This is a genomic window from Ruegeria sp. CF1 (assembly GCF_056537445.1).
This window is the reverse complement of sequence record NZ_JBQFRN010000007.1, coordinates 1-56,155: the sequence shown is the minus strand read 5'-3', so window position 1 is coordinate 56,155 and position 56,155 is coordinate 1. Positions and strand designations below refer to the sequence as shown.

General features: G+C 53.7%; 60 protein-coding genes (1 of these 60 cut by a window edge). 35 read left to right on the top strand and 25 right to left on the bottom strand.

Annotation, left to right across the window (positions count from 1 at the left end; genetic code table 11):
* The 5 genes in view from ACRZ96_RS13450 to ACRZ96_RS13430 are tightly spaced (each overlapping or abutting the next) and all read left to right on the top strand, a layout consistent with a single transcriptional unit that may run on beyond the window.
* Positions 1-1,571, top strand: partial view of a PEP/pyruvate-binding domain-containing protein gene (locus ACRZ96_RS13450; RefSeq protein ID WP_480814732.1) — the 3' portion only. The gene continues 886 nt to the left of window position 1, outside the view; 1,571 of the gene's 2,457 nt are visible here — the last part of the coding sequence; the start codon falls outside the window, past its left edge; it ends in the stop codon at positions 1,569-1,571.
* The gene (locus ACRZ96_RS13445) at positions 1,564-2,664 is read left to right on the top strand and encodes a DUF3419 family protein (protein ID WP_170802190.1); all 1,101 of its coding nucleotides are present in this window, start codon (positions 1,564-1,566) and stop codon (positions 2,662-2,664) included. The genes ACRZ96_RS13450 and ACRZ96_RS13445 overlap by 8 nt, the downstream gene beginning before the upstream one ends.
* The gene (locus ACRZ96_RS13440) at positions 2,661-3,992 is read left to right on the top strand and encodes a hypothetical protein (protein ID WP_480707334.1); all 1,332 of its coding nucleotides are present in this window, start codon (positions 2,661-2,663) and stop codon (positions 3,990-3,992) included. Before ACRZ96_RS13445 ends, ACRZ96_RS13440 begins: the two co-directional genes overlap by 4 nt.
* Positions 3,989-4,834 (top strand): hypothetical protein, encoded by an 846-nt coding sequence (locus ACRZ96_RS13435; protein ID WP_480707332.1) that lies wholly within the window; start codon positions 3,989-3,991, stop codon positions 4,832-4,834. Before ACRZ96_RS13440 ends, ACRZ96_RS13435 begins: the two co-directional genes overlap by 4 nt.
* Positions 4,827-6,248: an AMP-binding protein gene (locus ACRZ96_RS13430; RefSeq protein ID WP_480814731.1), complete on the top strand. Its 1,422-nt coding sequence runs from the start codon at positions 4,827-4,829 to the stop codon at positions 6,246-6,248. The genes ACRZ96_RS13435 and ACRZ96_RS13430 overlap by 8 nt, the downstream gene beginning before the upstream one ends.
* 265 nt (positions 6,249-6,513) lie before the next feature.
* Here ACRZ96_RS13430 and urtE read toward each other — a convergent pair whose 3' ends face one another.
* From urtE to urtA, 5 genes are all read right to left on the bottom strand, one after another.
* Complete coding sequence (gene urtE, locus ACRZ96_RS13425; protein ID WP_480707328.1) at positions 6,514-7,209, bottom strand: urea ABC transporter ATP-binding subunit UrtE; 696 nt, start codon at positions 7,207-7,209, stop codon at positions 6,514-6,516.
* A 3-nt stretch (positions 7,210-7,212) separates the two neighbouring features.
* Positions 7,213-7,953, bottom strand: coding sequence for an urea ABC transporter ATP-binding protein UrtD (gene urtD / locus ACRZ96_RS13420; RefSeq protein ID WP_170424910.1), 741 nt, complete (start codon positions 7,951-7,953; stop codon positions 7,213-7,215).
* Positions 7,950-9,179 (bottom strand): urea ABC transporter permease subunit UrtC, encoded by a 1,230-nt coding sequence (gene urtC, locus ACRZ96_RS13415; RefSeq protein ID WP_480814730.1) that lies wholly within the window; start codon positions 9,177-9,179, stop codon positions 7,950-7,952. Before urtC ends, urtD begins: the two co-directional genes overlap by 4 nt.
* A gap of 3 nt (positions 9,180-9,182) precedes the next feature.
* Entirely contained in the window at positions 9,183-11,135 is a 1,953-nt protein-coding gene (gene urtB / locus ACRZ96_RS13410) for an urea ABC transporter permease subunit UrtB (protein WP_480707326.1), read from the bottom strand.
* Positions 11,136-11,197: 62 nt separating this feature from the next.
* Positions 11,198-12,478: an urea ABC transporter substrate-binding protein gene (gene urtA / locus ACRZ96_RS13405; protein WP_170663014.1), complete on the bottom strand. Its 1,281-nt coding sequence runs from the start codon at positions 12,476-12,478 to the stop codon at positions 11,198-11,200.
* Between the two features lie 443 nt (positions 12,479-12,921).
* On the opposite strand from urtA, the gene ACRZ96_RS13400 reads away from it, so the two are divergent.
* From ACRZ96_RS13400 to ureG, 9 genes are all read left to right on the top strand, one after another.
* The gene (locus tag ACRZ96_RS13400; protein WP_480814729.1) at positions 12,922-13,689 is read left to right on the top strand and encodes an urease accessory protein UreD; all 768 of its coding nucleotides are present in this window, start codon (positions 12,922-12,924) and stop codon (positions 13,687-13,689) included.
* A 1-nt stretch (position 13,690) separates the two neighbouring features.
* Positions 13,691-13,993 carry an urease subunit gamma gene (locus ACRZ96_RS13395; protein ID WP_223117016.1) on the top strand — a complete coding sequence of 101 codons (303 nt, stop codon included), beginning with the start codon at positions 13,691-13,693 and terminating at the stop codon, positions 13,991-13,993.
* A 13-nt stretch (positions 13,994-14,006) separates the two neighbouring features.
* On the top strand, positions 14,007-14,168 hold the full coding sequence (locus tag ACRZ96_RS13390) for a peptidase M23 (protein ID WP_170392785.1): 162 nt from the start codon (positions 14,007-14,009) through the stop codon (positions 14,166-14,168).
* Positions 14,165-14,470: an urease subunit beta gene (locus ACRZ96_RS13385; RefSeq protein ID WP_170402578.1), complete on the top strand. Its 306-nt coding sequence runs from the start codon at positions 14,165-14,167 to the stop codon at positions 14,468-14,470. Before ACRZ96_RS13390 ends, ACRZ96_RS13385 begins: the two co-directional genes overlap by 4 nt.
* The gene (gene ureC, locus ACRZ96_RS13380) at positions 14,470-16,179 is read left to right on the top strand and encodes an urease subunit alpha (RefSeq protein ID WP_480814728.1); all 1,710 of its coding nucleotides are present in this window, start codon (positions 14,470-14,472) and stop codon (positions 16,177-16,179) included. The genes ACRZ96_RS13385 and ureC overlap by 1 nt, the downstream gene beginning before the upstream one ends.
* 121 nt (positions 16,180-16,300) lie before the next feature.
* Positions 16,301-16,525, top strand: coding sequence for a DUF1127 domain-containing protein (locus ACRZ96_RS13375; RefSeq protein WP_170392788.1), 225 nt, complete (start codon positions 16,301-16,303; stop codon positions 16,523-16,525).
* A 28-nt stretch (positions 16,526-16,553) separates the two neighbouring features.
* Complete coding sequence (locus ACRZ96_RS13370) at positions 16,554-17,006, top strand: urease accessory protein UreE (protein ID WP_170392789.1); 453 nt, start codon at positions 16,554-16,556, stop codon at positions 17,004-17,006.
* Entirely contained in the window at positions 16,990-17,643 is a 654-nt protein-coding gene (locus ACRZ96_RS13365; protein ID WP_480772086.1) for an urease accessory protein UreF, read from the top strand. The genes ACRZ96_RS13370 and ACRZ96_RS13365 overlap by 17 nt, the downstream gene beginning before the upstream one ends.
* On the top strand, positions 17,640-18,269 hold the full coding sequence (ureG, locus tag ACRZ96_RS13360; protein ID WP_170636300.1) for an urease accessory protein UreG: 630 nt from the start codon (positions 17,640-17,642) through the stop codon (positions 18,267-18,269). The genes ACRZ96_RS13365 and ureG overlap by 4 nt, the downstream gene beginning before the upstream one ends.
* A gap of 70 nt (positions 18,270-18,339) precedes the next feature.
* Here ureG and ACRZ96_RS13355 read toward each other — a convergent pair whose 3' ends face one another.
* From ACRZ96_RS13355 to ACRZ96_RS13310, 10 genes are all read right to left on the bottom strand, one after another.
* Positions 18,340-19,464 (bottom strand): cytochrome-c peroxidase, encoded by a 1,125-nt coding sequence (locus tag ACRZ96_RS13355; RefSeq protein WP_480814727.1) that lies wholly within the window; start codon positions 19,462-19,464, stop codon positions 18,340-18,342.
* Entirely contained in the window at positions 19,461-19,766 is a 306-nt protein-coding gene (locus ACRZ96_RS13350; RefSeq protein WP_170392793.1) for a hypothetical protein, read from the bottom strand. The genes ACRZ96_RS13355 and ACRZ96_RS13350 overlap by 4 nt, the downstream gene beginning before the upstream one ends.
* 68 nt (positions 19,767-19,834) lie before the next feature.
* Positions 19,835-20,641, bottom strand: a complete 807-nt coding sequence (locus ACRZ96_RS13345; RefSeq protein ID WP_170636303.1) for an amidohydrolase — start codon at positions 20,639-20,641, stop codon at positions 19,835-19,837.
* Between the two features lie 21 nt (positions 20,642-20,662).
* The gene (locus tag ACRZ96_RS13340) at positions 20,663-21,529 is read right to left on the bottom strand and encodes a dioxygenase family protein (protein WP_170597623.1); all 867 of its coding nucleotides are present in this window, start codon (positions 21,527-21,529) and stop codon (positions 20,663-20,665) included.
* Positions 21,530-21,539: 10 nt separating this feature from the next.
* Entirely contained in the window at positions 21,540-22,844 is a 1,305-nt protein-coding gene (locus ACRZ96_RS13335; RefSeq protein WP_480814726.1) for a TRAP transporter large permease, read from the bottom strand.
* Positions 22,841-23,392 (bottom strand): TRAP transporter small permease subunit, encoded by a 552-nt coding sequence (locus ACRZ96_RS13330; protein WP_170392797.1) that lies wholly within the window; start codon positions 23,390-23,392, stop codon positions 22,841-22,843. The genes ACRZ96_RS13335 and ACRZ96_RS13330 overlap by 4 nt, the downstream gene beginning before the upstream one ends.
* A gap of 30 nt (positions 23,393-23,422) precedes the next feature.
* Entirely contained in the window at positions 23,423-24,496 is a 1,074-nt protein-coding gene (locus tag ACRZ96_RS13325) for a C4-dicarboxylate TRAP transporter substrate-binding protein (protein WP_480772082.1), read from the bottom strand.
* Between the two features lie 35 nt (positions 24,497-24,531).
* A complete protein-coding gene (locus ACRZ96_RS13320) occupies positions 24,532-24,987 on the bottom strand; it encodes an OsmC family protein (RefSeq protein ID WP_480772081.1) in 456 nt (151 codons plus the stop codon).
* A gap of 18 nt (positions 24,988-25,005) precedes the next feature.
* Positions 25,006-25,671: a malonic semialdehyde reductase gene (locus ACRZ96_RS13315; protein WP_480772080.1), complete on the bottom strand. Its 666-nt coding sequence runs from the start codon at positions 25,669-25,671 to the stop codon at positions 25,006-25,008.
* Positions 25,668-26,552 (bottom strand): fumarylacetoacetate hydrolase family protein, encoded by an 885-nt coding sequence (locus tag ACRZ96_RS13310; RefSeq protein ID WP_480772079.1) that lies wholly within the window; start codon positions 26,550-26,552, stop codon positions 25,668-25,670. Before ACRZ96_RS13310 ends, ACRZ96_RS13315 begins: the two co-directional genes overlap by 4 nt.
* Positions 26,553-26,636: 84 nt before the next feature.
* Here ACRZ96_RS13310 and ACRZ96_RS13305 point away from each other — a divergent pair, with 84 nt between their 5' ends.
* From ACRZ96_RS13305 to ACRZ96_RS13290, 4 genes are all read left to right on the top strand, one after another.
* Positions 26,637-27,023, top strand: coding sequence for a YciI family protein (locus tag ACRZ96_RS13305; protein WP_480615703.1), 387 nt, complete (start codon positions 26,637-26,639; stop codon positions 27,021-27,023).
* A 51-nt stretch (positions 27,024-27,074) separates the two neighbouring features.
* On the top strand, positions 27,075-27,731 hold the full coding sequence (locus ACRZ96_RS13300) for a GntR family transcriptional regulator (protein WP_480814725.1): 657 nt from the start codon (positions 27,075-27,077) through the stop codon (positions 27,729-27,731).
* A gap of 335 nt (positions 27,732-28,066) precedes the next feature.
* Positions 28,067-28,234: a malonyl-CoA decarboxylase N-terminal domain-containing protein gene (locus tag ACRZ96_RS13295; RefSeq protein WP_480707310.1), complete on the top strand. Its 168-nt coding sequence runs from the start codon at positions 28,067-28,069 to the stop codon at positions 28,232-28,234.
* A gap of 54 nt (positions 28,235-28,288) precedes the next feature.
* The gene (locus ACRZ96_RS13290; protein ID WP_480707308.1) at positions 28,289-28,468 is read left to right on the top strand and encodes a malonyl-CoA decarboxylase domain-containing protein; all 180 of its coding nucleotides are present in this window, start codon (positions 28,289-28,291) and stop codon (positions 28,466-28,468) included.
* A 123-nt stretch (positions 28,469-28,591) separates the two neighbouring features.
* On the opposite strand, the gene ACRZ96_RS13285 is transcribed toward ACRZ96_RS13290, so the two are convergent.
* Complete coding sequence (locus ACRZ96_RS13285; RefSeq protein ID WP_480707306.1) at positions 28,592-28,978, bottom strand: ectoine synthase; 387 nt, start codon at positions 28,976-28,978, stop codon at positions 28,592-28,594.
* Positions 28,979-28,989: 11 nt separating this feature from the next.
* Complete coding sequence (locus tag ACRZ96_RS13280; protein ID WP_480814769.1) at positions 28,990-29,715, bottom strand: SDR family oxidoreductase; 726 nt, start codon at positions 29,713-29,715, stop codon at positions 28,990-28,992.
* Between the two features lie 136 nt (positions 29,716-29,851).
* Here ACRZ96_RS13280 and ACRZ96_RS13275 point away from each other — a divergent pair, with 136 nt between their 5' ends.
* Positions 29,852-30,730 carry a LysR substrate-binding domain-containing protein gene (locus ACRZ96_RS13275; protein ID WP_480814724.1) on the top strand — a complete coding sequence of 293 codons (879 nt, stop codon included), beginning with the start codon at positions 29,852-29,854 and terminating at the stop codon, positions 30,728-30,730.
* A gap of 332 nt (positions 30,731-31,062) precedes the next feature.
* Here the strand turns inward: ACRZ96_RS13275 and ACRZ96_RS13270 are convergent, their stop codons facing one another.
* Positions 31,063-31,449, bottom strand: coding sequence for an excinuclease ABC subunit A (locus tag ACRZ96_RS13270; protein ID WP_480814723.1), 387 nt, complete (start codon positions 31,447-31,449; stop codon positions 31,063-31,065).
* A gap of 329 nt (positions 31,450-31,778) precedes the next feature.
* Here ACRZ96_RS13270 and ACRZ96_RS13265 point away from each other — a divergent pair, with 329 nt between their 5' ends.
* Positions 31,779-31,967, top strand: coding sequence for a hypothetical protein (locus ACRZ96_RS13265; protein WP_170424798.1), 189 nt, complete (start codon positions 31,779-31,781; stop codon positions 31,965-31,967).
* Between the two features lie 253 nt (positions 31,968-32,220).
* On the opposite strand, the gene ACRZ96_RS13260 is transcribed toward ACRZ96_RS13265, so the two are convergent.
* Positions 32,221-32,784, bottom strand: coding sequence for a coiled-coil domain-containing protein (locus tag ACRZ96_RS13260; RefSeq protein ID WP_170395994.1), 564 nt, complete (start codon positions 32,782-32,784; stop codon positions 32,221-32,223).
* A gap of 31 nt (positions 32,785-32,815) precedes the next feature.
* Between ACRZ96_RS13260 and ACRZ96_RS13255 the strand changes: the two genes are divergently transcribed.
* The 4 genes from ACRZ96_RS13255 (at position 32,816) to ACRZ96_RS13240 (ending at position 36,178) form a co-directional block, all read left to right on the top strand.
* Positions 32,816-33,391 (top strand): hypothetical protein, encoded by a 576-nt coding sequence (locus ACRZ96_RS13255; protein ID WP_170609900.1) that lies wholly within the window; start codon positions 32,816-32,818, stop codon positions 33,389-33,391.
* 134 nt (positions 33,392-33,525) lie between these two features.
* Entirely contained in the window at positions 33,526-34,152 is a 627-nt protein-coding gene (locus ACRZ96_RS13250) for a PepSY domain-containing protein (protein ID WP_480814722.1), read from the top strand.
* Between the two features lie 38 nt (positions 34,153-34,190).
* Positions 34,191-34,850 carry a response regulator transcription factor gene (locus ACRZ96_RS13245; protein WP_170395997.1) on the top strand — a complete coding sequence of 220 codons (660 nt, stop codon included), beginning with the start codon at positions 34,191-34,193 and terminating at the stop codon, positions 34,848-34,850.
* Positions 34,850-36,178: a sensor histidine kinase gene (locus tag ACRZ96_RS13240; RefSeq protein ID WP_480814721.1), complete on the top strand. Its 1,329-nt coding sequence runs from the start codon at positions 34,850-34,852 to the stop codon at positions 36,176-36,178. Before ACRZ96_RS13245 ends, ACRZ96_RS13240 begins: the two co-directional genes overlap by 1 nt.
* Positions 36,179-37,599: 1,421 nt before the next feature.
* Here the strand turns inward: ACRZ96_RS13240 and ACRZ96_RS13235 are convergent.
* Genes ACRZ96_RS13235 through ACRZ96_RS13225 form a run of 3 tightly spaced genes read right to left on the bottom strand, consistent with a single transcriptional unit; the run spans position 37,600 to position 39,454 of the window.
* A complete protein-coding gene (locus ACRZ96_RS13235; protein WP_170636310.1) occupies positions 37,600-37,920 on the bottom strand; it encodes an ATP-binding protein in 321 nt (106 codons plus the stop codon).
* Positions 37,921-37,937: 17 nt separating this feature from the next.
* Positions 37,938-38,207, bottom strand: coding sequence for an HlyU family transcriptional regulator (locus ACRZ96_RS13230; protein WP_480772069.1), 270 nt, complete (start codon positions 38,205-38,207; stop codon positions 37,938-37,940).
* A 47-nt stretch (positions 38,208-38,254) separates the two neighbouring features.
* Complete coding sequence (locus ACRZ96_RS13225) at positions 38,255-39,454, bottom strand: ROK family transcriptional regulator (protein WP_170393677.1); 1,200 nt, start codon at positions 39,452-39,454, stop codon at positions 38,255-38,257.
* Between the two features lie 186 nt (positions 39,455-39,640).
* Between ACRZ96_RS13225 and ACRZ96_RS13220 the strand changes: the two genes are divergently transcribed.
* From ACRZ96_RS13220 to ACRZ96_RS13200, 5 genes are all read left to right on the top strand, one after another.
* Entirely contained in the window at positions 39,641-40,660 is a 1,020-nt protein-coding gene (locus ACRZ96_RS13220; protein ID WP_170392952.1) for a sugar ABC transporter substrate-binding protein, read from the top strand.
* A gap of 117 nt (positions 40,661-40,777) precedes the next feature.
* Positions 40,778-41,848 (top strand): ABC transporter permease, encoded by a 1,071-nt coding sequence (locus tag ACRZ96_RS13215; protein ID WP_170392953.1) that lies wholly within the window; start codon positions 40,778-40,780, stop codon positions 41,846-41,848.
* Positions 41,848-42,630 carry an ATP-binding cassette domain-containing protein gene (locus tag ACRZ96_RS13210; RefSeq protein WP_170392954.1) on the top strand — a complete coding sequence of 261 codons (783 nt, stop codon included), beginning with the start codon at positions 41,848-41,850 and terminating at the stop codon, positions 42,628-42,630. Before ACRZ96_RS13215 ends, ACRZ96_RS13210 begins: the two co-directional genes overlap by 1 nt.
* Positions 42,627-43,298 carry a nucleoside/nucleotide kinase family protein gene (locus ACRZ96_RS13205; RefSeq protein WP_480772068.1) on the top strand — a complete coding sequence of 224 codons (672 nt, stop codon included), beginning with the start codon at positions 42,627-42,629 and terminating at the stop codon, positions 43,296-43,298. Before ACRZ96_RS13210 ends, ACRZ96_RS13205 begins: the two co-directional genes overlap by 4 nt.
* A 721-nt stretch (positions 43,299-44,019) precedes the next feature.
* On the top strand, positions 44,020-44,349 hold the full coding sequence (locus tag ACRZ96_RS13200; protein ID WP_480707292.1) for a hypothetical protein: 330 nt from the start codon (positions 44,020-44,022) through the stop codon (positions 44,347-44,349).
* 217 nt (positions 44,350-44,566) lie between these two features.
* Here the strand turns inward: ACRZ96_RS13200 and ACRZ96_RS13195 are convergent, their stop codons facing one another.
* Positions 44,567-47,215 carry an AsmA family protein gene (locus tag ACRZ96_RS13195; protein ID WP_480707291.1) on the bottom strand — a complete coding sequence of 883 codons (2,649 nt, stop codon included), beginning with the start codon at positions 47,213-47,215 and terminating at the stop codon, positions 44,567-44,569.
* A 423-nt stretch (positions 47,216-47,638) separates the two neighbouring features.
* Here ACRZ96_RS13195 and ACRZ96_RS13190 point away from each other — a divergent pair, with 423 nt between their 5' ends.
* From ACRZ96_RS13190 to ACRZ96_RS13170, 5 genes are all read left to right on the top strand, one after another.
* Positions 47,639-47,908 (top strand): potassium channel family protein, encoded by a 270-nt coding sequence (locus ACRZ96_RS13190; RefSeq protein WP_480439390.1) that lies wholly within the window; start codon positions 47,639-47,641, stop codon positions 47,906-47,908.
* Between the two features lie 180 nt (positions 47,909-48,088).
* Positions 48,089-49,168 (top strand): AI-2E family transporter, encoded by a 1,080-nt coding sequence (locus ACRZ96_RS13185; RefSeq protein WP_480707289.1) that lies wholly within the window; start codon positions 48,089-48,091, stop codon positions 49,166-49,168.
* Positions 49,165-50,229 carry an HlyD family secretion protein gene (locus tag ACRZ96_RS13180; RefSeq protein WP_170597638.1) on the top strand — a complete coding sequence of 355 codons (1,065 nt, stop codon included), beginning with the start codon at positions 49,165-49,167 and terminating at the stop codon, positions 50,227-50,229. The genes ACRZ96_RS13185 and ACRZ96_RS13180 overlap by 4 nt, the downstream gene beginning before the upstream one ends.
* On the top strand, positions 50,219-51,229 hold the full coding sequence (locus tag ACRZ96_RS13175; protein ID WP_480772066.1) for a DUF2955 domain-containing protein: 1,011 nt from the start codon (positions 50,219-50,221) through the stop codon (positions 51,227-51,229). Before ACRZ96_RS13180 ends, ACRZ96_RS13175 begins: the two co-directional genes overlap by 11 nt.
* Positions 51,230-51,780: 551 nt before the next feature.
* Positions 51,781-53,592 (top strand): BCCT family transporter, encoded by a 1,812-nt coding sequence (locus tag ACRZ96_RS13170; RefSeq protein WP_480772065.1) that lies wholly within the window; start codon positions 51,781-51,783, stop codon positions 53,590-53,592.
* Between the two features lie 17 nt (positions 53,593-53,609).
* On the opposite strand, the gene ACRZ96_RS13165 is transcribed toward ACRZ96_RS13170, so the two are convergent.
* Entirely contained in the window at positions 53,610-54,323 is a 714-nt protein-coding gene (locus ACRZ96_RS13165; RefSeq protein WP_480772064.1) for a TetR/AcrR family transcriptional regulator, read from the bottom strand.
* Positions 54,324-54,402: 79 nt separating this feature from the next.
* On the opposite strand from ACRZ96_RS13165, the gene ACRZ96_RS13160 reads away from it, so the two are divergent.
* Positions 54,403-55,797 (top strand): aminotransferase, encoded by a 1,395-nt coding sequence (locus ACRZ96_RS13160; protein ID WP_480772063.1) that lies wholly within the window; start codon positions 54,403-54,405, stop codon positions 55,795-55,797.
* Between the two features lie 36 nt (positions 55,798-55,833).
* On the opposite strand, the gene ACRZ96_RS13155 is transcribed toward ACRZ96_RS13160, so the two are convergent.
* Positions 55,834-56,070: a trimethylamine methyltransferase family protein gene (locus ACRZ96_RS13155; protein ID WP_480814720.1), complete on the bottom strand. Its 237-nt coding sequence runs from the start codon at positions 56,068-56,070 to the stop codon at positions 55,834-55,836.
* Positions 56,071-56,155: the final 85 nt, after the last annotated feature.

Genomic DNA, 56,155 nt, shown 5'->3' with positions numbered 1-56,155 from the left:
TTAGGCTGCTGGGCGTGTCCCGGCACACGGTCGCGCTGAACCCCACTGTGTTTGACAATTTACTGGGGCGGGTGGACGGGCGCGCCTATTACAATCTGATCAACTGGTATCGCGCGCTGGCACTGTTGCCCGGGTTTTCACTGAACCGCAACTATATGGAAACGATGATGGGCGTTTCTGAACCGATGCCGCGTGAGGTCACGGATGCTCTTGCCCCACCCCCCACCACCGGCTGGCACAAGATCGTGGAGTACGCGAAACTGGCCAAGGTTGCGGGCGGCCTGATCTGGCAGGCCATCCGCCTACCGCAGACCCGGCGTGATTTTTACCGCAGGCTGAACGACATATTACAGACGGGGCTGAACGTGGATGCCTCTAACGCGACCCAACTGGCTGCGGAATACCGGCGCATTGAAAGCACTCTGCTGGATCGGTGGGATGCCCCGCTGATCAACGATTTCCTGTGCATGATTGCCTTTGGCGGCTCGCGCAACCTGCTGCAAAAGTGGCTGGGCGAGGCCGGGTTGACCCTGCACAACGACCTCATGATCGGGCAAGGTGATATCGTTTCGGCGGAACCCGCGCAACGCATCGCCCGGATGGGAGAGTTGGTTCGGCAGGCAGGGCTTGCCGCTCCTTTGAAGGCCAATGCAAATCTGTCGGTTTTGTCAGGACACCGACAAATCGAAGCCGAGGTTGATGCGTATCTTGAGAAGTTCGGCGACCGGTGTACGGAAGAGCTCAAGCTAGAAAGCGTTCCGTTACGCGATGACCCGACCAGTCTGTTGCTGGCCATTGCAGCCAGCGCTGAACGTCCACCTTCCGGGCGTCAGGACGGCGATGAACCGGACTGGAAGGCTCTGTTTCCGTCAAACCCACTCAAACGGTACTTCGCCAAATGGATTTTGGGCTGGACCAAGGCGCGGGTGCGCGACCGAGAAAACCTGCGCTTTGAACGCACGCGCATATTTGGTTATGCGCGGCGCGTGTTTCTGGGCATCGGCCGCGAATTCGCTGCGCGTGACCTGCTTTCATCGCCAAAGGATGTATTCTTCCTGACAACACATGAAGTTCTCGGAGCAGTCGAAGGTTATAGCCTGACATCTGATCTGAAAGGCATCGTTGCGCGGCGCAAACTGGAAGACGAAGCCTCGTCCCGACGCCCCGACCCGCCGGAACGCATCGAAATCCGTGGCCCCGCCATCGCGCCGGTCTGGTCCGAGAGCGTAGACGCCGAGGTGGACCCTGCACGGATGAAGCAGGGCACGGGCTGTTCCGCAGGTCAGATCAAGGCGCGCGCGCGCGTGATCCGCGACCCGCGCACCGAGGCCTTGAACCCCGGAGATATACTTGTGGCGCGCCACACCGATCCGGGCTGGATCGCCGTATTCTCGAACGCATCCGCCATCGTCGTCGAACGGGGATCTCTGTTGTCACATTCTGCGATTGTCGCACGCGAACTGGGTATCCCCTGCGTGGTTGGCCTGAAAGGCGCCACAAACTGGATCGAAGATGGCGAGATGATCCGGGTCGACGGGGCAAGCGGTGCGGTGGAACGCTGCGATGGGTAGCAGTGAGATTGAGAAAAAGGCGGATTTCGACCATATCCGCTATGCCCAACTGTGGGAAGACGCGGATGTTCTCACCTCCGCCCTGGGCGATTGTGCGGGCAAGACATTGGTCTCCATCTGCTCTGCCGGGGATAATGCGCTGGCAATGCTGACACTCGATCCCGCGCGCGTTGTAGTTCTGGATCTTTCACCGGCCCAGATCGCCTGCCTTAAGCTCAGGATCGCGGCCTATAAGGTGCTGACCCATCCCGAATTCATTGAACTCACCGGCTCGCGGCGAAGTACCCGACGGGGCGCATTGCTGAACCAGGTTTTGGAAGCCACAGATGCCGAAACGCGCGCGTTCTGGCGGACTCTGATCACGGAAGTCGAAAAACACGGCATCGGTGGCGTCGGCAAGTTCGAGCGTTATTTTCGCATCTTTCGAACTTGGCTACTGCCTCTTGTGCATTCACGCCGAACGATTGACGCAGTGTTTGTACCCCGCTCGCCCGCAGAGCGACAGTCGTTCTTCGACACACGGTTCAACACGGTGCGATGGCGTCTTTTGCTGAACATCTTCTTCTCTCGCCTCGTCATGGGTCGCATGGGCCGGGACAGTGCGTTTTTCGATCATGTCGAGGGTAGCCCGGCCCAACATGTCGCCCGCCGCATCCGTCATGCGGGGGTCACCACCGATCCCTCGCAAAATCCCTATCTGCACTGGATTCTCAAAGGCGATCATGGCGACGCGCTGCCAATGGCGTGGCGTCCCGAGCATTATGAGACAATCCGATCCCGGTTGGATCGTCTCGACATCCGCCTTGGATCGCTTGAGGCTTTTGTGTCGACCGACGAAAAAGCCAGAGGATTCAACCTGTCCGACATCTTCGAGTACATGTCGCCCGAGACCTTCCATCAGGTTTACGGGTCGATCCTGACCGCTGCAGAGCCAAATGCCCGACTAGTCTATTGGAACATGATGGCACCCCGGAGGGTTCCGCCGGAATTCAGAAACAAGGTTGAAACCCTGACCGACATCGAAACACAGCAGAAGGCCCGCGACATGGCATTCTTCTATTCGGATTTCGTCGTCGAAGAGTTTCAACCGTGACTGTTATTGGGCAGATTCTGCTGGCGGCGGGGTCGGTGCTGGCTCTGGTCGGCGTAATGATGGTCATACGCCATCTGGCCAATACAGCGGGCCTGAAACCCGAAGTGCAGCGCAAGCTTATGCATGTCAGCACCGGCCTATTTGCGTTGCTGCTGCCCTGGTTGTTTCCCGATCGCTGGCCGGTTTACATGCTGATTGCGGCCACAATCCTGGTGATGCTGGTGCTGCGCCTGCCTCGTTTTTCGTCGGGTCTGGGTGCAACTTTGCATGGTGTGGATCGTACGTCCTACGGCGACTTTCTGCTCGCCCTGTCAGTTGGGCTATGCTTTCTGCTAGCCGGGGAAAACACGCTGTTCTACATCCTGCCAATCGCCGTTCTAACACTGGCGGATGCAGCCGCTGCGCTTGCCGGGACCACGTATGGAACCAAACGCTACGTGGTAGAAGATGGCGACAAGAGCTTAGAAGGGTCCGTGGTGTTTTTTGTCGTAACGCTATTGGTTGCGATCATCTGCTTCTTGTTCTTATCGAAACTCCCGCCATCTAACATCATGATGTTGTGCCTTATGGTTGCGGCTTTTGGCACATTGGTCGAGGCACAAAGCTGGCGTGGGTTTGACAACCTTTTCCTGCCGCTTGGCTTGTTGATTTTCCTAAACGGCCACTATTTCAGCTCTTTGGCAGAGCTCGCCCTGTTGGCCGCCATGTTCTTTGCCGCCCTTGCCAGTTTTGGCGTGGTGGGAACCAAACTGGGCCTGACCAAACATGCGACCCGTGTGTATGTTGTCGCGGTTTTTTTGCTACTGGCCGCCGCAAAGCTGCAGAACACAGTACTGCCGATCATGGTTCTTGCCGCACATGGCTGGGCGCGTACTGCGTCGCCTTGTGACAGTAGGTACCCCGATCTGGATATCATAGCCGCCTTGGGGCTTTTGGGGTTCGGTTGGCTTGCGGCTGGAAATGCAACGGGATGGGATGCAGTTTCCTTTTTTGGGCTCAGTGCGATGGGGTTAGCTATGGGGCTCACTGCTGTGGCGCTGCGTCCCATTCCTGTTGTTATACCACTTGCTGCGGCTGTCCTTTATTTCATTCGGACTTGGGCTGTTTCCCAGAATTCTGAACAGTCGAACTGGGTCGAACCGCTGACGGTACTGGCCCTGTTCTCATTAGCTTGTTCAGCCGCAGCGCCGTTGCTCCGACCACATTGGTTCGAAAAAGATAGGGTGCTCAGGCTGACGCTATTGGCCCTCGCGCCGCCGTTGCTTTATTACGTTTGGATCGTTGCTGGATCGCTAAGTGCTGGGTTCTTTGCCGGAGTTTTTTCATGACCAAAGAGAACATCAGAACGGCGGATGCAAAGCTGACCGTTTATCTGAACGGTCCGAACTGGGAAGGCGCGCGCGCCGCGACCTTCGGCGATTTTTCCTGCAAAACGTCCGAAGCCGGTGCCGAAATCCTGCGCAAAGGGATCGAGAGGGTGCAAGACGCAGGCCTGGATCGCATCATCGGGCCGATGTCAGGCGATACCTGGCACAGTTACCGGTTCGTCTCGGATAGCGACGGGTCCGCTCCGTTCCTGATGGAGCCTACCAACAAACTTCATGAGCCGGGGGTTTTCCAGTCGGCAGGATTTACAGAGATCAGCCGGTATTTTTCGGCCCGGGTGCCGTTGCGGACCGCCGCTGGATCAGCACCGCCAGAAACCGATGGTTTTGTCGTGGAAGAATGGGATGGAACAGACCCCGAGGCCCTGTTTCGTCAGGTCTTTAAACTTTCAATCCGTGCGTTCTCAAACAACGCGTTCTACAAGCCGATTGCCGAGGCAGATTTTCTGGCCATGTATATGCCAGTTGTGCCGATGATGAAGCCCGACCTGATCCTTTTTGCGCGCCGCCATGACGGGACATTGGCCGGGTTTCTGTTTGGCATTCCCAATTATGCCGAAGGCCCCAATCCGGCATCCGCAATCCTCAAGACCTATGCAAGTCTCGAACCGGGCGCCGGACGGCATCTGGCTCACCGGTTTCACAAGGCGGCGTTCAGGATGGGGTACGAAACCGCCATTCATGCGCTGATCCATGATGACAATACCTCCGCCGACCGCAGCGCAGCGGAAGGCGCGACAATATTCCGGCGCTATACCTTGCTTGGACGGAAGCTGAATGGCTGACCTGCTGTCCCAATTCGCCGCGGCGGTTAAACGGGTTCCTGACCGGACAGCCATAGTGGACGGCAAGGGCCGCGAGATCACCTTTCAAACCCTGCGCACGCGCGTTCAGCACTTGGCAGGTCGGTGGCAGGACAAGGGTATCCAGTCAGGTGATCGCGTGTTGTTGGCCATGCCTGTCAACGCGGACCTATATGCGAGTCTGGCTGCGCTTTGGACTCTTGGCGCAACCGTTGTCTTACCAGAGCCAGCCTTGGGGCTGGCCGGTCTGCGCCACGCCGCCCGAACAACGAAGCCAAAAGCGTTCTGTGCAGCGGGTGCGTATTCTTTGCTGAAATTTCTGGTTCCGGATCTCTGGGCCCTACCCCTGCTGACGCCTGGTAAAAGCCGCAGCAACCCGGTGGCGCAAAAGGTACAACCGGACGATATCGCCCTTATTTCCTTTACTTCTGGTACTACTGGCCAGCCCAAGGCCATTCCGCGCTCGCACGCGTTTCTGATGGCGCAGCACGATGCCATCGCACCCCTCCTCGACAGCCGCAAGGCCGAGCGCGATCTGGTGGCCTTTCCGGTGTTCACCCTGATCAATCTGGCGGCCGGGCGCACAAGTGTTTTACCGAACTGGAGGTTTAGCAAGCTGGACCGATTGTCGTCCGTGCAGTTGGAAAGTTGGCTTCAAACGCAACAGATCACCCGGGCCCTCATCCCACCATCGCTATGTGAAAAACTGATTCAATCCGACGATACCGGACCGTTGCACACGGTGTTCACCGGCGGCGGTCCGGTGTTTCCGAATCTTGTCGAGGCGTTGAGAACCCGGCACAGTCTGTCGGTTGTGTGCGTCTATGGGTCGACCGAGGCTGAACCGATTGCCCATCTCGACGCCGCGGATATCACTGTGAAGGATCACCACGACATGGCTGTTGGAAGGGGTCTTCTTGTGGGATACCCAGTGCCCGAAATCACGCTCCGCATCCGCGACAATGAAATTCAGGTCGCCGGCGCACATGTGAATGACGGGTATTTGGACCCGACCCACTCGAAGAACAATAAAATCGAAGAAGGTGGTGTCATATGGCACCGGACCGGTGACGCTGGCGCGCTGGATGATGACGGGCGTTTATGGTTATGGGGGCGCGTCGAGTCCGAAATTGAAGTCTTTTCAGGTACGCTCTTCCCCTTTGCTATCGAAGTCGCGGCACAGCGATGGCCAGGTGTAGATCGATGCGCGCTCGTCAATACCAAAGCAGGCCCCACACTTTGCGTCCAAGGTTCCGCGGATCACATCGACGATTGGAGTGAATCTGCGCTTGGTTTTGGCGTTCCAAATGTGATTTCGATTAAGAACATCCCTATGGACAAGCGTCATGCCTCCAAAGTCGATCGTACGAAACTTACACGCATAATAGAAACCTGACGCAATATGGCTCGTAGGCCACTGAGCCTGCACGCCACTACCCAAATTGCGATACAAATTGGGGGAAAGGCCAAGCATAACCTCAGTACGATATGAAGTCCTTCACTTGATCAAAACAATTCTCCGCTCAAGGCAGGGGTCAGCGAACGACGGTATCTCAAAAGGAAAAACTGTTAGTACTTAACATGTTCGTAGGGTCAAACTATGTCCCGAACTAAATCTGGATTTCATCCTTCACTTCCGAAAGCAATTTCAAGTATCAGCACTAGACTGTTACAGCCTGCAGCAACTCACCGCGTGTCACGTCTTCCCTGGTGCCGTTGCTTATGACTTCTCCTCGTCGCAACGCGATAAATCTGTCGGCAAGTTCATAGGCAAAGTCAAAGTATTGCTCCACCAGAATGATTGCCATTCCGCTCGTGGTTCTGAGGTGTCGGATGACTTCGCCTATCTGTTGGATGATGTTGGGCTGAATACCTTCGGTCGGCTCGTCCAACAGAAGCAGGCCTGGTCGTGTTATCAATGCCCGTGCAATCGCCAGCTGTTGCTGCTGACCGCCAGAAAGGTCACCTCCGCGACGGTTTTGCATCTGTTTGAGGACCGGGAACATATCAAATATATCACCTGGAATGAAATGTTCGCTGGCAGGCAGACAGGCATACCCCGTTTCAAGATTTTCGCGAACTGTGAGCAAAGGAAATATCTCACGACCTTGTGGGACATAGGCCACACCTTTCCACGCCATTTGATGAGCAGGCAGGACGCCCAGAATTTCCCCGTCCAGTTCCAGACTGCCGCCCGATCGCGGATGCGTACCTGATATTGCTTTCATAAGGCTGGTTTTCCCGACACCATTGGTCCCCATGACGCAAGTCACTTCACCTTGTCTGGCTTCCATGGAAATCCCGTTGAGGATTTGCGAATGCCCATAATGCAAAGTCAGTTCTGTTAGCTTCAGCATTGTTTAGCGCCCTAGATATACGTCGATGACGTCCTGGTTAGATGTCACGTGATCAAGACTGCCTTCAGCCAAGGCGGACCCTTCGTGTAGAACCGTGACTTTGCAATTCAGGCGTCGTACAAATTCCATATCGTGTTCCACCACGACAACGGCACGGGTTCTGGCGGCTTGTACTAGCAAGTCGGTGGTGTGTTCGCGCTCCTGCGGTGTCATGCCAGCGGCAGGCTCGTCCACCAGCAAAAGTCGTGGCTCCTGAGCCAGCAGCATGCCAATTTCCAGCCACTGCTTTTGACCGTGGCTCAGTTCACCAGCTTTGCGGCTTAAACTCTGATTCAGACCGATTTCGACAGCCAGATCTTCAACTTTTTGCAAATCGTCAGTGGAGGTTCGATAGAAAAGCACGTGAAGCCAGCCACGTTTGTTCTGAAGCGCCATCAACAGGTTTTCCTGCACGGTCTGGTCTTCGAAAACCGTGGGTTTCTGAAACTTCCTTCCGATCCCAGCCTGCGCGATCTTTGCCTCGGACAGCCCCAACAAAGATACCGATTTCTCCCCCCAGATGACACGTCCTTCATCGGGCCGGGTTTTACCTGTAATGATGTCCATGAACGTGGTCTTGCCTGCCCCGTTTGGGCCGATCACGGCGCGAAGCTCGGCCTCGCCGATCTGAAACGACAAGTTGTTGATAGCACGGAAACCATCGAAAGTGACCGAAACGCCGCTAACCTCAAGCAAAGTGCTCATTCGATGGCCTCCTTCTCGCGCAGAGCGCCGTCATCCGGTCCCAGATTTGCCCCATGCCTGTCCGGGTGGCGGCTGTCGGTCCACAAGTCGAACAATCCTCCGATACCCTGCGGGGCGAACAGCGTAACCAACACAAAAGTTATGCCCAATAGCACCTGCCACCAGTCGACCCATTTGATCGTGTAAAATCCAAGCGGAATATCCGGGGCCTGTCCGCCCGTGAACCACGTGCTCAGAAGACTGACAAAAGCTGCACCAATTACCGCGCCATACAATCGGCCTCGTCCACCGATGGCGACCCAGACGGCCAAATAGATCGAGGCGATAGGGGCCATTTCCTCGGGATTGATGATGCCTGCTTGCGGGTAATAAAGCGCGCCGGCAATGGCTGCGATACAAGCAGTCAGGGTGAAGACGGCCAGCTCGAATACCTCGACTGAATAGCCAAGGAAGCGCACCCGTGCCTCGTTATCGCGAATGCCGCGGATGACCGAGCCGAACTTGCCTGACACGATCCAGGCTGCCAGCATATAGCCCAGACCCAAGGCCAGCGCCGAGGCCCAGAGGAACCAGATCGACACCACGTCCTGCGAGGCGGTGACACCTGGCAGGTTCTGCAGGCCGGACAAGCCGTTGTTCCCACGCAACCCGCTGTCGTTCTGAAACAGATACAGGGCCAGTGCCAACGTCATCGCCTGTGTCAGGATCGATAGGTATACACCGGTGACACGGCTCCGGAAAGCCAACCATCCGAAGACCAGCGCCAACAGACCCGGGACCAGCACAACCAGGATCAGTTGCAGGGTCAGGCTGTGGGAGAACGCCCAGATCAACGGAAACTCCGACGATCCGACAACGCCAAAGACTTGTGTTCCAATCGCGTCCACCACTTCGGACGACGTCGGTGGAATTTCGGCCTGTGCCAGCGAGTCGACCACGATCAGGCGGGTGCGTTCGTACATCAGCCACATGCCGATCATGTAGCCCCCCAGCCCGAAGAAGGCGAAGTGACCCAGTGACAGGATGCCGGTGAAGCCCCAGACCAGATCCATCGCCACTGCGATCAGGCAAAGGCACAGGGTTTTGCCCAGCGTTTTGACGAAACTGGTCGAGATTACACCGATCCCGAATCCCTCGGACAGGATGGTTACGCTCAGGGTGAACAGGGACAGGATGGCAAGAAAGACCAGCACGGATGGGTTCTTGGCGATAAAGCTGCGTTCCATGGCTCAATCCCCCGCCGCGCGACCCTTGAGGGCGATAATGCCCCGCGGCCGAAACTGGATGAAAATGATGATGAAGATGATCATGTAGGTTTGGGCCGCGAGGGTGTTCGACGGGTTCATCCACTCGATCCCCTTCTGCAAGAAGCCGATCATGCCCGCACCTGCAAGCGCGCCCCAGATGTTACCAACACCACCCACAACCACTGTCATGAAACTTTGCACGATATAGTCGCTGCCCAGATCGGACGTGACCTTGGCGAATAGGCCAATCGCGACCCCGGCGATGCCGGCAATGCCGGAGCCAAGCCCAAAGGTCAGCATATTCACTCGCCCGGGATTAATCCCCATTGACGCCGCCATGCGCGAGTTCTGCGTTACTGCACGCATCTCAAGCCCTAGCCTCGTCCGCTTGATGATGTAGAGGAAAAGTCCCAGAAAAATAAGCGCCAGAACGAAGATCGCAATGCGGATGTAGCTGATTGAAACCACGTCATTCAGCATCCACGAACCATCCAACCAACCTGGAGCAGTCAGCGGGCGCGCCTGCGTGCCAAAGATATTCTTGGCCAGTTGCTGTAGGGCAATTGAGATGCCGAAAGTCGCCAGCAACGTCTCCAACGGGCGAGCGTAAAGCCAGCGGATCACCAACCGCTCCATAGCGACGCCCATCGCGAAGGTGACGGCAAAAGCCATTGGAATAGCAACCATGATCGAAAGCGTATGATCAGGGATAATCTGCTGCACCACGTAGCCAGTATAGGCACCCATCATGATGAACTCGCCATGGGCCATGTTGATCACGCCCATCACGCCGAAGGTGATGGCCAGACCGATGGCGGCGAGGAAATAGATCGACGCCAGTGAGATCGCGTCCAGCGTCAGGTCGAGTGTTTGGTTCAGGCCGACCTTCAGTTCGATCTGTTGCAGGGCTTTCTCTGCTGCTTCAGTGACCTCGGCAGATGGCTCACTGTAGGTTTCGAAGAATACATGCGTGTTAACTGCAGCGTTGACATCCGCCTTCGTGACCAAGGCTGGCACAGTCCCCGCCTCTGCCAGAGAGGTATACGCACGCGCGCGCATTGCATCTGAATTCAGCTGTGCGACGGGAGTACCACCTACACGACCACCTTCTATATTGGCCGCCAGTGCCGATCTGATATCTTCCGCCGAAACACGCGGTGCGGCCAGGTTTCCTGCAACGAGCAAGTCATATGCTTCATCAGACGTTAAGGCGTCTGACCCCGCTTCAAGAATAACGGCGACGTTCAGGTCCTGGGGCAATTCGGTAGCGGCTTGGCGGGCAGTGACGACCAACGGGTTCAGAGCCGCACGAACGTCTACGCCCAGATCGCCGGACATTTCTTCGATTGCGGCCACGCGGGCTGCGGCATCTTCGTCAAAACCGATCGTCAGCAACCGTTCCAGCCGCTGCTTTTGCGCCTTCAATTCTGCTTCGGGTTCATCCCCTATCGAAGCGCGAAGTGGCTCCAAGAGTGCACTTTCGGGATCACGTTGGATGGATTGCAATGCGGCCAGACGTTTTGCGCGATCCGGATCGGTCAGTTGGAACCGGACCAGAGCGGTCCCGATCATCGCGCGGATACCGCTGTTGGGCTTCAGCTGCCTAAGCTCGGATTTCTCAAATGTACCGACGACTTCTCCGGTATCGAAGTCGGTCAATTCATACGACCGCCCCTCTCCTTTCTGGCCAGCGAAGAACAGACCGTCCGACTTGCGCATCCACATGTTCTTGGCTGCCCATGTCTCAAGCATCACTTGCGCTTGGGGCAAGCCGCTTGACGCAATCGCATCAATCGCCGGTTTGATCGTCTTGCGCGAGCTTTTGGCGATGATCTCCTGATGCTCTTGCAGGATCGGTTGTAGACCGACCTCTTGAGCGTTGGCAGTCAGGCAGGCGCACAGGATTGCGAGGCCCGCAAGGAAAAGTCGTACCATGTGGTGAAACCCGAATGTCTTTTGTGGCAAGGCGGGCAAACAAACCCGCCTTGCGTGGTCTGTTAGTAGTTCGACAGGGTCTGAACGCAGGTCTTGGTCTCGGTGTTGTACATACCGCAACCCAGCTCTTTCCAATCCGAGACGAGCACAGCCGACTCCGGCAGGAAGTCGGTCCAGGCGTCACCCGGCACGACATCAGTCTCACTGATGATATCGAACTGGCCGTCTTCCTGAATCTCGCCGATCAGAACCGGTTTCGCGAGGTGATGGTTCGGCAGCATCACAGCGGTGCCTCCGGTCAGGTTCGGGAATTCCTGCCCATACATCGCGGCGCGCACGGCATCGACCTCGGTCGAACCGGCCTCGGTCGCGGCGTTTACCCACATGTTGAAGCCGATGTAATGCGCCTCCATCGGGTCATTGGTCACACGTTCATCACCCATGGTGGCTTTCCAGGTGTCCACAAATTCCGCGTTGGCCTCAGTATCCGCCGACTGGAAGTAGTTCCAAGCGGCGAGGTGACCGACGAGGTTGGTGGTGTCCAAACCGGACAGTTCTTCCTCACCGACCGAGAAGGCCACGACCGGAATGTCATCTGCCGAAACACCAGCCGCTGCCAATTCCTTGTAAAAACCAATATTGGCGTCACCATTGATGGTCGAGATCACACCGACTTTTTTACCATCCGCGCCCAGCGCGACCACGTCCGCCACGATCTTGGACCAGTCGGAATGGCCGAAAGGCGTGTAATTGACGAAGATATCTGCTTCCGCGATACCTTTTTGCTTCAAATAGCTTTCCAAGATATTGTTGGTGGTCCTGGGGTAGACATAGTCTGTGCCGAGCAGAGCGAATTTCTCGACCCCCAGTTCCTCCAGGAAATAGTCCGTGGCGGGGATGGCCTGTTGGTTCGGAGCGGCACCGGTATAAAAGACGTTTTTAGAGCTTTCTTCGCCCTCATACTGGACCGGATAGAACAGAAGACCGTTTAGTTCCTCGATCACTGGCAGAACCGACTTGCGGCTCACCGAAGTCCAATTGCCAAAGATTACATCCACCTCATGGACGGTTAGCAGCTCACGCGCTTTTTCGGCAAACAGAGGCCAGTCAGAGGCCGGGTCGACCACGACAGCTTCAAGCTGTTTACCCAACAGACCGCCCTTGGCGTTTTGCTGGTCAATCAGCATCAGCATGGTGTCTTTCAACGTCGTTTCCGAGATCGCCATCGTACCGGAAAGCGAATGCAGCACTCCAACCTTGATCGTGTCTTCGGTCGACAAGGCGGCGGTGGCCATGACAGCAAATGCTGCCGATCCGGCGAGTGTGGATTTGATCGATTTCATGTGATCCTCCTGGCGGGGCCGGGAGAGAGGGCTTGCGCAAAGGCACACTCTTCTTCTACCTGATCCCCGCAACTGTTGTTGCGTTCCGTGTGGCGGTTGTGTTCGAGGTCCAATTCGCGCAGCCGTCACACACCCCCGGGTCATCTCCGCGGCGGCACCCATACGGTTTCTGCATCGCAGCAAGCTTGGCAACTTACCTTTAACCCAATTCGGAAAATCGGCGCGATCCGCCTATTTTTTCATCCAAGACCGAGGTCGCTGTCTAAAATTTAGCCGCGCGATGTCGAATTAAGCAGATTTCGACACTGTAGATTAGTGTTCCGCCCCTTCAACAGAGAAACAAGTGGCACCAATCAAAGCTCCAAAGGTGCCCTATTACACACGTTGCAGCCATATTGCCTACGCACAGTGCTATTCCACCGCGCGCTGCAGGTGCCGTCAGTTTGAGTACCAAGCAATTGGGTGACAGGACGGTGCTGAACAAGTTTCGCCAGTCCGGGTCTTATAAATGTCTGTTCCCCAGAACCAACACACCTGATCTTGACGCGGTTCTTCTTAACACGGCAGGCGGCGTAACCGGAGGCGACTCATTTCGACTTTCCGGTAAGGCAGCAAAAGGAACGGCGCTGACTTTGACAACACAAGCCTGCGAGCGCGCCTACAAGGCCAAGCCGCAAGAATGTGGCCAGATTACCAATCATCTGACTGTTGAGACTGAAGCCCGGCTGAACTGGTTGCCGCAAGAGACTATTCTGTTCAATGGCAGCGCTCTGGAGCGACGCCTGAAAATCGAGATGGCGCCAGATGCCGAGATGCTGATGGTAGAGCCGCTGGTCTTCGGCCGTATTGCGATGGGCGAGACGCTGACCGATATCCGTCTAAACGATCGGATCGAGATACGGTACCAAGGAAAAAAGGTGTTCCTTGACGCGATCCAGTTCTCGGGTGATTGGCACAAACATCTGTCCAAACCGCATATTGCAAACGGCGCGGGTGCGATGGCGTTGATCGTCTTCGTATCGGTGTCAGCCGAAGGTCATCTGAATGCCATTCGTCAGATGCTGCCCGATACCGCAGGTGCAACTATGATCCGCAATGACCTGTTGGTTGCTCGTGTTCTTGCCAAAAACAGCTTTGCCCTCCGTCGCACATTGATGCCTATCTTGCGACGGTTGAACAAAGACGCGCTACCTCGATGCTGGATGCTTTGACATGAACCTGACCCCTCGCGAAAAAGACAAACTGTTGGTCGCCATGGCCGCCGAAGTCGCCCGCAAACGGCTGGACCGCGGCGTCAAACTGAACCACCCCGAGGCGATCGCCCTGATCACCGATGCCGTGGTCGAAGGTGCACGCGATGGGCGTTCAGTTGCTGACATGATGCAAGTCGGGGCCGAGGTGATCACCCGAGAGCAATGCATGGAAGGTGTGCCCGAAATGATCCACGAAGTTCAGGTCGAAGCCACCTTTCCAGATGGCACCAAGCTGGTGACCGTCCACAACCCCATTCGCTGAAAAGGAAACCAATATGACACGCATGCTTTTCCCCGCCCTGATCTTCGCTGGCCCGGCAGCCGCCCATAACGGAACGCATATCCACGCCCACGGCACCGATTATGCGGCGATGGGCGTTGGGCTGGCGGTTGTTGCGCTGGCTGCTGTCGCGCTGATCACAAAGCTGAACAAATGATCCCCGGGGAGCTGTTCCCGGCTGATGGTGAAATTACCCTGAACCCCGACACTGATGCGATCACTTTGATGGTCGCCAATACCGGCGACCGCCCGGTTCAGGTCGGCTCACACTACCATTTCGCCGAAACCAACCCGGCGCTCGACTTTGACCGAACTGCCGCGCGTGGCCTGCGCCTGGACATTGCGCCAGGCACCGCTGTGCGGTTCGAACCGGGGCAGGCCCGCGAAGTTTCGCTGATCCCGATCAGTGGTGCGCGCAGGGTCTACGGCTTCAATCAAAAGGTCATGGGGGCACTCTGATGCCAGCAAAGATCAAGCGCTCAGACTACGCCGCGATGTTCGGCCCGACCGCAGGGGACAAGCTGCGGTTGGCCGACACCGATCTTGTGATCGAGGTCGAACGTGATCTGACCAGCTATGGCGAAGAGGTCAAGTTTGGTGGCGGAAAGGTAATCCGCGACGGGATGGGGCAATCTCAGACCACGCGTGCCGAAGGCGCTGTGGATACGGTCATCACTAATGCTCTGATCGTTGATCACTCGGGCATCTACAAGGCCGACGTTGGCCTGAAAGACGGGCGGATCGCCAAGATCGGCAAGGCGGGAAACCCCGACACACAACCCGGTGTCGACATCATCATAGGACCCGGAACCGAGGCCATTGCTGGCGAGGGTCGTATCCTGACGGCAGGTGGGTTCGACAGTCATATCCACTTTATCTGCCCGCAACAGATTGAAGACGCACTACATTCCGGCCTGACCACCATGCTGGGCGGTGGCACAGGTCCTGCGCATGGGACATTGGCCACCACTTGCACCCCCGGTCCATGGCATATCGGGCGGATGTTGCAAGCGACGGATGCTTTCCCGATGAATCTGGCCTTTGCGGGTAAGGGCAACGCTTCGCTGCCTGCCGCGCTCGAAGAACAGGTCAAAGCCGGAGCCTGTGCCCTGAAACTGCACGAGGACTGGGGAACCACCCCGGCCGCCATTGATTGCTGCCTGTCGGTGGCCGACGCGATGGACGTGCAGGTGATGATTCACACTGACACGCTCAATGAATCAGGCTTTGTCGAAAACACCGTGGCGGCCATGAAGGGTCGCACTATCCACGCCTTCCACACCGAAGGCGCAGGCGGAGGCCATGCCCCGGATATCATCAAGATCTGCGGCGAGAACCACGTTCTGCCGTCCTCCACCAATCCCACGCGGCCCTTCACCGTGAACACGGTTGAGGAACATTTGGATATGCTGATGGTCTGTCACCACCTCGACAAATCCATCCCCGAGGACGTGGCCTTTGCCGAAAGCCGCATCCGGCGTGAGACGATCGCAGCCGAAGATATACTGCACGACATGGGCGCATTCAGCATCATCGCGTCTGACAGTCAGGCTATGGGTCGGGTCGGAGAGGTTTTGATCCGCACGTGGCAAACCGCTGACAAGATGAAGAAACAGCGCGGGCGCCTGGCCGAAGAAACCGGTGAGAACGACAACTTTCGCGTCCGTCGCTATATCGCCAAATATACGATCAACCCTGCTATTGCCCATGGGCTCAGCCACGAGATCGGGAGCATCGAGGAAGGCAAACGCGCTGACCTCGTCCTTTGGAACCCGGCCTTTTTCGGCGTGAAGCCCGAGATGGTTCTGCTAGGCGGCACCATAGCCTGCGCGCAAATGGGCGATCCCAACGCGTCGATCCCTACACCGCAGCCGGTTTATAGTCGGCCGATGTTTGGCGCTTACGGACGGTCGGTGGAAAACTCGGCGATCACATTTGTCTCGCAGGCGGCCCACGCGGATGGGATCGGTGATACACTGGGATTGGCAAAGCAAACCGTCGCCGTCCAAAACACACGAGAAATTGGCAAGCAGGATCTTCTGCTGAACAACGCGACACCGCATGTCGAGGTCGACCCGGAAACCTACGAGGTGCGTGCGGATGGCGAATTGCTGACTTGCCAACCCGCCGAAACGCTGCCGATGGCGCAACGATATTTTTTATTCTGATCAAAAAATGTGCTGCGTTGCGGCGCGTGCAAGGCAGCAATGACCAAATACGCACTTCTAAGTGAGGCCAATATGACAGATATAAAAACCCATGGGAGGACCAACGTTTACGAGGGTCCAAATGGCACACTCAGCAACACATACAAACACGCGCTTTTCGCTGGCCGGTTTAATCGTATCCATCGGGTCGTCAATTTACTCGGCCCTGATCAGCGTAGCCGAAGCACAATCTCGCGTCCGGCAAGTCGAATTCCTGCAATCGCTCAGCGACGAAGAGCTGAAAAACCGCGGTCTGACGCGCGAACGGATCGTGCACCGAGTGTTCTCGGACTCAATCTGGCTCTGACTATTCCCGCTGCAGAGGAGGTGATGGTATGACCGCCCTGCTCTGCACTGCGCGCCAGTATTCGGATCACACGCATGGCGATCCGGCAGACTGTCTCTCGTTGACCTACGACGACCGTTTTTTGCGGCGTAAGGTTCTTACCTGCGAAAGCGGCGAACAGATTCTCATCGATCTCGCGCAAACGACCTCACTGAACCACGGTGGCGCGTTGGTTTTGGACGACGGTCGCGAAGTGGAAATACAGGCAGCACCGGAAGTGTTGCTGGAGGTAAAAGCACCGGACCTGACACGTATCGCCTGGCATATCGGCAATCGGCACACGCCTTGTCAGATCGAAAAGACCCGCCTGTTGATCCAAGTCGATCACGTCATCCGTGATATGCTTCTTAAAATCGGAGCAAAGGTGCGAGAGGTGAATGAACCATTCAACCCCGAAGGCGGGGCCTATGGCCACGGCAGGACCCATGGCCACACCCACTGACGCCGACATCCTGACGCTGACACAATGGTTGTCCCCTGCCTATCCTGTAGGGGGGTTTGCCTACTCTCACGGGCTTGAAGCTGCGATTGACGGGGGAACTGTCGCGAATTCTCGGGATACTGAAGCCTGGATTTCAGATGTGCTGGAACATGGCTCTGGGTGGAATGATGCTGTGTTCGTTGTGGCGGCCTTCAACGCGCATGACAAAGAAGAACTGATCAACGTCGATATCGCGGCGCGCGCCTTTTGTGCGACATCCGAAAGGCTCATGGAAACCGAGTTGCTGGGACAGGCCTTCGGAAACGTCACTAAAGGTGTCTGGGAATTGGACCTTGGGCAATTCACCTACCCCGTCTCGATTGGACGGGCTGCAAGACTTCAAAACCTTCCCTTGCAGCTGACGACCAAGATGTTTCTGCAAGCATTCGCAAGCAACCTTGTCGCCTGTGCGACGCGTCTTGTACCACTGGGACAGACCGATGCGCAGCGGTTGATCCGCCAGCTGACACAGTTGTGTGCCCAGATTGCTGAAAGGGCAAAAAAGGCGAGCCTGGATGAGTTAAGCTCTACCGCGTTCTTGGGGGACATTGCGGCCATGAAGCACGAAACACAATATTCGAGGATTTTCCGCACATGACCAGTATGAACGGCCCGCTTCGCGTAGGTATTGGAGGCCCAGTAGGAGCCGGAAAAACCACTTTGACCGCCGCCTTGTCTGAAGCGCTGCGCGATGTCTGTTCGGTGGGAGTTATTACTAACGACATATATACGCAGGAAGATGCCGAAGCGCTGATGCGCATGCAGGTCCTGCCGCGGGACAGGATCATCGGCGTCGAAACTGGCGGTTGCCCGCATACAGCAATTCGCGAAGACGCCTCGATCAATTTGGCCGCCGTCGCCGAGATGCAGACACGTCATCCGGATCTCGATATTGTTTTGATTGAAAGCGGAGGCGACAATCTATCAGCCACATTCAGCCCGGAACTGGCGGATCTGACCATCTACGTGATCGATGTCGCTGCAGGCGAAGAAATACCCAGGAAAGGCGGGCCGGCGATTACGAAATCAGACATCCTCGTAATCAACAAGACCGACCTTGCACCGCATGTTGGCGCTTCGCTGCAAGTTATGGAACGTGATGCGAAAATGATGCGTAAAGGAAGGCCCTTCTTGTTTTCGTCACTTCGTCACAGAAGCGGGGTCGACGCAATTGTGGATCTGCTTGTGAAAGGCGGAGGTTTAAGGGTTTCGGAAGCGAATTAATCCCCGAGACGAAGAGGCTAAGATAGCTCGCCAATTAGCCCATTCCCAAGCCCTTAACACCAGTGCTTTATTAAGAATCCTTGGAGAGCGTGACCAAAAACGCAACTAAGTCTGCAATCTCCTGCTCAGACAAATTCAATTCCGAAAGAATGGCTTCACCATCGGCGTGCAGCCTTTCAGTATCAATTTTGCTGTAATGCCGTATCACAGATTTCAGATCACCTAAGCTGCCGTCATGCATGTAAGGAGCGGTTTCAACCACTCCCCGCAGGCTGGGCGTCCGAAAGGTCCCAAAATCAGAATGGCTCCTGCGTACATTTCGAACGGCCCAGGCACCTTTCTTTTCTGGATCGTCGTTCCAGTCGCCGTCCAATGTGTAGGGGCTTGAGAGTAAAATGTTCAATCCTCCGAACCGACCTTGGTCAACCTCGGTTTCATTCAGAAAATATGGCACACCAGCGTCATGGAACTCGTTGTTGGAAAACCTCGGACCGTTGTGGCAAAATACGCATTTCCCGCGCCCTAAAAAGAGCTGAAGACCTCGCTGAGCTGCTTCGGGGTATTCCTTAGCCGCAGCAATATCTCGGCGCTCCAAAGCATCGCGAAAATCGTCAAATATCGTCCGGTCGGTGGCTAAGGTCTCTAAGTAAGCAGAAAGAGCTTTTGCAGTATTCACCAGAAAAAGTTCAGGGCTTTGATCCTGGAGGTGACCAAATATGGCTTCAAAATCATCAATGTAGGTACTTTCAGAGATAACTATCTTTAGGCTTTCGGCACTATGCGCCATCTCTTGTTCTTCGATGATCGGATGCAGGCTGGCTGCCCAAAGATTATCGCTTTTGCCGCCCCAACCATACCAGCGCAGCCCGGCAAGGTTTCGCAGTGATGGTGTGTTTCGATTTAACAAATCACGACCGAGTGCCCGCGCCTCCGGCGTCGTAAATGCCTGTTCAGGATCATGACAACTTGCACAGGAAAATGCACCATCGACCGACAACACCGGATCGTTGAATAAAGCCTGTCCGAGCTTGATTGCCGTGGCGTCTTTGGAAAATCTATTGCTTGGATCCGGCTGGAAGGATGGTGGCCACGGCCCAAAGGACAACGTTTGTTCAATTTCGTCTTCGGTCAACAAGACATCTGCACGTACTGCCCCGGTCAGAAAAATTAGCGCAGCTGTCATCCACAGCTTCATTTCAGCGCAATTTCTGACGTGTAGAAAACCGATTGGCCACTGACGTCGACATCGATTTGCAGCTCCCACAAACCCGGCATGTGAAACAACATATCATCAATTCGGAACACTCCGCCGTCCAATGCGGTAACCTTGGGAGTATAGTTCATACCATGTTGATGAGCGGGCATGATTGCATCCACACGCATTTGGCCCACAGCAGTTTCACTACAAACTGAAACCAACACCGAAAACGGTTGGGCCAACGGAATTTCGTCGACCGTCAGATAAACCTTGGGTGCGTTTTGAACTTCCGAATTCATGCGTTGCCCCGTCGCTTCACAAGCAACCGCCGCGCTGGACCATATAAGAAACCAAGCAGCGCAGTGGGTCATTCTGATACCAGCAAACGTTCTGCGTTAGCAAAGGCAATGTTGTCTGCGATCTGGTCCGGCAGCAAATCCAACCATTCACGCGAAAAATCGGCATGAGGGCCTACGTAGTACCAACGTTCAGGTGCGAACGTATCCGTACCGACCATGAACCTATCGGGATGGGCTTGGAACGCAGCCCTCCAATCCGGGTCGACACGGCCTCGCGAAACCATGTCCGAACGAAATGCCAGATCGGCCCATAGCCCGGGATAGATGTCTAGCGCATCGACCACACTGGCTGGATCGTCAAACCCAGAATGGGCCCACAATACCCGAGCTTCCGGCCATGTTTCGAAGATCAAATCAACGGCCTCGCGATCACCATGGTGGTGCAGGATTAGGTTCCGCTCTTTCGCCAGTGCAATCATACGTTGGATGACCGGCGTTTTGATGTCATCTCCGTAAGCGTGAAACTCGCCGATGGCCTCGTAGTTGTTTTTTGCCAGGTTTGTTTCCAGATACTCGATTACAGTTTCATCGTGCATCCAGGTGTTGATCTCACCGCGACGACGATAAGGGCGAAGCGCCGGAACAACGATGTCCGGTGCCACTGCCAACAATAGCTGAGTGCCATTGTCATCCGAGCTGGAAATCAGCGCTTTACGCACGCCTGCATCTCGAAGGATTTCGGCCACCTGTTCAGGCGGAACCAGTTTGACAGCATCGTGGCTGTAGTGAATATGTGCGTCAAAGATCGGTCGCTGTTCTGCGACGGCGGTATTGCAAAATAACGCTGCACTTAAAATGGAGATATGTTTCAGCACCTCAAGCCTCCTCAATATCATTCAGACCCTGGCAAGCGTCACGTCGAAATTCACGTGCAAGAAAGGTTCGGCAATCTTACCAGAAAGCTCCATGCCATCGGGAAATTCTGATGCAGGTCGTTCAACATATGTCATTACCAGATCGTCCCGAACGCCAAAGACAGTATCCTGATCTAAATAGGGATCATTGTCCGGAAAAATCTCCGTCACGAGTGAGCGATACCCGGGGGCTTTGACGATAAAGTGCAAGTGTGAGGGCCTCCATGGATGGCGACCACAAGCGCGCAGAATATCACCGACTGGCCCGTCAGACGGCACGGTGTATTCAACTGGTTTAACTGTGGTGAACGCATATCTGCCATCATCGCCAACTGACATCAGCCCGTGGAAAGAATAGGTGTCCTGTTCTTCATCTTGACTGGCGTAGAGGCCGTTGGGTGCCGTTTGCCAGATATCCAGTTCTGCCCCGGCAATCGGATGACCTTCGGTATCGCGGATCACGCCCTCTGCAAGTAGAACCGGCCCGCCGTAGTGACGCTTCATATCGCCACCGATTGGCAGCGGGGGGGCGCCCGAGACGTGAAATGGACCTAAAACGGACGAACTGGTCGCATCGGCACTGGAATGCAGCATATCAACCAATGACGACAGGCCCAACACGTCCGAGGCCAGCACGAATTCATGCCTATCCTCGGTTTCCACCGCAGCGCAGCCTTCCAGAAACGCAATCCCGGCCCGCCACTCGTCATGCGTCAGGTTGGTTTCCCGCGCAAAGTCGTGGAGGTGTTTGACCAGGGAGCCCATGATTTCACGCATCCGTGGATCAGTATCTTTTGACAGGTACCCCATGAAGACGTCGGTGATATTGTCTTTGGTGACAGAGCGCATCTTGTCCTCCTTAAATCAGGGCAAGGCTGAGGATCGGGAACTCGATCAGAATGAACAGAACGATCAGCATCACGAACGCAAAGGGAAGTGCGCCCATGAACACGTCCTTAAGTGATATGCGGTCATCGTTAATCGTGGATTTGATAACGAAGCAGGATATACCCAAAGGTGGTGTCAAAAGACCGATCTCAGCCCCGACCACGGTGATAATGCCAAACCAGATCAGCGACATATCAAGCGCTTCGGCCATGGGCAGGAACAGCGGTACCACAATCAGAATGATCGACGCGGTGTCGAGCAATGTTCCCAGAAATAGCATCAACAGAACATAGAGCAGCATGATCGACCAGAAAGATGCGGAATTCCCCGCAAGCAGATCCTGTAGTTGATTGGGCAGCCCGGCCAGCCCCAGCATGCGGCTGTAGATTGAAGCGGCCGTGATCAGGAACAGGATCGCGGCTGTGATGTGACCGGTTTCCAGCAACGCGTCCCAGAATGCGCGTGGAGACATCGACTTACGGGCAACCGCGATGATTAGCGCAACGAGAGCTCCGGCGGCCCCTGCTTCTACGGCAGTCAACCAACCTGTGTAGATACCACCAAGGACGATGGAAATGATGAACAGTGTCGGCAGTGTTTTGGAGGCTATCTCGCGCCCTGACATCCACTCGGTGTCTTCGACAACGCGGCCACCGACGAATGCTGGGGTGAAACGACCCATAACCCAAATCGCGCCTACATAAGCGATCGCCAGCATGATCCCCGGAATAACCCCCGCAAGGAACATGTCCCCCACAGATTGCTCGGCGACAAAGGAATAGATGATCAGCATCGCCGAGGGCGGGATGATCATCCCCAAAACCGAAGACCCGGCGACCACGCCAACAGCAAAGCGTGGGTTATAAGCCTGCGCCATCATCTGCGGGACCGAGACCTTGGTGAACACGGATGCGGAGGCTATTGACGACCCAGTCACTGCGGCAAAGACGGCGTTGGCTCCAACGGTTGCCATACCGATACCGCCTTTGACCTTGCGAAATCGCATGGTCATGACTTCGTAGATGTCCCTGCCCAACCCGGCTTTTGAGACAATGAGCCCCATGAAAGTAAACAATGGGATGGTTGCAAAGCTGTATTCCATCGCGCTGTCGCCGACCGCCACTTTCAGCAGGTTGAGCGCAAGCGTGAAATTGTCCCGCATCAGCCAGATCGACACGAACGAGACCACGCCCAATGCGATGGGAATGTAAACGCCTGCGTAAATCAGAAAGACGATGGCTATGACCGAGATCAGGCCAATCTCAATCGGCGTCATTCTGCGGCCTCGTCATGTTCAGGTGCACGAATTAGATGCGGGCGGTCCTGCGCCGTGACAACCTTGAGAAGGAAGATCACGCAGGCAAGCGCAGTACCGCACGCGATGACCAGTTTGACCGGCCACCATGGCAGAGTGAAAAGACCCGGAACTCCGAAGTAGTCCTGTGTCTCCCACATATGCAGGAACTCGGGAAAGGTTACATAAGCAATCAGACCCATGAAGATTGCGGAGATGGCATTGATAATGCGCCTCAGGTTGGCCGTTAGCCCAGGACGGCGGTGGTGTAGCAGGTTCAGAAACCCGTCCGAGCGCGTCAGCCGATCCACTCTGACTACGTCGGCCAGCTGCAAAAAAACGATCATCACGACCGAAAATTGCACCATTTCATAGGTGCCACGCAGAGGTGCCGAAAACAGACCGCGCGCAATGACGTCGACATTCAGAATGACCACCAACGCAAGGACGACAAGCGTACCCAATGCGTTGGCGGCGATAGCAAGCGAATTGGCGACCCGCGACAAGCCAGCAACTGCGGTCTTCAGCATGAAAGGCCCCTTTCGTGGATCGCCAGACTATTACTCGGCTGTCCAGTCACGCACTCCGGTAAAACCGGCGTCCTGCAGCTTGCCGAGATAAGCGGCCAGTATCGCGTCGCCTTGTTCACCGTTCTCATTCAGTGTGGCTGCCCATTCCTGTGCTACATTTGGCATTGCGTTGGCCCAGGCCGCTCGGTCTTCGTCCGAAACTTCGACAATCGTCCCGCCGGCTTCGGTGTATGCGTCCCTTGAGGCCGCAGCCCGGTCCATAGCGATGCCAGCCACATGATCACGGTAGTCAATTGCGACGGCCTGCAGAACGCCTTTGACTTCATCCGGCAACTTTGCCCAATAGTCAGAATTCACTGTGATCGTCTTGGAGTTCACGGCACCCAAGTCAGCTTTGAGCATGTAGGGAGCCACTTCGGCGATCTTGAAGGTCTTGGCTGCTTCAGGCCACAGCATCGCACAATCAACAAGGCCGGTTTGCAGCATATTGTAGAAATCGGTCAGGCCACCACGAACCCCCGCGGCATCTTTGATACCTTCGAGATATCGGAGGTTCAGTCCCGCCCCTGCCACTTTTCGGCCTTCCAGATCAGAAACAGCCGAGACCGGCTCTGTACAAAAAACCTGATAAGTATCGAGCACTACACCGGTCGCCAGATAGACTTGGTTCTGCGCAGCGAACTCATTTTGCATCGCTGGGTATTCGCGCGCGATCTCATCCACGGCTTTGGCTACCGCGCGAGAGTCCGATGACACGAAGGGGGTCGACCCCGATATCCCCTGACTGGGCAACTTGGACGAATGGAAGATAGTTGTGACAATGCCGATGTCGCCAAGGCCAAGCTGGATCCCTTCCAGCACGCCCTTCGGCTTTACGATCGAACCGCCATAGTTCTCTTGCCAGTTCATCTTGTAGTTGCCGGAGTCGGCCAGCCGCTTGTCCACTTCTGGAATGAAGAAGTTGGAGAGTTCTTTCACCCACAAGGCCCGATCGGGATAGCCATCAATCACGACGGCGGAAATGGTCTCTTCTGCTGCAAGAGGCAACGCCATGGTGCCTGCCAGAGCAAATCCCATTAGGCTGCGTTTAGTCCAGTTTTTCATTTCTCTCCTCCCAGAAAGTCGGGTCCTGTCGATTTTTATTGGTTGGTTTTGACCCAGTTGACGGTCAGGTCCGTGCCTGCCGCTTGAAACAGTTTTGCGATGGCGCAATACTTGGCTGTCTCCTCGCCCACGCGTGTCAGCTCCTCCTGACTGGCGGGCGTATCGCAATTCACAGTGAGTTCGATTTCGGGAAACGGAACATCGATCTCCTCTTCCATCAGGACACCGCGCCGATCCAGCCTGCATTTCGCGTCGATTTTCACGGTGCCAAGATCAATTCCCAAACGGTGCGCATTCTTGTGCCCGATGACATTCGTGCAGGCGATCAAAGCAGCCATTGCGGTTTCGGTCGGAGACGGGCCAAGATTTGTTCCGCCTCGTTCCACGGGCTCGTCGATAATCACGTCCAGATCGCGAATTGGGATCTCGGTTCGCGCGTGTGTCGGGCATTGAGCTGTCGTACGGTAGGTTACGACAGGTTTGACTTTCATCGCCACAGGGTCACCTCCTCATGCATAAGAGCAAACCTTTTCGAATGAGAAGCGAGGCAGCTTGTGAAACAATCCTGTTTCGTCTGCGTAGCCCAGGTTGCAAAGAAAGTTCGACTTGAGCGTCGTACCTGCGAAGAATTCCTCGTCGACGACCTTGTTTGAAAAGCCAGACATGGCGCCGACGTCCAACCCGACCGCACGCGCGGCGATCATGAAGTAAGCGCCCTGAAGCGTTCCATTGCGAAACGCTGTATCGGCTACATATTCGGGATTATTTTCGAAAAGTGACCGTCGATCTTCGTGCGGGAAAAGAAAAGGTAATTCCTTCCAGAAGTCCATGTCATAAGCAATGATCGCAGTGACCGGCGCATCCATCATCTTTGGCACGTTCTTCGGCTTTAACGACTTGGCTAGGCGCTCTTTTCCTTCCGCACTTTTAACGAAAACGAAGCGGGCGGGCAGCGTGTTCATGCTGGTCGCGCCGTTGATCGTGATGTCATAGATCTCTTCAAGCAATTCGTTAGAAACAGCTTTGTCGGTCCAGGCGTAATGAGATCTGGATTCGCGGAGGATCAGAGCAATTGCGTCGTCTGAAAGACGTGGGATGCGCTCGCGCAGATCGCGATGATCTTGCTGCGCCTTTGCGCGAAGTGCCTCCAGCTCTGCCCCGGTTGGTGCGCTCATGCTGCGGCCACCTTAGTCTCGGCGTCCTTTTCGTCGATGACGGGGCTGGCGCATATGCCGATGCCCTCAATCTCGACCTCGACGGTTTCACCCGGCTTCAACCAACGTGGATTGGGCTTTTTGGCGTGACCAACACCCGGCGGCGTACCCAACGCAATCAGATCACCGGGTTCGAGAGTGGTATATTCCGAGATCGTGGCGATGACCTGAGGGACCCCCCAGATCATGTTGGCGGTGTTCGAGCTTTGCAGGGTTTCGTCCCCCACTCGGCTTTCGATTTTCAGGCCGGATGCTCCCTCCGGCAAGTCTTCCGGCGTTACGGTGAAAGGGCCGATCGCGCCTGTGTCATCGAAGTTTTTGCCGGGCGTCCATTGAACGGTTTTACGCTGGTAATCCCTCAGCGACCCGTCGTTAAACACGGTGTAGCCGAAGACATAATCCAATGCGTCCTCTTCCGAGATATGACGGCCGCGTTTTCCAACGATCAGCATAAGCTCGGCTTCGTAGTCGAGTTTCTCGGAACAGGTCGGCCGCACCATAGGTTGCCCTGCCGCCATGATCGAATTCTTCCCACGCATAAACAGCGTCGGATACTCCGGGATATCATACCCGCCTTCCTTGATGTGGTCCGTGTAGTTCAACCCCATGCAAATGATCGTTCCGGGAGCGGCAACGGGCAATGCCGGAGTGATGGAAGACACGGGCACACTGCCTGCCGCGTCAATTTTGGGGGCAAGTGAGTCGGCCAGTTCAGGCTCGGCTATCAAACCCATCAAATCCGAACCGATTGCAGGGTGCAAAGCCGTTAGATTCACTGCATTTTCGCCGTTTACAGCAAAAACCGCTGTGCCATCCAAAGTCTCTCCCACCAGGTATTTCATTTTCACCATCCATGTCAGTTCACTTGATTTTTGCCGACTATTTTGCAATATGTCAAATAATATCGATATTTTTGGAGGACGCAAATGGTTGCCTGGGCGAACTACAAATCAGAAGCAAAAAGCCGTGGTGCACTTGCTTTGGAACTCTACGTAGTACTCAGCACGCCTGCCAAAAAACCCGAAGATGTAAAGGCGTCGCTACCTGACCACCTGGCCTATCAGGCACAGCTTGAACGCGCGGGACAGCTGGCTTTTGCAGGGCCAATGTCGGATGAGACTGGTGAGCACATGCAAGGAATGGGCCTGATTATCTATCGTGCTGACAGTCTTGAGGCTGCCCGAAAACTGGCCGAGGACGATCCGATGCACCAAAGCGGTGCGCGCGAATTTGAACTTCGGCGCTGGATGATCAACGAAGGCTCGCTGAGCCTTTCAGTTGGCCTATCGACTGGAACGAGTGCCCTCAGTTAAGAGCAATCAAAAGTTTTGCCGCGAACAAAGGAACGGTCGGATATGGACGCCATGCTTGATACTGAGGGCAAAGAGACATCAGCCACGCATGGCGCGTATCGAAGGCTGCGCGACATGATCTTGACCGGAGAATTACCTCCGGGACAAAAACTCAAGATCGAGCAGCTTCGGGGGCTTTTGGACACCGGCGCTAGTCCGGTTCGCGAAGCGCTTAGCCTTTTGACATCGGACATGTTGGTCGAGCGGATTGATCAGCGCGGATTTCGCGCAGCACCAGTCAGCAAATGTAATTTCGAAGAAATACTTCTGTTGCGCTGCAACCTTGAGGAAACCGCGTTGCGCGCCTCTATCACCAACGCGGATGAGGCCTGGGAAGATCGGCTTGTTTTGCGTCACCATCATATGAAAAAGGCCGGCCAGAACGGCGCGCGTGACTTTGAAGACGCTCACAAGGCGTTTCATATGGCCTTGTTGGACAATTCGAATCTGCCGTTGCTTATGCGGTATTGCTCGCAGCTTTACGACCTGAACATTCGCTATCGCTATCTGGCGGCTGGCGGTTCGAGCTACAAGAAGCGGGACATTGCCGCTGAGCACCAGCAAATCTTGGACGCCGCACTGAACCACGACGCGGACAGCGCAACTCGGCACCTGGTTGATCACTATCGTCGAACAGGCGAATACCTGAGTAGTCAGATGGAGCCCTGAAATGCAGCGGGATTGGTTTCTAGGTGACCTATTAAACCAACTGCTAGACCGTCCTGACAAAACGTGAGCCAAGGATGATAAACGATCCATTGCCTAGTTATTTGAGCGCTTCTGTCCGCAGACCGTGAAGTATCGGGTTTCACGATGGTGTCTACGATTCTTGATCGCTTCCAAACTCTGGATGATGCGGAGAAACTAAACTTATTTGCCTGTTTGAAGAGCTATCTAGAGCTAGACGCCGATCAGCTTTTCCAAACGGCGCGCCGCTACGACACTGATCGAAGTGTGAGTCTTTATAAAGGCTTAGTGAAGTTTCAGGGCCAAGGCGGCAAGAGTTGTTGCGACGGTTGAACCAGCCGTCTGGTGCGACGCAGGAACTTGTGGCCATGCGCGTCGACATGCTGCGCTTTCTCCAATCCAACCCGGAACTCAAGCGAACAGATATTTATTTCGTCCATTTGTTTTGCAGCCGATTCAATTTAGGCTTCTTTGTCCTAAGGTAAATCAGCCGGGATAGCCCCGCCCGTTTTCTTGACAAGATCGTCGCCTATGAGGCGATGCACGAGATCAACGATCTGGACGATTTGGGGCGAATGCGCTATCCGCCAGATTGTCGTTATTTTGCGGCCTTTCATCCTGCGTTCCCAGAGGCGCAACTGATATTCGTTGAGGTCGCTCTTACTGCTGTTATCCCAGATACGATTGACACGCTTCTATCAACGCTGCTGCGACACTAACCACGGCCAAGAAAGGCAGCAAAGTAATGTTAGCCGGTTTACCGTTCTGTTTTTACTGCTTGTTGCCGCTTTCAATTACGCCCTTGCGACCGGATTTTGTTTTTCTGCTAATAGCTGCCCCGGTTAGGTTCCCGGGCCGTAGCTTCCGTCTTCGCGGTGCACTTCACGCCCGCTGAGCGGTGGAGTGAAGACACAGACAAGCCTCAGGTCGGCCTTTGTGGCTTGCACCACATGCCTGTCATGTTGATCCAACGCGTAAAGGGTGAATGGCACAAGGGCATGCCAGGTTTCATCGTCGGCTGCTCTGATCCTGCCCTTACCCTCGATACAATAGCACGCCTCCAGATGATGGGTGTATTCAAGCTCCAACTCTGCACCCCGGTTGATGAGTGTGTCAGTGAGCGTGAACTCCATACCATCTGAGGCCAGAAGCAGCCGTCTGCTGTTCCAGCCCGGGCCAAAGACGTCCCGCTCTGTTCCAAGAATATCTTTGAGTGCTCTGACAATCATTTCACTGTTCTCTATCGGACCGCGCGGTTCATGCCTCCGTCAGACAGTATGCTCTGGCCGTTGATATAGCGAGCTCCTTCGCTGGCGAGAAACACGCAAGCTTGTCCAATTTCTTCGAACGTTGCGGGCCGCTGAGCGGGGATTTCCCGGCGAGCCTGTTCGGACAGGTTCACGTTCTCGCAGAACCCCGGCAGCAGGTTGTTCATGCGAATATTGTGCCGTGCATATCGGTCCCCGTAAAGCTTTGAGAAACTATGCAATGCTCCACGCAGCATGCTCATGGGATAGGGCGCACGTGGCTCGATTGTGTTCATGGATGAGATATTAACGAATGCACCACCGCCTTGTTCGATCAGAATGGGCGTGACGATACGGGCGATCTTGACGACATTTAGCACATACATGTCCAGACTTTCGTGCCATAACTCGTCGCTGAGTTCCAAAAGCGGTCCGTCAAAGTCAGGATCGAAGCCAACGGTTTTGATGGCCTCAGGCACGGATCCGCCATGCCCCATGTTACTGACAATGGCATCAATCCGGCCGTACTCGCGCATAGTGTCGTCAACCAACGCCTGCAGATCATCCGCATCAAGAACCGAGCCTCGACGGCCAATGCCGCCAAGCTCTTCCGCCAACGCTAACGAACGATTGGACGGGGACATTAAAGAGAGTTTGTAGCCGGCTTTAGCCATTTCAACGGCGCACCCTCGGCCGATGCTTTGCCCCGTACCTGTCATGAGCGCAACTTTGAAAGCTGACATGTGACCTTCGTCCAAATAAACCCGTGAGATTTCTTAGAGTCGCCCCGTTATAACTCTTTGTAACCAATAAATCCTATCGATTTTATTTGATAAGCCTGTTAGTTTTTCTCACATGTCGAAAAGCCTTAGACATCTTCGCGCCCTTCAGGCCTTTGACGAGACCGCGACACATTCCAGCCTGACCAAGGCAGCGGGCGTGTTGAACGTAACGCATGGGGCGATCAGCCGGCAGATCAAATTGCTGGAGCAGCATCTTGGCGTAACGCTCTTCCACCGCCACCCCAATGGCGTAAATCTTACAGACGCCGGGGAACGCCTGCATCAATCAACGCGTGGAGCGTTTTCTGCGTTGCAGATGGGCGTGATAGAGGTGAGACGCCTTCATCAACGCCAGTCGATCACAGTGTCTTTGTCGACGTCCCTGGCCCTGAAGTGGCTTGTGCCATTGCTGAGTTTGTTTCAGCAAGAGCACCCGGAAATTGCGCTATTGCTGGATACAAATGATACCTTTGCAGATTTCGACAGGTCCGATGTCGACGTTGCGTTAAGGTTTGGAGAACCCGGTTGGGATGGGCTTTATCATGAGCAAATCAGACAAGAGGAATTGATCGTCGTCGCTGCACCAACGCTCGTCGAAAAATCACAGCTTCCGATGCGCGCCGAGGATGTGGCAAACTTCCCATTGTTGCATGACAACTTCAACGCAGGTTGGGACAGTTGGATCATACAAGTTGGGCTGGACGCGGATCACATTAAGGCGCGGAACATCAATTTTGTGGACAGCGCCGTCCTTCTAGAAGCGGCGATCGACGGCCAAGGCGTCGCCTTGGCGAGACACCTCTTGGCGGAGAGAGACCTTAAGCTTGGCCGGCTAATTCGCTTGGACGAAAGCCGCGTTCCATTGAACCGGGGCCTCTACTTAGTTTGTCGCCCAGGAGATCAAGATCGGGTCACAGTAAGAGCCTTCAAGAATTGGCTGATGTCTATTTAGAGCTTGGGCTATTTTGATGGCAGCAAAAACGGCCCCTGGTTCGTGTGTCACACATACCCATTTTGCAACTCATCTAATGTGCCCAACAGATTTGTAGTCGATGTACCGTCCAATAAACCGCAAACATCTCTGAACGGATGTATTGCGAAGCGATCTCTAGTTGAATGATCAGCTCGCTTACGGACCAAACGAAACACTACTTCAATAGCCAGATAGCAGTAATTGATCCTTCACGCGAAGAATGTCAGTTTCTACCCCCCCACACCTTTGACTGCCGCAATCCAACCGAATGGCGGCAAAGAGAGATGCAAGTAAGTGAACGATAACATCTATCAATTCAGAATGTCGGCGATTGCCCCTATCAGGTTCAGCACTTCATGTGTTTCACGGTTTACTTCGTAAACATAATCTCCGGCACGCACGTAATATCCGTTGCGCCGTAGTCCCCAACGGCTGGGATCATCAATGCGGACATACCCATCATAGATGTAATCGCCACGTCGATATTTCTTTGCCTGTCCAGGCGGTACGCACGGGATTGCCTTTTTTGCCAAGCCCGGCGGACAATGTCCGGATTTGGATTTCACATGGATCGGCGAGGTAGCGCCGGTTCCGCTAACGTGCCCCGTGCTAAGGCTCCACAAGCTGACACTGGCGCTCGCAAATGACGCGCCTTGCACGGTCAGTGCCACCGCCAGAATCCCAACAATCTTTTTCATTCCCAGCGCCTTTTTCAGCTTCTTAGCTTAGATATGATCTTGAATGGGCCTTGGCGAGTTCATAAGCGAAGAGTTGCTTTCCGATGCAGCAGTTTGTTCACGAGCTGAAATCATCGGCTGCGATTGTCATCGCAAATTCAACTAAAGCACCAAAACAGGATGTTCTTCCTCCATCTGGTCGCCCGCCTATTCGTTTGTCTTTATTTCGCGAACAACATTAACTGAACGTGAACAATGTATTCTCAGAGTGTTCAAATAATCTCAGGCATAGTGATGGTGTTGGATCATTCGGGACGTTGTTCCATTTGATCGCTGACAAGGGGAAACGCATGATCAAGTCTGCCTTTGTGACTGAAGAGTCCAGCACAACAGCTGTGATGCAAACCTCCGGCAAAATCGCCGAAGAACGTTTGCCAACCACGACCAAATCGAGCAGTGGTCGCTTCCCTCCTATCGAAAATGCATTAACACAGATCGTCAAAAACAAGCGGCTTTCCGAGGCACATAACAACGTCTGAAGGCAGTTCAGCAGACCCCCACACAATTCCCGGTATTCGTCCTAGATATTGGAATTGAAAACTAAATCCCGCTCCAGTTATGGGGCGGGGTTTCTTTATTATGCCTTTGGGAAAAAGGGCGTAGCCTTTGATATGCAAAAGTATCCGGCCAGCTGCTACCCATTCTGTGAAGCCTTTGGCCGACCCGGGTTTCAGTACTTCCGTGAGTGGTCAGTACTGAGGGTTGATTGACGCAGAGAGTCGTTGTCTTTCGTTACAGACCCAACAGCACCTTTACCTCGTGTTCAACGGCGTCGGTCACGGGTTTGTTGGCGGCGGCTTCCAGGGCTTCCCGTTCGGTCAATTCCTGTTCCTCGACCTGGTCAGCCAGTTCTTGCACTTGTTCAGTCGCTTCTTCGTATTCGACGGCAGCCTGACGTTCATCGTTCAGGTCCTGCGCTGCTTCGATCGAAGAGTCCAAATCAGCGCGGGCTTCATCCAATTGCTCCTCAATCTCTGGGTCAGTTCCGCCTGCGTCTTCCAGAGCTTGTTCGAGATCCTCGACGCGTTCCTGGTTTTCCTGGACTTCACTCAACGCGGCTTCCAGGTCTTCTTCAATCTCAGGAACAGTCCGCTCCGGCGGCTCCAAGCCAGCGAGCTCTTCCAATTGTTCCTCAAGCTCTTCGCGCAAGGGTTCTCCGGCCAACACGGTATCTCGATAATTGGCAATTCGGCCTACGCGGGAATTGGGTGCTGCATTTTCTAATGCAGTTGCGCTGGCGTTGGCGGCATTGAGCGCCCCTAACTCAGACGGGTGGGCACCAAGAAGTGCCGCCATCTTGTTCCCCTTTTCCCTGACCGCTGGGCGAATGGACTCTTCGACAATTACTGTTTTCGAAGGCTTCTTGTACGTCCTGGGCTTTTGTTTGCTACCGCTGGTGGTCGAGCGTTTTCCAGATGTGGCAACCGTTCTCGACTTGCCTTTGCCGCTAAAGATATCCTTCAAGGAAAAACGACCGCCCTTGCCCAAAGCAGAGCGCGAAGATTTTGTCTTGGATTTACCGGTGTTTCGGCCACCAAGACTTTTGTCGGCACCTTTCTTTCCGCCTTTGTTACCGGCGAAACTGTGGTCATCACGATCTCCGCTGGCGGAGTTCCCTTTGCCACCGCTATTGCCTTTTCCGCCGCCGTTGCCTCCACCGTTTCCTTTATCGCCGCCTTTGCCGTTGCCTCCACCGTTACCCTTTCCACCGCCATTGCCTTTGCCCTCCTTTGCAAATGCAATATCCGGCACCGCAACGGTGGCTACGATGGCTGTAGATCCCAACAACGCGATTGCCAGGGTCGATGCTTTTAGCAGTCTCAAACTGGTGATTTTCATATCGACCTCCTCGGTGGAAATCAGCGGGTATCAGTTTTCTGAAACAACTCGCTATGTTCAATAGTCTCGATTCACGCACGAATCCCCAATGCTTCTTGCCATTTAACTTGAGGGTGCTTGAACGCAGGGCTAACTGCTTGTTCATCATCGGTTCATGTCGAAAGACGTAGTCTCTAGCCGCGAAATACGAGGACTTTCATGCGCGCGAAGGTGATCTTGGTGGTAGCAAGCCTGATTGTTGCTTTGCCTTTTAGGGAAGCGGCTGCCCAGACACGCGAGCTCAAGCAAGGTGAACTGCGCAAAGCGACCCTGACCGGGGACACCATTCGTTTGAAACGGGTTATCAAAGGTGTCGAAAAAGCCTATGGCGGCACCCCTGTCGATGCGCGCGCGTTTCAGGCTGATCAAATTTACTATCGTATTCTAGTCAAAAAGCCCGATGGAAAAATTGTCAGTGTCATTGTGGATGCACAGACCGGTACAGTCGTTTCCAATCGATCCAGTGTTGGGCGTCAAATATCGAAAGCAGCCCGTTCGAACCCCGCCAACGCCAACAACAGCCGCGACACCAACAGCAATCGTGGAGCTTCTGCGAGCCGTGGAAACAACGGCAAAAGCAGTGGCAATAGCAATGCTGGTGGAAACGGCGGTGGCAATGGCAACGGCGGTGGCAATGGCAATGGCGGCGGCAACGGCGGCGGCAATGGAGGTGGAAATGGTGGTGGAAACGGAGGAGGTAATAGCGGTGGTAACGGCAGCGGCAACAGCGGTGGAAACGGCGGCGGCAACTCTGGCGGGAACGGCAAGGGCAACGGTAAAAAATAGGGCTTAAACCAAAGCAGTTGTGACTGTAGTTTTTGAATATGAGAGTACTTCTGGCCGAAGATGAACCGCAGCTATGCGAGCAGATTAAGAAACTTCTTAGCGCAGAAGGCCGCGTGGTAGATGTGGCCAAGAATGGTACTGACGCCCTGCACCTGGGTGCGACCGAACCTTACGACATGATCATCCTCGACATCGGGTTGCCGGAACGCGACGGTATTTCTGTCCTGCGCGAATGGCGCAGCGCGGGCGTCAAGACACCCGTGTTGATCCTCACCGCCCGCGATGGGTGGAGCGAGCGCGTGGATGGTCTTGATGCAGGTGCTGATGACTACATGACGAAGCCATTTCACATGCCCGAGCTTGCCGCTCGTGTACGGGCCATCCTGCGCCGACAAAGCGGTCAGTTGAACCCGGTTATCGAAATGGGGGACGTTATGCTCGATACACGAAACGGTCGCGTCAGCGTGGGCGGCATTCCTGTTGATCTGACGGCGCAAGAGATCGCAGTTCTGACATACCTTGCCCACAACATCGGACGCATGGTGTCACGTACCGAGTTGTCAGAGCATATCTATGAATATGACGGTGACAGGGATTCGAACACCATTGCCGTCTTCATAACCCGGCTGCGAAAGAAACTGGGCTCTGACCTTATTACAACGGTCAGAGGACGCGGCTATATGATCGATACGGCCTGATGTTATCGCTGCGCCAACGCGCTTTGCTTGGCGGCCTTGCGACAGGCGCGCTTTCTGTCGGCGTCGGAACGTTGATTGTGTTTTCGTACATCAACACACGTGTTCTGGAACAATTCGACCAGACGCTACGTGACCGGCACACCCAACTCGTTGTCGGTTTGAGCGCAACGACGCATAACCCTGAGGCATTGCGCGAACTGATATTCGATCCAGCCTATGGAACGCCGTATTCAGGCAGATACTGGCAGGTTACCGATGGAAACGGGGCTACATTCACATCAGCCTCGCTCTTTGACGAGACAATTTCCGAACCTTTACGTGTGAGCGAAGAGGCAATCGTTTGGAACACCACAGGTCCGGACAGCGAAGCCGTTCGTAGCGCATATCAGAGAATCACATTCGAAGACGGAACCGAGTGGGGCGTAACGGTCGCCGAAAGCAAGCGAGAGCTGATAAGCGAACGCAGAGCAGCGCAAAACAACTTGCTACCGGTTTTTGGATTGGTTGGTTTGATTGGAGTTGCCGGTTCGTTGTTGTTGATGTCAGCAATTATCGGCCCCCTCAGGAAGTTGCGTGCAGATGTGGCGCATCGCTGGGACAAGGGAGATGACTTGATTCCGGAAGATTACCCAGAAGAGGTTTCGCCGCTTGTTGAGGACCTAAATAAATTGTTGCACAGGAATCGTGAAATTGTGTCTGGTTCTCGACGACAAGCTGCGGATCTGGCACATGCGCTCAAAACACCGACGACAATTCTCAGAAATGAACTGGCGACTTTGTCGGACGCGGGTGCAGATATCGAACCTGCAGATGACGCGTTAAATCGAATTGATGCTCAGCTAAAGCGCTCACTTGCGCGTTTGCGTGCGTCGAACACCGCAGAACTTACGCATTCACGAACTGACCTTACCAATTCCGTCAACAGGTTATCCAGACTGTTTTCGGTCATGGCGGAACGCGAAGGAAAATCTCTGACGACAGATTGCGAGGATGGGATTCAGGTTCGAATGGATACTCAGGACATCGAAGAGGTGATTGGAAACCTCCTCGACAACGCGCTCAAGTGGTGTCGGACAACAATTCACATCGCGGCAAAGCGTGTAGACGGCGGCATTGAGATTTGCATTGAGGATGACGGACAAGGAATTCCGGAGGATGCACTTGACGGAGTAGTTCGATCCGGAGGTCGGTTGGATACCTCTGTCAGCGGCACAGGATTGGGTTTGGCAATCTGTGTTGATCTGATGAACGCTTATGGTGGCAAACTGAAACTGGAGAAATCAGCGGACCTTGGCGGCTTGGCCTGCCGAGTACTTATATCAAGCTAAAGGTGGCCGCATCTGATTAGAAATAGTCGTTGATCGCAAGCAATCAAAAGACGACATTCGCCCGCAAAGTATCGATCGCTCAAGATCCAATCCATTGTCAGCTTTGAATTATCTCTGCACCTCTGCTGGTAGCGGGGCTATGGTAGTCCCAACGTCGCTATTGCACGAATTGCGGTTGTGGCTGCACGGCATCAAAATTGCCTAGTTTCGCAAGCGCTGAGCGATTTGACCACATCGAAGGGAAGCGCGAATGTCTCTAGGGATGTTAAGTGAAGCGATCTTTGGTTGAGTACCCGACATGCTGTCACATACCCTCGACAATGGCGGTTTGGGCCTCGGCATGTTCCTTAACGACGTACCTCAGCAATTTAGGCTGGTTTGGACCCTACTAGTTACTATTTAGCTCGCCCAGCCGCTCCTGTTTTGGGCCAGCGGGATTTGGACGCGCCAAACACCTCTGGCCGTAAGGGACAAGGCTCTGCCTTCCCCACGGGCACCCCTATTAGACAATACTGTGTCCACGGCTATGCCTGCGGGCCGCACTTCCCCTGTCGAATAGCATAGCCTCGCCCTCTCCCTCGTTCGCCACGTGGCAGATCAGCGGGAACAGGCAGCTTCGCTGTCTGATCTGCAAATCAGACCTGATCCTCCAAAAGGAAAGCCAGATCACACGTAACTCTCTGCTGGAGTATTAACATGGGGAACTTGGGTCAGTTTAAAACGCGAAGGTCAATATCAGTTAATGTCCAACATCTGGGGTGCCTTCCGATATCGAACGCTCACTTCGTTTCTGGTCCAACTGAGACGGTAGGGTCAGGTTGGTGCGAAGTTCAACAGGAATTTGGGGCGACACATAGTTTTTGCCATTCGGCGACACGCAAACCATTGAATTTGAGGCATTCGATCTTTTTTTGGGCGCACTGGTTTTGCCTTTTGCAACTCAAAGGTTTTCCATTACATCAGAGCAGCCCGATATTCCGGTCCGCACGGTCCTCAGGCAGTTCGCCAACCATATCAAGACCGAACAAACCGATTTAATTCGGTTCGGCTACTCGATGTCAATCGCTGGGACGTTTCCAATACGCTGAACCTGAAGAACACTCGATCAATCGAGGCCCGACGACCAGCGGGACAGAGAAGGTGCTGTCAAAGCCATTATCAGGATCAAGTCGTACAACGTCAGATCCGACTCAGCTCGTTTCAGCAGTTCGTCCTTCTTCTTGAGCCAATTATGGTCCACTAATTGATCCACACCACCGCGCCGAATTACCCGATTACATCAAAGCGGGACATCCCTCGCCCTGTCAGCACCTTAAATTAACGCTGTTTCGAGACAATTTCGCCCGGCCTCGATCGTTTGACTACCTTCTATGGCCCCATGTTTCATAAGTACCAAGTTAGCTTCGCTCACTTATTATGTGTCACCACGCAACTTCGAATTGAATTGAGACAGTCAACCCAGTTGAGTTATTTGTGGTCGATAAGAGCGATGAATGATGATATGCGATAGCTTTCAACAGCGCCAATCCCAAACCATTCCCAACACTGTTCCGTTCACTTTCTAGTTTATCGAATGGAATAAAAAGCTTACCCAGTGTGTTTTCGGGAACGCCAGGACCATCGCCAACAACCGAGAGCGTAATGGTGCTTTCTTCTTGCTCAACAATCAGGACAGTTTTGGACTGTTCTGGACAATGACCGTTTGAGTTCTGCAAAAGGTTTGTGCAGAGCTGTTTCAGCATCCCTTCATTGCCTTCGGTTAACCGAAAATACACTCGCCTTGCTCGTCGATCACCTGTTTCGCCTTGGTGATGCTAAAGCTCTCGGCCTGATCCCGGCTTTCGAAGACATCCGCCCGGATCAGCGCATAGGACTTACGATCTCCGCTGATGATTTTTTCGATACGGGCCGACAGGCGATACTTTCCGCCCTCGGCAATCAAAACGGGGAAAATGTCGAACCCTTTGTACGAGACCGGTTGCAGCTCCGACTTTTCACCGCCACCAAAGAGTTTTGAGAAGATTGACATTATGCGGTTCCTTTCTACTTAGGAAATTTGACCCCTATGAATTTCGACTACATCCCAGAAAGCCCAGCATTAGTGTTCAATAGAAACTGGCGGAAAATCGGGCTGCTTGCCGCCCCAATCCCGCGGGCGTTTTCTCCGACAGCCGCAGCTTCTACAACCGGAGGAATCAAACCGCGTTTATCTTGGTTGACTAGGTAACGACGAACCCGTGAGACCAGCTCCTCACGTATTTCAGATGGGAATGCGCCGTCGATAAAAATTGCCTCAAAGTCGATGACCGCGCAAATAGACAGCGCAGCTTTGGCCAGTTCCTGCGCGGTGGTACCGATCCATGGTTCGACATAGCGAGAAATGCCGCTCCAGTCCTGCGGCTTTTTCCACAAAATTCCCGGATCAACACCCGCTTCTATCAACCTGTCCTCGAGCAGGAACAGTGATGCAGTGTCAATCAGTTGCTGGCTTTCACCCAAAGGACCCGTCGTCCGCATGGCACCCAAGGCACCGGCATTGCCTTGGTTGCCCTCAAATACGGTGCCATTCAATGCAACGCCTCCGCCAATCATTGAGCCTATGAAGAAATAAAAATAGTCTCGATACTCAGCCCCGCGGCCATAGAGGTGCTCCGCGTGACACGCGGCAGTAGCATCATTGACCACAAAGACCGGCAGTTCGCTGAACTTGGCCACCTCGGAAAAGAAGTTCACGTTTCTCCAGGACCTGAATTTCTGAGCCGCAAGCCCAGAAAGGTCGTGCCACTTCCACAGCTCGAACGGTGTTCCGATTCCAATCCCGCATACACGGTCCCGAAGTTTCTGGGGTTCATTGGCCAGAAGCTCTTCCAATCCTACCTCCAGAAACCCGAACACTGCTTCGGGTAGCGGGTAGTCATAAGTCGTCGAGAGCTGTTGGCGTGGCTTACCGGTGAAGTCGATCAAAAGAAGATCGGCGCTGCGGCGACCGATCTTCATTCCCACCGACAGAATGCCTTCGGGATTGAGCTCCATGGGGATCGAAGGTTTCCCAACTTTGCCCTTCAACGGCGTCCCACGTTTGAGAATCTCGTCCTTTTCGAGCTTACGCAGAATGATCGACACGGTCTGGGGTGACAGGCCCGTCAGCCGCGCGACGTCCGCCCCGGCAGCAGGTCCATGCCGTTGTAAAACCGTCAGAATGAGGCGTTCGTTATGATCACGAACACCGCTTTGGCTTACCCCGCCGGTTAGTATTTTCAACGCCTCTCTTTCCATAACCTTAAACATAAACACCTTGTTTTCTTATGAAAAGATACGTGGGCAAATTAATAAATAAACTTTATTTATTTATTGACACAGAGGCTAGAATCACGGTTTCTTGAACGGGACCTTCATTGGAGGATGGAGGCCCGCCTTGTCGCTATTCCGCGCGGGGCCACAACAATTTTCTGGGAGGACAACATGAGAAATCTACTCAAGCTCGCCGCATCCGCGACTGCGCTGACTTTGGCCGCTGCATCCGCGCAAGCGGCTGGTGAAACCGTCTGCCTGATTACCAAGACCGACACCAACCCCTTTTTCGTTAAGATGAAGGAAGGCGCAACCGCCAAGGCAGAAGAGCTGGGCATGACGCTCAAGGCGTTTGCCGGCAAGGTCGATGGCGACCATGAAACTCAGGTTCAGGCTATCGAGACATGTATTCTCGATGGCGCAAAAGGCATTCTGCTGACGGCATCCGACACCAGCTCGATCGTTCCTGCGGTTAAACAGGCGCGAGATGCAGGCGTTCTGGTCATTGCGCTGGATACGCCGCTGAGCCCGATTGACTCGGCGGATGCGACATTCGCGACGGACAACTACAAGGCCGGCCTTCTGATCGGTCAATGGGCCAAGGCCAAAATGGGCGACGCCGCAGCCGATGCCAAGATCGCGACGCTGGATCTGAACGTCAGTCAGCCGACAGTAGACGTTCTGCGCAATCAGGGTTTCCTCGACGGGTTCGGCGTGGACCTGGCGGACCCGAATGTCATCGGTGACGAAACCGATGCGCGTCTGGTTGGCAGTGACGTGACCGACGGCAATGAAGAAGGCGGGCGCCGCGCGATGGAAAACCTTCTGGCCAAGGATTCATCCATCAACGTTGTTCACACGATCAACGAACCGGCTGCTGCGGGCGCATATGAGGCGCTGAAATCCATCGGGCGTGAAAACGACGTACTGATCGTTTCGGTTGACGGGGGGTGCCCCGGCGTCCAAAACGTCGAAGCCGGTGTGATCGGGGCGACAAGCCAACAGTACCCGCTGTTGATGGCGTCGCTTGGCGTTGAGGCCGTGAAAAAATGGGCCGAAGAGGGCGTGAAGCCGGAAAACACACCCGGCAAAGACTTCTATGACACGGGCGTGGCGCTCATCACCGACCAGCCGGTTGATGGGGTCGAGTCGTTGTCTGTCGCAGAAGGCTTGGATCTCTGCTGGGGCTAAAGGCAGCCCTACAAGGTGAGGCGCGCCGCAGCGCCTCATCAATCCTTTCACCAGCAAACCTAAACTTCCTGTAAACTGATTTCGTGGACGCGATGCCAGCCACGAAAAGGGGGAGAGATGTCTGAAGCAAACCAAAACGCCCAGGAATTCGAAACCGCCGCCAACGCGTCAGAAACCGTAGCGGAATTTGAAGATCACCGTCGTGGTGTTCTGGGGAAGTTGCAGCATCTTCTCCATGTCAACCCTTCCTTTGTGCCGTTGATCGTTCTGGTCGGCGCCATCGTAATTTTCGGTCTGCTGCTGGGGTCCAAGTTCTTCTCCCCCTTTGCGATGACGCTGATCTTGCAGCAAGTTCAGATCGTGGGCATCGTGGCCGCAGCGCAAAGCCTTGTCATTCTGACCGCCGGCATCGACTTGAGCGTCGGTGCGATCATGGTGTTTTCATCCGTCATCATGGGTCAGTTCACCTTCCGCTACGGTATCCCCGTGCCCATTGCTGTGATGTGCGGGCTGGCAATGGGAACGCTGATCGGGGCTCTTAATGGCTGGCTGGTCAGTCGCGTAAAGCTGCCGCCATTTATTGTCACGCTTGGCATGTGGCAGATCGTTCTGGCGACAAACTTCCTGTATTCCGCAAACGAAACAATTCGCAGTCAGGATATCGAGGCCAACGCCCCGTTCCTGCAATTTTTTGGCACCAAATTCAGCATCGGTGGCGCGACCTTCACGGTTGGCGTGATATTCATGCTCGTTCTGATTTTCGTTCTGGCTTACGCGCTCAAACACACGGCCTGGGGCCGGCATGTCTATGCAGTGGGGGATGACCCTGAGGCGGCTGAACTATCCGGTGTGAACGTGCACAGAACGCTGATGTCCGTTTATATGTTATCCGGTTTGATCTGTGCCTTTGCGGGCTGGGCTTTGATCGGACGCATCGGGTCGGTTTCACCTACATCCGGTCAATTGGCCAATATCGAAAGCATCACCGCGGTTGTGATCGGGGGCATCTCTTTGTTCGGCGGGCGGGGATCCATCCTGGGATCGCTGTTTGGCGCGCTGATTGTTGGCGTGTTCACTTTGGGGCTTAGGCTTCTGGGCGCAGACGCACAATGGACCTTCTTACTTATCGGACTTCTCATTATCGCTGCGGTTGCCGTCGACCAGTGGATTAGAAAGGTATCGGGCTAATGTCAGACTCAACTCCAGTCGTCCAAGGCCGCGGGATCGTAAAGCGTTATGGCCACGTTACCGCCATCGACCATTCCGACTTTGAACTGCGCCAGGGGGAAATCCTGGCAGTGATCGGAGATAATGGCGCGGGCAAATCATCCATCGTGAAGGCGATCTGCGGCGCCACAATCCCGGATGAAGGCGAGATTCTGATCGAGGGCAAAAAGGTTAACTTCAGCTCTCCGATCGATGCGCGGAATATGGGGATCGAGATTGTCTATCAGCAGCTCGCCATGTCTCCTGCCCTTTCGATTGCGGACAACATGTTCATGGGGCGCGAAATCCGCAAGCAGGGGTTCATGGGCAAATACATGCGTAAGCTTGACCGTCCAGCGATGGAGAAGTTTGCCCGAGAAAAACTGACCGAGCTTGGGCTGATGACTGTACAGTCGATCAATCAGGCGGTTGAGACTCTCTCTGGTGGCCAACGCCAAGGTGTTGCCGTTGCTCGTGCCGCTGCCTTTGCAACCAAGTTTATCATCATGGATGAACCGACCGCTGCTTTGGGGGTTAAGGAAAGCCGCAAGGTGCTTGAGCTGATCCAGGACGTGCGGGCGCGTGGCATTCCGATCATCCTGATCAGCCACAACATGCCTCATGTTTTTGAGGTTGCCGACCGCATTCATGTGCATCGGTTGGGCAAAAGGCTCTGCACAATTGATCCCAAGGATTACACGATGTCCGATGCAGTCGCCTTCATGACCGGTGCCAAGGAACCCCCAAAAGAGGACGCAGCGTGATCGAGCAGGACGTAAAGCGCGTTTGCGACCTGATCTCCTCCCGGCGGCAAGTTGGAGTCCGGACGATTATCGCAATCGCCGGCCCCCCTGCATCCGGAAAGTCGACCTTAGCGGAAGGCGTTGTGCAATCGCTGAACACACAACAGAGCTCGGCGGTTCCGTCAGCCACACTTGTACCAATGGATGGTTACCATTTGGACAACTGCGTGCTGGAAACGCGTGGATTGCTGGCGAGAAAAGGCGCGCCAGAGACTTTCGACGGGGTCGGGTTTTGCGCTGCAATCAGAGAGCTTCAAGTTACGCGCCACGAGTGCTTTCATCCCAAATTCGATCGCACAATGGACCTAGCTATTGCCAACGCCATTGCGGTTCACCCGGCAACTCCGGTCGTCGTCGTTGAGGGTAACTATCTTCTGATGGACAGCGACCCATGGAGAAACCTGACGGATGTTTATGCCGCGACGGTTTTTATCAGCCCAACTTTGGAAGAGCTTGAAAACAGGCTGCAAAACCGCTGGATCAGCCATGGCTTTGACCCGGTCACGGCATTGAAACGCGCAAAAGCGAACGATCTGCCAAATGCAGAACTCGTCATCAGCACTAGTCGAAATGCCGACCTAAGATTAAACCAGAACTACACCGAATTCGGGACGCGCCACGCGTTCTGAATTTACGCCCTGGACCCCGCCATCCGTCGATGCAGCGCCTCTAAGCGAATTCACGTGCAACCAATATTAGCTCACACACGATGAGGAAAACCATGAAATTTTTCGTGGATACTGCAGAAGTAAGCAACATCAAAGATCTGTTAGACTTGGGGCTGATTGACGGCGTCACCACCTGCTGTTGGAAAGCAGGCCGGAGCGCACGGTCGTAATCCCGGCGCATGATAAAACGAATTGATACCTACGCCTGGGCTTTGATTCGGGGTTTTGAATTCGTCATTGTGGATGACGGCAGTACAGATGGAACAATTGCCGATGCGATGGTATTTGCACTTGACCACCCAATGCCTTATTCACCAGGTCTGTTGTGGCCACCAAGCAGACCTTCGTTTCGAGTGCGGCACCTATCATCACCAATGGCAGCAACGCGCGGTTCGGAACCTGCTGCACGAGCAATACTGTTGGTGCTGGCGAGGGCCCGCTCAGAGCTCAGATAAACGATTGGGATGCCCGCGGAGCGCAACTGGTTAGAGCCTAACGTAAGCTGCTAGTCGCCAAATTTCTTCGCGACAGGGGTGCCCATCGAAAGCTTCGCAAAGGGTTTTGCGAACCATTTCTTGAGCAACCTCCAATTCGAAGCTGAGAAACTATGCTTCTTGCATCCGTACCATCCTGTTAATTGACCTCCCAATTGTGTTGGGGAGATTTCTAAAATTTATTCTAAATGAAAATGATAGAAAGTAGCGGTAGCGTTATTCTCGCTTTGTTTCTTACCCACTTGAAGCAAACAGCCATGGATCTCCCGATCCTTAAGCGTGGTACAGAAGCGGATGTTGGGGTGGCGTCGGTTTGCCTCGCCCGCATCCGCGTTCGCCACGTGGTAGATCAGCAGGATCAGGCGCCCTCGGCGACTGAACTGCAAATTAGCCCAGATTTTCCCATAAGGAACTCAGGATCGATGAAATCGGGCGAGGTGATGGATGATGGAAGTGAGGCGAAAATGGCAAGTTTATGTCGCTGGTGGCAGAGCTATGTGCCGCTCACGCTTAACTAAGCTATTGATTTTGCTTTAGCTGCCATTTCAATAGTGCACACGTTTTTCCATTTGCGTCTCAAAGTCCTTCCATCATGTCGGCTGAACTCTAAGAGAGTTTCCATTCAACTAAAGTGTGGAATACATCGAGAGAAAACCCAAAGCAAAGATCGCATCCTGAAAGCGATGTCATTCTTTTTGAACTTTATTTGTGTTCTTTTGTCGACTGCCTTCGCCACTACTGCAGTTGTAAAATATCCGGAACGCAGAGTTTTCTTTTTGCCGGCATTTTGTCCGCACCATCCGATCGTTTCAGTCGCTTGGGACCGTCTTTTACCTTGATCTTCGGCTTCGCTAGTGGGCCTTTCAAGGTCACGGGCCAAGGGCTCTTCGACAGAGGTTCGCCAATCTTGCGGGGCTGCAGGTTTAAGTCCAAAACCTTGCCCGCTACATTAACACCGCCAAAGACGACGACTTGGACATGATCTGTCTCCAATGTGGTTTGTTTCGTCGAAATACTTCCATTGGAAATACTAATCGGTGCACGCAAACATATGATCGGAGCAACCTTTTGTTTCTCTTTGGTAAACACCCAAGGTAGTATCCCTAGCCCTGCCAGATCCAAAAGCTGGGTCTCGATCGAGCCGTCACGCATTGAGACCGTGGCATCGCCGTTCATGCTGTTGGCAAAATGCTTAGGTGAATCGGTTCCGCCGGTCACCGAAAAATCTGCATAGATGGTACCGCTTGCGCCCTTTTTGAAGTTCAGGTTGTGAAGAATTTCATCCAGCTGCCAGCCGCCTGCTGTGCCGGTCAGCGTGAGCAGATGCGCGTCGTTCGATAGATCCATTTGTCCGCTGACATCGAAATGAGCACCTCCGTATTCAAAATTCAAAGGTCCGGCCTTGAGTTCATTTTCGTTGAGCGTCAGTTCACTCTGCAAACTGCTGATGCCTTTGGCACCCTCTATGTGCCGAAGGTCAACGTCGACATCCATATCCATACCGGACAAGAGAATTGAACGCCCAATAGGTTTAAGTGTTACGTCTCTTAGAGGACTAGTGTCGCCGGATTCCTCAATGACGTCTTCCTCGTCGGGCTCTGGACCGCCTATTTTCCTCAATTGTGCAGCGGCCTGAACGATGGTTCGGATCTGATCTATCTTTATCAAGTCACTCTCTATGGAACCCTGCAGTACAGGATCACTCGTTGCATCATCAAGATCGGCCACAATTTGCAGGACAGAGTCGGCAACCTTGACTTTGGCATTCGCATCCCAATCGGTTCCTTCGCTGGCAAGGCCAATTTCAAAGATAGCCTGTCCAGTTTCCACCCGTTCAAGCGATAGGGCTTCTAACAGGTCCGCTCCGGAGGGGACTTCTACTTGAATCGCCAAATCCAGGTTCTCGAATTTGAGCACATTTTTGACAGAGCCATGCACCTCAAGGTTCCAAAGTTCCGTTTCGCTTGTCTGGCCATCCAAATTTGTCAGCGAAAGCTGATTGATGTCGCCGTTCAAATGAAAGTTACCAGAAAATCGACCAAGTTGATCATCCGGTCCCAGAAGCTCTGATGAGATCAAGCTGCTTGCGGGTATATCCATTAACCCGTCGGCCAATATGCCTTGTAATTGCAACGCGTCTTCGACCGAACCGTTCAAAATGATAAATGGATCAGCAGGGTTCCCAATTCTCAAATTGATGTTTCCAACACTCAAGGCGCCTTCGGGTGTTCTGGAAAGCTCGGAAAACTTAATCGGGGGCGGCCCTTCACCAGAGGTATCCAATGTGAACCCGTTGGTTTCAATGACCATTTGCCGCTGCGGGACCTGCCCGGGTACGCTATCGATAACCATGTCAACTGCTATTAGTTTTAGATCATACCGCGACGCGGCTGGGGCGGGTTCAGCATCTTCAGGGTACAACCGAATGCGGGTTGTCAGGGATACGTCTTCTGGGTTTCCCAACTCTCCGATTTGTCCCGTCAGCGAAAGGCTTTGCCCACCATCCAATTCAGTCAATACAGCCAGGTCATCAATCCGGGCTACGCCGTCGACTGATTTGAATGTTGCACCAATGCTTCCTGAACCCTCCAGAACGCGATTGAGTTTCAGGATATCAAGAAGCTGACCAAGTTCGGCAACCTCTATGGTCGTATTCACTTGTAGCCCGTTCTCTTCAGGGACTTCTTCGGCGGCAATCGCAATCTGTTCGAAGTTCACAGCGACCTGAAACGGGTCGTCCGCGGGAATGCTCGCGTTCAGATCAAACTTCTCTCCATTTAGTGAACCAGCCCCAACCGCGGTCGCAACGTCGGTTTCCGTATCACGCTTTAAAAACAGCTCAGGAAGCTGCAGATCCAGCACAAGCCCGTTTAGATCGTTCTGGTAAAGAACGGCAACATCGGTCAGGTCAATTTTTTGGTCCGTTAGAATTCCAGCCACAGACAGGATTGCAGGTTTGGCCGGATCCCCGGCTTTAGCGCCCGTTTGGGAAGCGGACTGCCAGTTTCCGACACCGTCTTTGTCCGTGATCAAGTTGAGGTGAACACCCGAGATAGAAAGCTCACTCAGCGACAATTTGCTGTTCCAAAGGTCGCGGGCAGAAATATTGAACTCAAGTTTGTCGATTGCCGCCAGATTCGCTTTGGTCTTGATCGCGCCGGGTAGTACCAATCCCGCTGCGGATACCTGCAGTTGCCGACCAAGGCCTAGACGCACTTCATCTTCTATTAACACGTCCTGATCAAGTTTCTTCGATATCAGGTTTTCAACAAAAGTGGTTCTGACAGAAGAAAACAACGCAGAGGACAGGAAAAGCCATGCCACAACAACCGCGACGAACGCGACAGCGCAACAAACCATTACACCTTTTGTGATGAACCGCACGCTTTTCTCCTAAGGTTCTGATTCCTTTCTTGGGCAGACTAGACCATTAAAGCATCATGTTAATGGAATATGTGGCTTCTTATTTTGCTGAACCCTAAATGACCTTGACCATTTAGCCGACTTCTCTTGCGGAATTGGTCGGGCGGCCAAGAAACGGTTAAAGGACTAAATTTAGGATGTGCTGCTGATCCAGTTTCAAAATAGCTGGCTTGAAACGCGTTTAACGTTTCATAAACGAGCACATTGCATTAGCTTTGACGACTGCGCCTGGACGCCCCAATTAAACTAGACGCGGTTAAAATGCTTCAATTTTCCACATCCATCTAATTACTGTTATATGTGAATTCTTCAAACGACGGGGACACAATGAATTCGCTAACTAGAATAACACGTGGGATAGGCGTCGCTTTCAAGGACGGTAGAGTGAAAGGCCTTCTTGCCTTCACAGTCGGAATGATTTTATGGGCCTCGGTCTTCTACCACTTTGTCGAAGGTTGGAGTTGGCTAGACTCGATCTACTTTTCCGTAGTGACAATTTCGACCGTAGGGTTCGGTGACTTCTCACCTGAAACTGCGGCGGGGAAAATCTTCACAATGGTGTATATCATTGTAGGCTTGGGTGTTTTCGTGACTGCGGCGACCACAGTGGCAGATACAATCTTGTCCCAAGACGACGAAAAAACGGACAAATAGATTATCCCAAATTAAGGCAATTTGAGTTCATGCGCAGGTATCAGTGCGACCGCGCATCTGAAGCCGTGCCTCGGATTCACTCGTACCTTCAAACTGATAGATGATCGCCGAAAACTCAAAAAATATACATATTACGTTTTTTGAGTGTATTGTTTGGAAAACAGATAGTGGAGGGATGGAATGGAAAAGACCCAGGACGCGAAGATTGTCGACCTCGCGATACGATTGCTCTTTCTCGGATTATTCCTCTACAGCGCCCTGGTCATGGTGGCTCCGCTTGCAAGTGTGGTTATCTGGGCAACGATACTCTGCGTCGCGCTCTACCCGGCATTTGATTGGCTGCAATCCAAGCTGGGAGGACGTAAGAAGCTTGCCACAACAATTATCGTTGTGTTGGGCCTTGTTCTGACCCTGGGGCCAGTCGCAACTGCGGTGTCTGGTGCTGCAGAACTAGGGTCTGAATTCGCGGAACAAGCAGACAAGGGTGAATTGAAAATCCCCCCTGCGCCCGAGGGCCTCAAGGAATTGCCGTTGGTTGGAAATAAAATCTCCGATGTCTGGGGAATGTTTGAGCGCAATCTTGACGGCGCGCTTGCAAAATACGGCGCGCAAATCCTTGAGATCACCAAATCGCTCTTCGGAAAGGTGTTGGGCATTGGTATCGGGCTTCTTGGCTTAGCTCTGTCCGTATTGATTATGGGGGCATTGTTCAGCCCAGGGCCAAATTTGGTCCAGGGTCTTCAGCGCTTTGCCAACCGTGTCTTTGCACCACGCGGCGGTGAATTCGTGACACTGGCAGGCGCAACGATCCGGAACGTTACAAAAGGCGTGATTGGCGTAGCAGCCATTCAGGCTGTTTTCGTTTGGATACTGCTGGCTTTGTTTGGGATTTCTTCGGCCGCCACACTGGCATTTGTCTGCCTCATACTCTCAATTATCCAAATCGGGCCCGGATTGGTTCTTATACCGGTAATTATCTACGCATGGAGCTCCATGTCTGGCGGAACTGCTTTGATCTTCACCATATTGGCCGTTCCCGTCATGATAATGGACAGTTTCCTAAGACCCGTGTTCATCTCAAAAGGCCTTGAGACTCCGATGCTGGTCATCCTCATCGGTGTTCTCGGAGGTATGATGGCGTATGGTTTGATCGGCGTTTTTATGGGGCCGGTACTCTTTGCTGTCTTCTATGAGCTGTTCAAGGTTTGGATTGATACCTCACCTGAAGCCGAGGGCACTGTTGAAGGTGCGGCGAAATGAGAAAGACAATATGGACAACCCTCGCTGTCATTCTGTTTTTTCTTGTTTGGTACTTGGTCGCTGATCGAAAAACGCCATTTACCGGGAACGCCAGAGTAAAAGCTGTGGCCACCCAAATCGTGCCTCAGGTGACCGGAACGGTAACGGAAGTTTTGGTAGAAAACGGCCAAGTCGTTTCGGCAGGTGATGTTCTGGTTCGAATAGATTCCAGACCCTACGAAATCGAGCGTTCAAAGGCGGAGGCTGATCTTGAAGCGGCGACCCAAGAGGTGGGTGCGTCTTCGGCAGAGGTAAGTGCGGCACAAGCCAAACTCGCAAGGGCGCAGAGCGATCTGGATACGATGCGCATTCAGACGGAACGTGTATTTGCGCTCGAAAAGAAAGGGTTGATTGCCGTCTCAAAGGCCGATGATGCACGAGGACAACTGGCAGAATCTGAGGCAAACTTTGAGAACGCAAAAGCTGATTTGGAAAAAGCGAAGCAAAGGCTTGGTGACGATGGGATTGAAAACCCGAAAATCCAGCGCGCATTGGCGGCCTTGGCGGATGCGGAACTGAACCTTGAATGGACCGAACTGCGTGCTCCGGCGACAGGTGTCATTTCTAATCTGCTGATTGCCCCCGGAACGTATGCGCGATCCGGTCAGGATCTTTTGACGTTTCTGGATGCAACCGACGTCTGGATCGAGGCGTATTTTACCGAGAACAATCTGGGAAGAGCTTCAATAGGGTCTCCGGTTGATGTGGTGTTGGATATGCATCCAGGTAAGATTGTTCCGGGCGTCATTGAGAGCTTTAGTGCTGCTGTTTCTTTGAGTGGCGGTGATGAGCCGGGGCAATTGGCGAGCCCGCCAAGCACCAAGGGATTTTTGCGGGAGCCTGAAAGGTTTCCGGTCAGGATTGTTTTACCCGGCTATGAAGCTGGAAGTGCCGAAGACGATCTTCGCTTTCAACTGAACGGGCAGGCCGATGTGATCATGTATCTAAGCGACAACTCGTTGCTGAACCTCGTAGGCCGTGCCTACATCCGCGTGGTTTCAATCTTCTCCTATGCGTACTGAGGATCAAAGCTCTGTCACCCGGCTTGCGCTGGGTGTTACCGGTGTCTTTGCATTGGGCCTATTTCTTGGGTGGCCCCTTGCCGTTGTTGGGGCGGTGTTCACTGCCCTTTTCCTTCAAGCACCTGCGGCACTACCTTTGGCAGCATTTGGTAAGCTGTTTGTCTTCTCGATTGGATTGATGTTCATTTCGTTCCTTTTGTCGTCAATCTTCTCACCTTATCCACTTGTGTTTCTCATTCTGGTGGCCATTGGAATAATCCTGTCTTTCATTTGGTCAGTTTCCGGTGCCGGAGTATTGCCGGGTGTCATTGCTCTCATGGGGGCGTTGATGATTCCGAATTTAGCTCTGCAATCACAGGATCTGGCTTTGGTGCTTGTGTACTGGATACCGTTAAACCTGCTATTCGCAGGCTTCGTATCGACGCTGATGTTCGTGTTGATACCCCCTGCACCTCAAACGGCACCTCAAAAGAAAGCGGCAACATCGCCGGACTTCGACTCAAATCGCCGAATAGTCAGGATGTCTCTGGTCACAGTGCCCTTTGCTATGGCGTTCTTTATTTCCGGCGCTTCTGCTTTGTTGGTCCTGTTTTTTGTCGCCCTGCTGAGCCAGCAACTTGCGGCAATGCCTGCTGCAGGCAAAACAGTTGCAAAAGCTATGCTGACGGCAAATCTACTTGGGGCTGCAGTATCCATCATATGCTATGAAATAAACGTAATAGCTCCGGTCATTCTGACCCCCATTCTGCTGTGTTTTTTCTTTTGCCTAACACTCGGAGCACTTGGAAAGTCAAAAGTCCCGCTCGCCGCCGCCGCCGGTTCCGCTATTACAACAGCTCTGATTGTATATGGCGGTTCGGTTGCGCCGTTTTCAGACGAGGCTGACGTCAAGAGCATCACTCGTGTATTGCAAGTCGCCAGCGCCGCTTTCTTTGTAATTATCGCATATGTCGTGGTGGATGAATTCTGGCCAGAAAAAGAGCGCCAGGCGAGTCAATGAAGTTAATTGCGACAAAGCTTGGCGCTGAAACCAGCAGAGTTCCCAGTTTGACCGATTTTTGCAACCACCGCATTAATTGCAGCCCTGTATACGGTCCGATCTCCAGCTTTGACTGCCCAGCTTCTTCTGCCTCGTATCAAGCCGGTCTTTACAGCCTGTTCCCATAACTCCAGAGCTTCATCTTCCGATCTAATTCCGGTCCTAATGCGTTTACAACGGCAATCCCAATAGATGAAGTTGACTTGGATGCCAGATGACGGAAGTGGGGCGAAAATGGCAAGGTTCTATCGCTGGTGGCAGAACTATGTGTCGCCTTACAACACGCGTCGGGTGACACATAGTTTCAACATTGAACGACGGCTTAGCCTTTGACTTTGAGTCATTCAGTTTTTCAAAACGCACAGGTTTTGCCATTTGCGACTCATAGGTTTCTCTCCCATCTATCGCTCCCGCCGCTACAGTCCTATTCTGGCTGAAAGTAAATTAGTCTTGAAACAATCGGCTGGCTGCGCGGCATGCAAAGCAATCAATTTATGTAAGACCGAGAAAACATGGCGCTTGAAGAACCTTTCACAGACCTGAAAATAAGAACTCAGCGGACCGGCTTTTATAAAGGGTATTGCCTGCCGATTGCGCTGGTAAGCAAACTCTCGGTTTCTTTACTCGTTCTTTGGGCACTGGTTTGGCCACTATCAGCCAATGATACACTGCGATCTTGGAAGTCAGGAATGCTGTCCGAGTTCAATACATTCTACAACCTTTCCGTTGGATTATTTGTACTCTTCCTTTTCCTTATCGCGCTCATTCCTTCAACCGGCCGAATGAGGCTGGGTTTAGAAGATGAGAAACCGGAATTTTCTAACTTCTCTTGGTTTTCGATGATGTTTGGGGCGGGTCTGGGCGTGGGCCTAATGGTCTATGCAACCGCTGAACCACTTGGCCTTTGGGAAACCAATCCACTGACTATTTCCGGGGAAGTCACGCCCAAAAGCGAAGACGCGATTGAAGGAGCCTACCGCTATACTTTTTTGCACACCGGATTTCACGCCTGGGCAATATACGTCGTCACCGGCCTTAGCCTTGCCTACTACGCATTTACCAGAGGCATGCCGCTGACAATCCGCACCGCACTGACCCCGTTGCTTGGAGAATATTCAAACGGTGTTGCAGGCCATGTGATCGATATACTCGGAGTCGTTGCGACAATACTCGGCGTAGCGGTAACGATCGGTTATGGCGTTTCTCAATTGGTGGATGGTGCGTTTCTAATTACCGGAGCGAATTGGCTTGTGGAGAAAGAAGTAACCAATATGATCCCGTCAACCGCCGGCCTAATAACGGCGTTGATCGTTGTTATGATTATGTCGACACTCTCTGCCGTCTCTGGCGTCGGGCGTGGTGTCAAATACTTGTCAAATATTAATCTTCTCTTTTCACTGGTATTGCTGGTGGTATTCATTGTTTATGGCTCATTCGCGTTTGCGGCGACGACCTATGCTACAGCGCTGGTTGACTATATCAAAAGTTTTGTCCCTCTGAGCTTCCAAGCTTTTCGACCGATTTCCGAAGTCGAGTTTGCCTCCGTATTGCCTGCAGAAGCGGCGCCCTTTGTCGGCGAACTCTTTGCGGGTGCAACTGATCCATGGGGAACAAAAGCAACCTTTCTTGAGGGTTTGAGCAACGAAACAGCCGGTCTTTCTGATGCGACCAAGACTGCAGTTTATAACGCGGGCACAAGCGGCAGGTTGTTTGGATGGCAGGCCGGATGGACTACATTTTATTGGGCATGGTGGATCGCGTTTTCGCCCTTTGTCGGACTTTTCTTAGCGCGTATCTCAAGAGGTCGAACCGTACGCGAGTTCATAATTGGCGCGGTAATTGCCCCGTCCCTCGTATGTTTTGCATGGATGGCCATTCTGGGCGGGGCGGCCATCGATTTGGAACTGAATGGAGATGCCAATGGATCAATCATTGCGGCATCAACGACGGCAACACTATTCGTCACCTTGGGGGAAATGATATCGGGTGACCTGCTCGCGGTAGTGAGTGTCATGTGTGTTCTGTTAACCATGACCTTCCTTGTCACATCCGCCGACTCTGGCATCCTTGTGATGAACACGATCATGTCCGGCGGGTCTGAAGACACTGGCCTGCTTCATCGTATCATCTGGGGCTCTCTGCTAACACTTGTTATTGGTACTTTGCTGGTCGCGGGCGGCGGTGGATTAGAGGCATTGACCAATTCGATGATCATCGGGGCACTGCCGTTCAGTGTTGTTTTATTGCTTATGTGCGTCTCTTTGGCCAAAGCAATGATCAACGACTTGCGTCGATTTCACCATGAGACACAGACGGATTCGTGATTGACCGAAGTTAGTTCCTAGTCACTTAAGTCACCTGTACCCGCGGATCGACTAGTGCTATAGTGTTTTGGAAATATCGACTGCAGCACAAACAGGCAGATCTTCAAGGCCTCCGAGGATTTGAAGATATCCGAATGCAAATGGTAGTCGGTCCAAAGCCCTTCCAACAAAGCAACCAACGCGTTTGTTGCAAGTTTGACGTCTATGTCCTCGTACTCGCCTTCGTCCTTTATTTGCTCCAACAGCTCCAGGATCACCGCGCGGAAACCTTTGTCTCGCGAGTCGATGAAAGGAAAAACGTTTGGGTTTGAGAGCGCTTCAGCCCGAAAGGAAAACCAGATCGAAACGTCCCGCGCATTAAGGACTAAGGGGTCGAAATCTGCCTTAATGATAGAGATTAGCTTGTCTGCCGGGTCTAACTCTGGATTTATTGCAATGGCCTTCCACTGCCCCGCGTAGCGGACTGACAGTTCCTCAGCCACCGCAAGCAGCAGCTTTTCCTTGGAGCCAAAGTGTAGGTTTATCATCCCTTGCGACAATCCCGACAACTCTTGGATTCTTGCCGCGGTTGTGCCGCGAATTCCGTATTTATAGATGGCGTCTGCAGCCGATTGGATCAACTGATTTCGGTTCTGCAACCTGCTGAGTTCCCGTGCGTTTGCTGGAGTATCGGGCTCGAGAGTAATTTTACTTGTCCTTTGCTGGGGTGCGCTTTCTTGATCTTTTCGCATTTAACAGAGCGGAGGTTCAAGGATTGACATTGAATGAATGCTTGTTCATTTTGTGATATATATTACATCACGGTGGCCTATGACCCTATCGAACTCCGATTTTCAATCCATACGCAATTGGGACAACGAGAACTTTCTGCACCCGTGGGAGGGCATGGCACATCTGGGCCAAAACGAACGGACCTTTGCCGAAAGCGGCCTTGGCGTTCACGTCGTGACAGAGGACGGAAAGCGCCTGATAGACGGCCCCGCTGGTATGTGGTGCATTCAATTGGGCTATGGAAACATCGAGATTGCCGACGCGATGGCGCAGCAGGCGAAAGAGATGGCGTATTTTTCGCCGTTCAATAATGCCAACTCGGCTCCGGCCCGGTTGGCACATGAAATTGTCCAGAGAACCCCGGGTGACCTGAACCACGTGTTCTTTACAACAGGAGGTTCAACGGCCGTGGATAGCGCTCTGCGGTTTGTGCAATTTCGCAATAACCTGCTGGGAAAACCTGAAAAGAAAATCGTGATATCGCGGCAGAAAGCTTATCACGGATCGACGTATCTGGCGGCCTCGGTGTCCGGAAAAGAGCGTGACAAAGGTTGGCTGGACCAGGCAAGTCAGCTGACGCGCTTCCTGCCGAATGTTAATCCGTATACTCGTCGCTCCGATCAGACGGTTGACGACTTTCTGGACGAAAAAATAGCGGATCTGGAAAACATGATCTTACAGACCGGCGCAGACAAGGTCGCTGCTTTCATCGCTGAACCGATCTTGTGCTCTGGTGGCGTCATTGTGCCTCCACAAGGATATCATCAGCGCTGTTTGGAAATCTGCCAGAAATACGATGTCCTGTATATTTCAGACGAGGTCGTGACCGGATTTGGGAGGCTTGGACACTGGTTTGCTTCTGAAGACGTCTTTGGAATTCAACCCGACATCATCACTTGCGCCAAAGGCATGACGTCCGGGTACGTACCTATGGGGGCGTGCATCATCTCTGATCGGCTGATTGCAGATGTGAGCGGAGATCACGGGCGGAACGCTACTTTTTCAAACGGCTTCACCTATTCGGGCCATCCAGTGAGCGCGGCAGCGGGATTGAAAACTATTGAAATCATGGAGCGCGACCGCATTCTGGAACATGTCCGCGCAATCACTCCGCTTTTTGAAGAGCGCCTACAGGCTCTGGCCGACTTGCCACTGGTCGGCGATGCCCGCGGTATGGGGCTGGTTGGATGCGTTGAATGCGTTGCGGACGCCGAAGCTAACAATTTATTGGATCTAGATAAGTCGGTTGGCGCTATGATTGATCACCATTGCCAGGAAAACGGGCTGATCCTGCGGCCCATCATCAACATGTGTGTGTTCTCCCCTCCGCTGATCATCACGGAGGGCGAGTTGAACGAGATGTTTGACATCCTTGAAAAAGGAATCCGGCTGGCAACCGACGACCTGACGCGCCAAGGCGTATTCAGAACATAGGAGCAACCGCGAAGCCTGCCCTACCTGCAGCAGCGCTTACCCAGCGCGCATTGCATCACGGGGCAATTTGATCGGGAACTTGGACCGAACCTCTTCGTCCGCCTTGCTACCAAAGTAATTCGGGTAGTGATTGGACAGAATGTCATCCACTAGGGATCGGCTACGCTCGAACATGTCCTGACGACCCGCTTTCTCCCAAGTATCAGTCAGCTCGCGGTCCATCAGTGTCGGGTAGACATACTCGGTTTCCATGTACTGCAATGTCTGTGTCAATGAGCGTTCAAAACTGACCCGGTTTCAGCATTTAAATTTGACCCACCCTATGTGGCGCAAAGCCCCCAGGCGGGCCGCCCTCATA

Coding starts and splice junctions, on each gene's coding strand:
- ACRZ96_RS13445 (WP_170802190.1), top strand. CDS start 1,564: ATGGGTAGCAGTGAGATTGAGAAAAAGGCGGATTTCGACCATATCCGC.
- ACRZ96_RS13435 (WP_480707332.1), top strand. CDS start 3,989: ATGACCAAAGAGAACATCAGAACGGCGGATGCAAAGCTGACCGTTTAT.
- ACRZ96_RS13430 (WP_480814731.1), top strand. CDS start 4,827: ATGGCTGACCTGCTGTCCCAATTCGCCGCGGCGGTTAAACGGGTTCCT.
- urtE (WP_480707328.1), bottom strand. CDS start 7,209: ATGCTGAAGCTAACAGAACTGACTTTGCATTATGGGCATTCGCAAATC.
- urtD (WP_170424910.1), bottom strand. CDS start 7,953: ATGAGCACTTTGCTTGAGGTTAGCGGCGTTTCGGTCACTTTCGATGGT.
- urtC (WP_480814730.1), bottom strand. CDS start 9,179: ATGGAACGCAGCTTTATCGCCAAGAACCCATCCGTGCTGGTCTTTCTT.
- urtB (WP_480707326.1), bottom strand. CDS start 11,135: ATGGTACGACTTTTCCTTGCGGGCCTCGCAATCCTGTGCGCCTGCCTG.
- urtA (WP_170663014.1), bottom strand. CDS start 12,478: ATGAAATCGATCAAATCCACACTCGCCGGATCGGCAGCATTTGCTGTC.
- ACRZ96_RS13395 (WP_223117016.1), top strand. CDS start 13,691: ATGAACCTGACCCCTCGCGAAAAAGACAAACTGTTGGTCGCCATGGCC.
- ACRZ96_RS13390 (WP_170392785.1), top strand. CDS start 14,007: ATGACACGCATGCTTTTCCCCGCCCTGATCTTCGCTGGCCCGGCAGCC.
- ACRZ96_RS13385 (WP_170402578.1), top strand. CDS start 14,165: ATGATCCCCGGGGAGCTGTTCCCGGCTGATGGTGAAATTACCCTGAAC.
- ureC (WP_480814728.1), top strand. CDS start 14,470: ATGCCAGCAAAGATCAAGCGCTCAGACTACGCCGCGATGTTCGGCCCG.
- ACRZ96_RS13375 (WP_170392788.1), top strand. CDS start 16,301: ATGGCACACTCAGCAACACATACAAACACGCGCTTTTCGCTGGCCGGT.
- ACRZ96_RS13370 (WP_170392789.1), top strand. CDS start 16,554: ATGACCGCCCTGCTCTGCACTGCGCGCCAGTATTCGGATCACACGCAT.
- ACRZ96_RS13365 (WP_480772086.1), top strand. CDS start 16,990: ATGGCCACACCCACTGACGCCGACATCCTGACGCTGACACAATGGTTG.
- ureG (WP_170636300.1), top strand. CDS start 17,640: ATGACCAGTATGAACGGCCCGCTTCGCGTAGGTATTGGAGGCCCAGTA.
- ACRZ96_RS13355 (WP_480814727.1), bottom strand. CDS start 19,464: ATGAAGCTGTGGATGACAGCTGCGCTAATTTTTCTGACCGGGGCAGTA.
- ACRZ96_RS13350 (WP_170392793.1), bottom strand. CDS start 19,766: ATGAATTCGGAAGTTCAAAACGCACCCAAGGTTTATCTGACGGTCGAC.
- ACRZ96_RS13340 (WP_170597623.1), bottom strand. CDS start 21,529: ATGCGCTCTGTCACCAAAGACAATATCACCGACGTCTTCATGGGGTAC.
- ACRZ96_RS13335 (WP_480814726.1), bottom strand. CDS start 22,844: ATGACGCCGATTGAGATTGGCCTGATCTCGGTCATAGCCATCGTCTTT.
- ACRZ96_RS13330 (WP_170392797.1), bottom strand. CDS start 23,392: ATGCTGAAGACCGCAGTTGCTGGCTTGTCGCGGGTCGCCAATTCGCTT.
- ACRZ96_RS13325 (WP_480772082.1), bottom strand. CDS start 24,496: ATGAAAAACTGGACTAAACGCAGCCTAATGGGATTTGCTCTGGCAGGC.
- ACRZ96_RS13320 (WP_480772081.1), bottom strand. CDS start 24,987: ATGAAAGTCAAACCTGTCGTAACCTACCGTACGACAGCTCAATGCCCG.
- ACRZ96_RS13315 (WP_480772080.1), bottom strand. CDS start 25,671: ATGAGCGCACCAACCGGGGCAGAGCTGGAGGCACTTCGCGCAAAGGCG.
- ACRZ96_RS13310 (WP_480772079.1), bottom strand. CDS start 26,552: ATGAAATACCTGGTGGGAGAGACTTTGGATGGCACAGCGGTTTTTGCT.
- ACRZ96_RS13305 (WP_480615703.1), top strand. CDS start 26,637: ATGGTTGCCTGGGCGAACTACAAATCAGAAGCAAAAAGCCGTGGTGCA.
- ACRZ96_RS13300 (WP_480814725.1), top strand. CDS start 27,075: ATGCTTGATACTGAGGGCAAAGAGACATCAGCCACGCATGGCGCGTAT.
- ACRZ96_RS13290 (WP_480707308.1), top strand. CDS start 28,289: ATGCACGAGATCAACGATCTGGACGATTTGGGGCGAATGCGCTATCCG.
- ACRZ96_RS13285 (WP_480707306.1), bottom strand. CDS start 28,978: ATGATTGTCAGAGCACTCAAAGATATTCTTGGAACAGAGCGGGACGTC.
- ACRZ96_RS13280 (WP_480814769.1), bottom strand. CDS start 29,715: ATGACAGGTACGGGGCAAAGCATCGGCCGAGGGTGCGCCGTTGAAATG.
- ACRZ96_RS13275 (WP_480814724.1), top strand. CDS start 29,852: ATGTCGAAAAGCCTTAGACATCTTCGCGCCCTTCAGGCCTTTGACGAG.
- ACRZ96_RS13270 (WP_480814723.1), bottom strand. CDS start 31,449: ATGAAAAAGATTGTTGGGATTCTGGCGGTGGCACTGACCGTGCAAGGC.
- ACRZ96_RS13265 (WP_170424798.1), top strand. CDS start 31,779: ATGATCAAGTCTGCCTTTGTGACTGAAGAGTCCAGCACAACAGCTGTG.
- ACRZ96_RS13260 (WP_170395994.1), bottom strand. CDS start 32,784: ATGGCGGCACTTCTTGGTGCCCACCCGTCTGAGTTAGGGGCGCTCAAT.
- ACRZ96_RS13255 (WP_170609900.1), top strand. CDS start 32,816: ATGGACTCTTCGACAATTACTGTTTTCGAAGGCTTCTTGTACGTCCTG.
- ACRZ96_RS13250 (WP_480814722.1), top strand. CDS start 33,526: ATGCGCGCGAAGGTGATCTTGGTGGTAGCAAGCCTGATTGTTGCTTTG.
- ACRZ96_RS13245 (WP_170395997.1), top strand. CDS start 34,191: ATGAGAGTACTTCTGGCCGAAGATGAACCGCAGCTATGCGAGCAGATT.
- ACRZ96_RS13240 (WP_480814721.1), top strand. CDS start 34,850: ATGTTATCGCTGCGCCAACGCGCTTTGCTTGGCGGCCTTGCGACAGGC.
- ACRZ96_RS13235 (WP_170636310.1), bottom strand. CDS start 37,920: ATGCTGAAACAGCTCTGCACAAACCTTTTGCAGAACTCAAACGGTCAT.
- ACRZ96_RS13230 (WP_480772069.1), bottom strand. CDS start 38,207: ATGTCAATCTTCTCAAAACTCTTTGGTGGCGGTGAAAAGTCGGAGCTG.
- ACRZ96_RS13225 (WP_170393677.1), bottom strand. CDS start 39,454: ATGGAAAGAGAGGCGTTGAAAATACTAACCGGCGGGGTAAGCCAAAGC.
- ACRZ96_RS13220 (WP_170392952.1), top strand. CDS start 39,641: ATGAGAAATCTACTCAAGCTCGCCGCATCCGCGACTGCGCTGACTTTG.
- ACRZ96_RS13215 (WP_170392953.1), top strand. CDS start 40,778: ATGTCTGAAGCAAACCAAAACGCCCAGGAATTCGAAACCGCCGCCAAC.
- ACRZ96_RS13210 (WP_170392954.1), top strand. CDS start 41,848: ATGTCAGACTCAACTCCAGTCGTCCAAGGCCGCGGGATCGTAAAGCGT.
- ACRZ96_RS13200 (WP_480707292.1), top strand. CDS start 44,020: ATGAAAATGATAGAAAGTAGCGGTAGCGTTATTCTCGCTTTGTTTCTT.
- ACRZ96_RS13185 (WP_480707289.1), top strand. CDS start 48,089: ATGGAAAAGACCCAGGACGCGAAGATTGTCGACCTCGCGATACGATTG.
- ACRZ96_RS13180 (WP_170597638.1), top strand. CDS start 49,165: ATGAGAAAGACAATATGGACAACCCTCGCTGTCATTCTGTTTTTTCTT.
- ACRZ96_RS13175 (WP_480772066.1), top strand. CDS start 50,219: ATGCGTACTGAGGATCAAAGCTCTGTCACCCGGCTTGCGCTGGGTGTT.
- ACRZ96_RS13170 (WP_480772065.1), top strand. CDS start 51,781: ATGGCGCTTGAAGAACCTTTCACAGACCTGAAAATAAGAACTCAGCGG.
- ACRZ96_RS13165 (WP_480772064.1), bottom strand. CDS start 54,323: ATGCGAAAAGATCAAGAAAGCGCACCCCAGCAAAGGACAAGTAAAATT.
- ACRZ96_RS13160 (WP_480772063.1), top strand. CDS start 54,403: ATGACCCTATCGAACTCCGATTTTCAATCCATACGCAATTGGGACAAC.